Below are 56,735 nucleotides of genomic sequence, written 5' to 3'. Positions count from 1 at the left end.
CGTCGTCGTGCTCGGCGTCGGCACCGACTACTTCCTGTTCCTCGCCTTCCGCTACCGCGAGCGGCTGCGCGCCGGCGACGACCGCGACACCGCCGTGGCCAACGCGGTCGGCCGGGTCGGCGAGGCGATCGCCTCCGCCGCCGGCGCCGTCACCATCGCCTTCGCCGCTCTCATCCTCTCCAGCCTCGGCATGTTCCAGGCGCTCGGCCCCGCCCTGGCGATCGCGGTCGTGGTCACCGCCCTGGCCTCGATCACCCTGGCCCCCGCGCTGCTCGCCGTCATCCCCGCCCGCGCCGTCTTCTGGCCCGGCAAGAAGTGGACCGACGAGCCGAGCACCGCACGCTTCACCGCGCTCGGCCGGGTCGTCCAGAAGCGCCCGGCGCTGGCCGCCGTCGCCTCCGGCGGCGTGCTGGTCGCCCTGTCCGTGGGCGCGCTCGGCTACAACGGCGACTTCGACATGGCCGGCAGCTCCATGCCCAAGGACAAGGAGTCGATGGTCGTCCAGGACAAGATGGCCAAGGGCTTCTCCGCCGGCGCCGCCGACCCGAGCCAGGTCTACCTGAGCAGCACCGACGGCAAGAAGCTCGACCCGGCCTCCTTCCCGGCCTACGCCGACAAGCTGCAGGGCGTCGGCGGGGTGTCCAAGGTCTACCTGCCGAGCGCCGACGCCAAGAGCATCAGCGCCGACGGCACCACCGCCCAGTTCACCGTCATGCTCAAGGACGCCCCGGCCAGCAGCGAGGCGATCGACGCGGTGACCGAGCTGCGCACCGTCGCCCACGCGCAGGCCCCGGCCGGCAGCGAGGCCAAGGTCGGCGGCCTCACCTCGGTGTTCAAGGACATCAACCTGGCGATGACCCACGACTACAAGCTGGTCTTCCCGATCGCCGGGCTGCTGATCCTGCTCATCCTGGCCCTCCAGCTGCGCAGCGTGGTCGCCCCCTGGTACCTGATGGCCTCGGTCGGCCTCGGCTTCAGCGCCACCCTGGGCGCCACCACGCTGATCTTCCAGAAGATCGGCAACGAGACCGGCCTGATGTTCATGATGCCGATCCTCATCTACCTCTTCGTGGTGGCGATCGGGACGGACTACAACATCCTGATCATCGCCCGTCTGCGCGAGGAGGCCCGCGCGGGCCGCAGCCCGCGCGAGGCGGCCCGCGAGGCGCTGCGCCACGCCGGCCCGACCGTCGCGGCGGCCGGCTTCATCCTGGCGGCCTCGTTCGGGACGTTCATGCTCGCCGGCAACACCTTCATGATGGAGTTCGGCTTCGCGATGGCCTTCGGCATCGTGCTGGCGGCCTTCGTGATGGCGATGTTCTTCACCCCGGCGCTCACCGCGCTGATCGGCAACCGGGCCTGGTGGCCCGGCCACGGCGCCGACCCCGAGCACGGCCACGGCGGGGGCCACGGCGGAAGCCACGGTGCCGGCCCGGCGCCGGCGGCGGACGCGTACGGCGTGCCGGAGCCGGCCGGACGGCGCTGATCGCCTCGTTCGGACACGGTCGATGCCCGACCGACGCGCCACACAGGCGGCGTCCCGCTTCGGCGGGGCGCCGCTTGCCCTCTTTCCCTGGCCGTCAAACGTGATCTGTTGAGCACAAAAGTCCCCGGTCAATCGGGGTGTCGCCGTGCTACAGTCGACCCAGTTGCAGTTTTGGTTCCCATGAACGTATGTGTGCGCCTGCTGGTCCAACCAACAGGCGCATTTGTTTTGTCCGGTGTTTCAGTCTCCGGATGGGGATCGCGGCTACTCCGGGGTTCACGCGGTGTGAATCCCTGATGCCCCAGTTTTTTGAGGAGACGGTTATGGCTACCGGCACCGTGAAGTGGTTCAACAGCGAAAAGGGCTTCGGCTTCATCGAGCAGGCCGAGGGCGGCCCGGACGTGTTCGCGCACTACTCGAACATCCAGGCCAACGGCTTCCGTGAGCTCGTTGAGGGCCAGGCCGTCGAGTTCGACGTGACCCAGGGCCAGAAGGGCCCGCAGGCCGAGAACATCCGCGTCATCGGCTGACGTCAGCCTCCACGCTGACTCGCGATCTCGCGAAGCGGGGGCCCGTACCACACGGTGCGGGCCCCCGCGCATGCCGCCGTACGGCCGGGGCGGCGAATTTCCCACCGACGGCCGACCAGCCCCCACCCGGGGCTGCCGACCGACGTACGGAGACTTCGTGACCACCCCTGCCCGCCCGCCGCGTGACCGTGCCGCCCGCACCACCGACCAGGCCCGCCGTGGCGAGAACCCGCGCCGCAGCGCCGGCGCCGGCCGCGGCGAGAACACCGGCCGTGGCGAGAGCGCCGGCCGCACCGGCACCGCCGACCGCGCCCGCCGCGGCGAGAACCCGCGCGCCACCGGCGACGCCGAGCGCGCCCGCAAGCCGCGCGGCCGCACCGGCGCCCCCAAGAACACCCGCGCCGCCGCCGTGCCCGAGGCCGCCGACTTCACCGTCGTCGAGGGCACCCCGGCCCGGCCCCCGGCGGACACCTTCGCCGAACTGGACCTGCCCAAGGGCATCCTCAGCACCCTCACCCGCGAGGGCGTCACCGCGCCGTTCCCGATCCAGGGCGCCACGCTGCCCGACTCGATCGCCGGCCGCGACGTGCTCGGCCGCGGCCGCACCGGCTCCGGCAAGACCCTCGCCTTCGGCCTGCCGCTGCTCGCCCGCACCGCCGGGCGCCGCGCCGTCGCCCGCTACCCGCTGGCGCTCGTCCTGGTGCCCACCCGCGAGCTCGCCCAGCAGGTCACCGACGCGCTCACCCCCTACGCGACCGCCGTCAACCTGCGGATCACCACCGTCGTCGGCGGCATGTCGATCAACCGCCAGGCCAACGCCGTCCGCCGTGGCACCGAGGTCCTGGTCGCCACCCCCGGCCGGCTCGACGACCTGATCGGCCGCGGTGACGTCAACCTGTCCGACGTCGCCATCACCGTCCTCGACGAGGCCGACCAGATGGCCGACATGGGCTTCCTCCCGCAGGTCAGCAAGCTGCTGGAGCAGGTCGCCGAGGGCGGGCAGCGGATGCTGTTCTCCGCGACCCTGGACCGCAACGTCGACCGCCTCGTCAAGCGTTTCCTCACCGACCCGGTCACCCACTCGGTCGACCCGTCGGCCGGCGCGGTCACCACCATGGACCACCACGTCCTCCAGCTGGACCAGGCCGACAAGGCGTCCACCACCGCGCATATCGCCTCCCGCGACGGGCGCGTGATCATGTTCGTGCACACCAAGCACGGCGCCGACCGCCTCGCCAAGCAGCTGCTCGCCACCGGTGTCCGGGCCGCGGCCCTGCACGGCGGCAAGTCCCAGCCGCAGCGCAACCGGGTCCTCGACCAGTTCCGGGACGGCCACGTCACCGCGCTGATCGCCACCAACGTCGCCGCCCGAGGCATCCACATCGAAGGCCTCGACCTGGTCGTCAACGTCGACCCGCCGGTCGACCACAAGGACTACCTGCACCGCGGCGGCCGCACCGCCCGGGCCGGCGAGTCCGGCACCGTCGTCACCCTCGTCCTGCCCGAGCAGCGCCGCGAGGTCAACCGGCTGATGACGGTCGCGGGCATCCGCCCCACCGTCACCAAGGTCCGCCCCGGCGACGCCGACCTCGCCAAGATCACCGGCGCCCGCACCCCCAGCGGCGTCGCGGTCGCCGTCGCCGTCCCCGCGCCCGCCGAGGCCCCCGCCGCCAAGGCCGACGCCAAGTCCGGCAACCCGCGCCGCCGTCCCGGCAAGCGCTCCGCGCTGCCCGCCGACGTCGACATGAACGGCAACCCGCGCCGCCCCCGCCCCAAGCAGCGCCTGGGCGGCGCCGCCGCCCAGGGCGACCGCCCCCAGGCGGCCGGCTTCATCGGCCGCTCCTCCGGCCGCGCCAAGCCCGGCAGCGGCGCCAAGTCCGGCTCCAACTACGGCACCGGCCGCCAGCGCCGCGCCTTCGACTAACCCCCGGCGAACCACCGACGGCCCGGCCCCCTCGCACCGAGGGGGCCGGGCCGTTTCGTCGCGGGCCCGTCCGTCCGACGGACGCCGTCACCTCGCGGCGGTCCGACCCGGGCGAACCTCCGTTGATGTTGGTCATGTGCAATGTTATGTACATCACCACCATCGATCGACGGAGGTATCCGGATGTCCGTGACACAGATCGACATCGATGATGACGCGCTGGAACGAGCAATGACGCTCGCCGGAGTTCGGACCAAGAAGGACGCCGTCAACCTGGCACTGCGCTTCTACGCCGAGCGGCAGGAACGTGCTGCCCGGATCAGCCGGCATTTCGAGCGGGCTCGGCACTGGGGAGCCGTCGAGGACGCAGAGCGGATGCACCGAGCAGAGAAGGACGCCCGGTGATCTATCTCCTCGACACCTCCGGACTCGTCCGGTTGTTGGGCGAGCCCAAGCTCCTGGCCGTCTGGTACGACGCGATCGACGCAGGGTCGATCGCGTCGTGCTACCCGCAGCGCGCAGAGTTTCTGTACAACGCGCGCAGCGGCCGGGAGTACGACGAGATCACCGAGATGTTCGCCGACCTGTACCCGGACGTCTCGGTACCGAAGAACGCTGGGCGCTGGATCGACACGGTTCAGCGGCGTATGGCCCTCGCCGGGCAGCACCGTAGTGCCTCCGCGGTCGACCTCATGATCGCGGCGACGGCCGCGCACCACGGCCTCACGGTCCTCCACGACGATGCGGGCTACCGCACGGTGGCGCGGCACGCCGCCGACCTGAGCGAGCACAGCATCCTCGATCACGAGTGAGCCGGCCCCGTGGTCAGGCAGTGAGCGTCCGGGGCATCGCGGCAGCCGTACGCGCCTCGTCGTAGCGCTCCAGAAGGAGGGTCGCGAGTTCGGGGGCGGGGCCCAGGACGGCGGCGACGGCGTCCGCTCCGGCGGCGGCCTCGGCGATGCGGTCGGGCAGGAGGCCCGGGGCCAGCAGGTAGGGGGAGACGGCGGTGCGGGCGGCGCCCGCGGCGCGCAGGGCGGCCAGGGCGTCGGGCACGCGCGGGCCGGTGGCGGAGGCGTAGGCCACCTCGACGGCGGCCCAGCCGCGGCTGCGGCGCCACCCGGCGGCCACCGCGCGGGTGGCGGCGTCGGCGGCCGGGTCGGAGGAGCCGGCCGCCGCGAGCACCACGCCGGTGCGGGCGCGGACGGCGGCCGAGCGCACGTCCACCCCGGCCTCGGCGAGGCGGCGGTCCAGGGTGGCGAGCAGCAGCGGCGACGGGCCCAGGACGGCGGCGACGGGCAGGGCCGCGCCGGCCGTGCGCAGGGCGGCCGGGACGTCGTGTTTGGCGTGGTAGGCCCGGTTGAGCAGCAGCGGGACGGCCACCGCGTCGTCGAGCCGCCCGACGACCTGCGGGATGCGCGGCGCGCAGTGGTCCAGGTAGGCGGTGGCGACGTCCAGCCCGGGGCGCAGCGCCCGCACCTCCTGGACCAGTGCGGCCACGGTCGCGGCGTGCCGCGGGTCGCGGCTGCCGTGGGCGATCAGCAGGAGGGCGGGCATCGGCGTCGGCCTTACTTGACGGCGGCCAGCAGGCCGCGGTTGCGCAGCACCCGGCGTTCGACCGGGGTGAAGACGAGCAGTTCGATGGCGATGCCGACGAACAGGATCAGGATGATGCCGAGCAGCACTCCGGACATGTCGGAGAACTCGCGCTGGTCCTCCAGGAACCGGCCCAGGCCCCGGCCGAGGTCGGGGGAGGAGGCGACGAGTTCGGCGGCCATCAGGGAGCGCCAGGAGAACGCCCAGCCCTGCTTGAGGCCGGCCAGGTAGCCGGGCAGCGCGGCGGGGATCAGCACGTGCCGGGCGCCGGTCAGGCCGGTGGCGCCGATGGTGCGGCCGGCCCGCAGAAACAGCGGCGGCACCTGGTCGATGCCGGCGACCAGGCCGTTGGCGATGGAGGGGACGGCGCCGAGCAGGATCACCGCGTACATCATCTGGTCGTTGATGCCGAGCCAGATGACCGCGGCCGGCACCCAGGCGACCGAGGGCAGCGACTGCAGGCCCTGGAGGACCGGGCCGATGGCGGTGCGCACGGGCCGGACGCGGGCGACGACCAGCCCGATCGGGGTGCCGATGACGACGGCGAGCAGGAAGCCGGACAGGCCGCGCCAGACGCTGGTCCAGATGATCGAGAACAGCGTGCCCTGGTACCAGAGCTCCTGGGCGGAGTGCCACACGTCGGTCGGGCTGGGCAGCTTGTAGGCGGAGGTGAGGTGCAGGCTGTAGGCGCCCTGCCACAGGGCGAGCACGACGAGGACGCCGATCAGCGGCGGCAGGGCCTTGCTCCGCAGCGCCTCGCCGAGCGAGCCGCGCTGGGCGGAGACGGCGTCGAGGGCGTCCAGGCCGGCGCCGACCCCGGCGGTGTCCGTGGCGGCGGCCCGGTCGGCCTTGTCGGCCTTGTCGGCCTTGTCGGCCTTGTCGGCCTTGTCGGCCTTGTCGGCCTTGTCGGCCTTCTCCAGGACCGGGGTGCGGTCAGTGCTGGCCATGGCGACGGATCTCCCCACGCAGTTCTTCGGTGATCTCGATGGACAGGTCGGCGACGCCGGTGGACTCGATGCGGCGCGGCTGCGGCAGGTCGATCCGCCACTCGCGGGCGACCCGGCCGGGGCGGGAGGAGAGCAGGACGACGCGCTGGGCCAGGCGCACGGCCTCGCGCACGTTGTGGGTGACGAACAGGACGGACAGCTGCCGCTCGGCCCAGATCCGGGTGATCTCGTCGTGCAGCACGTCGCGGGTGATGGCGTCGAGCGCGGCGAACGGCTCGTCCATCAGCAGCACCTGGCTGCCCTGGGCGAGCGCGCGGGCCATCGCGACGCGTTGGCGCATGCCGCCGGACAGCTCGTGCACGCGCTTGCCGTACGAGCCCTTGAGGCGGACGAGTTCGAGCAGGCGCTCGGCCTCGGCGCGGCGCTCGGGGCGGGGGACGCCGGCCAGCTTGAGGGCGAGTTCGATGTTGCGGCCGGCGGTGAGCCAGGGGAACAGCGCGTGCTCCTGGAACATCAGCGCGGGGCGGCCGCCCGGGACCTCGATGGCGCCGGCGGTGGGCTGGTCAAGGCCGGCGACCAGGTTGAGCAGGGTGGACTTGCCGCAGCCCGAGGCGCCGAGCAGGGTGACGAACTCGCCGGGCGCGACGTCGAGGGTGATGTCGTCCAGGACGTGGGTCTGCGCGCCCGGGCGGCCGAAGGACTTGTGCACGTGCGAGATCCGGACGGCGGGCGCGGCGCCGCCGGCGTCGGCGCCGGCGGTGTCCGCCGAGGTGGTCAGTGCCGGGGTCATCCGGACACCTCCTGCGTGAGTGGTCTGGCTGAGGGCTGGCGGAGTGGGGGCCGGGGCCCGGCCCCGCCCGTCCCGGTGGGCATCGATCGCGGATCGACCGGGTGGGCGGGGGTCCGGACCGCGGAGCTACTTGGCGCCGAGTCCGGCGTCCGCCACGGGGCCCTGTCCCTTGGCCGCGAGCACCTTGTTGAGCAGGGTGAGGTCGTAGATGCCGTTCAGGTTGGGCTTCTTGAGCAGCCCGGCGGTGACGGCGTGGTCGGCCTCGGCCTGGAGGGTGTTCGCCAGCGGGTCGTCGAGGAAGTCGATGTCGGCCCAGGCCGGGTCGAGGATGGCCGGCTCCAGCGCGTTGCCGGCCTCCTTCTTGATCGCGTCGTTGGCGTCGGCCTTGGCCTTGTCCGGGTTGGCCTTGATGAAGGCGTTGGTGTTCACCGAGCCGCGCAGCATGGCCTCCACCACGTCCGGGTGCTCCTTGAGGAACTTCTGCGAGACGATGATGTTGGTGATCACGAACTTCTTGTCCGGCCAGACGTCCTTCTCGTTGAGCAGGACCTTCGCGCCGAGGGTGACCAGCTTGGAGGCGGTGGGCTCGGGCACCCAGGCGCCGTCGATGGAGCCCTGCCGGTAGGCGTCGGGGGTGACCTTGTTGTCGGTGCGCACCACCGAGACGTCGCCGGCGCCGGACGCCGCGTCGACCTTGTAGCCCTTGCCGGCCAGGTAGTTGAGCAGCGCCACGTCCTGGGTGTTGCCCAGCTGCGGGGTGGCGATCTTCTTGCCCTTGAGGTCGTCCAGCGAGGAGATCTTGTCCGGGTTGACCACCAGCTTGACCCCGCCGGAGGCCGAGCCGCCGATGATCTTCAGGGACTGGCCGTCGGACTTGGTGTAGCCGTTGATCGCGGGGGAGGGGCCGATCCAGCCGATGTCGATGGAGCCGGCGTTGAGCGCCTCGATCTCGGACGGGCCCGCGTTGAAGACCTGGGTCTTGATCTGGGTGGTGCCCAACTCCTTCTGGAACAGCCCCTCCTGGAGGCCGACCAGGGCGGTGCCGTGGGTCAGGTTCGCGAAGTAGCCGATCTTCACGGTGTCCGCGGACAGCTTCGCGCCGGAGGCGCCGGCCGAACCGGCGGCGGAGTCGGCGCCCGGCTTCCTGTCGTCCGCCTTGGAGCCGTAGCTGCACGCCGACAGCAGGGTCACGGCGGTCAGGCCGGCCACCGCGGCCACCGCGGAGCGTCTGATCCGGCCGGCGTCGGGGCGGGCGTGGGTATGCGAGGGGGCCAGGTTCGGTGCCATGGTGAAGTCCTGTTCATCGACGGACCGTCAGGAGGCGGTCTCGGGGACGTGGCGGTCGCCCGTCGGGGCGGCCGGGGGTCGCAACTCAGCGCTGTCGGCCCGCACATCGGGTCAGGCCGCCCTGGCCGCTGCCGAGGACGCCGCTGCCGATGCGGCCGCCTTCCTTGTCCATGTCCGAGAACGCCTCGCTGGGCATCAGACCCAGTCCTCCTCAGCGGGTTCGGTGGCGCGTACGGTCGCGAAGGCCTCGCCCGCCATGCCGGCGGTGAGGGTGGTGCCGTCGGCCGGGTCGATCAGCAGGAACGAGCCGGTGCGGCGGTTGTCGGAGTAGGCGTCGAGCGCCAGCGGCTCGGCGGTGCGCAGCACCACGTGGCCGAGGTCGTTGACGTTCAACCCCTCGGCGCCGGAGCGCTGTTCGAGGGTGTCGCCCGCCTTGGTCGGCAGGGCGATGCGGTAGGTGATGTCCTTGACCAGCGCGCGCACGGTGCGGGTGGTGTGCTTGAGCAGGACCTTGTCCCCGGCGCGCAGCGGGCGCTCGTCGAGGTGGCTGACGGTGGCCTCGATGTCCCTGGTGGGCACGGGGATCACGCCGGCCGCGATCAGGTCGCCGCGGGAGACGTCGAGGTCGTCGGCGAGCCGGACGGTGACCGACTGGGGCGCCCAGGCGAGGTCGGTCTCGCGGCCGAGCGCGTCGATCCCGGCGACGGTGGTGGTGTGGCCCGAGGGCAGTACCGTCACCGGGTCGCCGACGCGCAGGACGCCGGAGGCCAACTGCCCGGCGTAGCCGCGGTAGTCGGGGTGCTCCTCGCTCTGCGGGCGGATCACGTACTGGACCGGGAAGCGGGCCGGCTCGGCGCCGGGGTCGCTGCCGACCGGGACGGTCTCCAGGTGCTCCAGCAGGGTCGGGCCGCCGTACCAGTCCATGTGCGCGGACGGCTCGACGACGTTGTCCCCGGCGAGGGCGGAGATCGGCACGGCCACCACGTCGCCCACGCCGAGCGAGGCGGCGTAGGCGGTGAACTCGGCGGCGATGGCGGCGAAGACGGGCTCGGCGTAGTCGACCAGGTCCATCTTGTTGACGGCCAGCACGACGTGCGGCACCCGCAGCAGCGCGGCGACGGCGGCGTGCCGGCGGGTCTGCTCGACGACGCCGTTGCGGGCGTCGACCAGCACCACGGCCAGTTCGGCGGTGGAGGCGCCGGTCACCATGTTGCGGGTGTACTGCACGTGCCCGGGGGTGTCGGCGAGGATGAACCGCCGCCGGGGGGTGGCGAAGTAGCGGTAGGCCACGTCGATGGTGATGCCCTGCTCGCGCTCGGCGCGCAGGCCGTCGGTGAGCAGCGCGAGGTCGGGCGCTTCCTGGCCGCGGCCCAGCGAGACGCGCTCGACGGCCTCCAGCTGGTCGGCGAGCACGGACTTGGAGTCGTGCAGCAGGCGGCCGACCAGGGTGGACTTGCCGTCGTCGACGGAGCCGGCGGTGGCGAAGCGCAGCAGCGACGTGGCGGTGGCTTCCTGGGTGGTGCTGGTCATGGTTAGAAGTACCCCTCGCGCTTGCGGTCTTCCATCGCGGCCTCGGACAGCTTGTCGTCGGCGCGGGTGGCGCCGCGCTCGGTGAGGCGGCTGGCGGCGATCTCGGCGATCACGGCCTGGATGTCGGTGGCGTCGGAGTCGACGGCGCCGGTGCAGGACATGTCGCCGACGGTGCGGTAGCGGATCAGCCGCCGCTGGACGGGCTCGTTCTCCTTGGGGCCGCCCCACTCGCCGGCGGTCAGCCACATGCCGGCGCGGGCGAAGACGTCCCGCTCGTGGGCGTAGTAGATCTCCGGGAGGTCGATTCCCTCGCGCTCGATGTACTGCCAGACGTCCAGCTCGGTCCAGTTGGAGAGCGGGAAGACGCGCACGTGCTCGCCCACCGCGTGCCGGCCGTTGTAGAGCGACCAGAGTTCGGGGCGCTGGCGGCGCGGGTCCCAGGCACCGAACTCGTCGCGCAGGGAGAAGACGCGCTCCTTGGCGCGGGCCTTCTCCTCGTCGCGGCGCCCGCCGCCGAAGACGGCGTCGAAGCGGTTCGTCTCGATGGCGTCGAGGAGGGGGACGGTCTGCAGCGGGTTGCGGGTGCCGTCGGGGCGCTCGCGCAGCCGGCCGTCGTCGATGAAGTCCTGGACGTGGGCGACGTGCAGGCGCAGGCCGTGCTCGGCCACGACGCGGTCGCGGTAGGCGATCACCTCGGGGAAGTTGTGGCCGGTGTCGACGTGCAGCAGCGAGAACGGCACGGCGGCCGGGTGGAAGGCCTTGAGCGCCAGGTGCAGCATGACGATGGAGTCCTTGCCGCCGGAGAAGAGGATCACCGGGCGCTCGAACTCCCCCGCGACCTCGCGGAAGACGTGCACCGACTCGGCCTCCAGCGCGTCCAGGTGGGACAGCGCGAAGGGGGTGTCGTCGTGGGTGCGGACCGGGCCGTCGGTCGCGGTGGTCATGCGAGACCCCTCTCGGTCAGGAAGGCGTGCAGCTCGGCGGCGGACTCGGCGACCGCGCGGCCCTGGGTCTGGATCCGCAGCTCCGGCTTCTCCGGCGCCTCGTACGGGTCGTCCACGCCGGTCAGCCCGGCGAGCTCCCCGGCGGCCTGCTTGGCGTACAGGCCCTTGACGTCGCGTTCGGCGCACAGCTCGACGGGGGTGGCGACGTGGACCTCCAGGAACTCGGTGCCGGCCGCCGCGTGCCGCTCGCGCACCGCGGCGCGCGAGTCGGCGAACGGGGCGATCACCGGGGCGAGCACCTTGACGCCGTGGGCGGCCAGCCTCTCGGCGACGAAGCCGATCCGGGTCACGTTGGTGTGCCGGTCCTCGCGGGAGAAGCCGAGGCCCTTGGAGAGGAACTCGCGGATCTCGTCGCCGTCCAGGACCTCGACCTGGTGGCCCTCGGCGCGCAGCCGTCCGGCCAGCGCGAAGGCGAGCGTGGTCTTGCCCGCGCTCGGCAGCCCGGTCAGCCACACGGTGGCGCCGCGCTCGCAGGGGGCGGCCGCGGGGGCCGCCTCCGCGGCTCCGTCGGCGGCCCGGGTGTGAGCTGTCACAGTCTCAAGTCCTTCGTCGGTAGTGGGGGGGTGGGTCAGAGGTGGATGCCGCACTCGGTCTTGCCGGAGCCGGACCAGCGCCCGGCCCGGGCGTCCTCGCCCTCGGCGGGCTTGCGGGTGCAGGACAGCGGCGAGCAGCCGATCGAGGTGTAGCCCTCCCACAGCAGCGGGTTGAGCAGCACCCCGTGGGCGGCGACGTAGGCGTCCACGTCCTCCTGCGTCCACCGGGCGATCGGGGCGATCTTGACCTTGCGGCGCCGGGCGTCCCAGGACACCACCGGGGTGTCCGCCCGGCTCGGGGACTCGTCGCGGCGCAGCCCCGTCGCCCAGGCGTCGTAGCCGCCGAGGCCGCGGTTGAGCGGCTCGACCTTGCGCAGCGAGCAGCACAGGTCCGGGTCGCGGTCGTGCAGGTGCGGCCCGTGCTCGGCGTCCTGCTCGGCCACGGTGCGCAGCGGCCTGAGGGTGATGACGTTGACCGGCATGGTCGCGGCCACCGCGTCCCGGGTGCCGATGGTCTCCGGGAAGTGGTAGCCGGTGTCCAGGAACACCACGTCCACTCCGGGGAACACCGAGGAGGCGAGGTGGGCGACGACCGCGTCCTCCATCGAGGAGGTGACGCAGAAGCGGCGGCCGAAGGTGTCGGCGGCCCAGGCCAGGATCTCCCGGGGCGTCGCCTCCTCCAGCTCGCGGCCGGCCCGGACGGCTATCTCCTGGTAGTCAGTCGTCGCGCTGGTCACCGGACGAACCCCCGTCGTTCGCAGTCGAGTTGGCCGAATTCGCATGGGCCGCAGTCGCAGTCGCGGCCGAGGCGGTCGGGGACAGCAGGCCGAGGAACTTCAGCTGGAAGGCGCGGCGGCACCCGTGGCACTCCCAGGCGCCGTGCCCGGCCTCGGAGGGGCGCAGGTCCTCGTCCCCGCAGTACGGGCAGAAGAACGGCGCGGCGCGTTCGCTCACGACAGCTGCTCCTCGCCGGCCCGGGCCGCCCACTGGGCGAAGCGCTCGCCCTCGGTGCGGTCGGCCTGGTAGCGGGTCAGGACGCGCTCGACGTAGTCGGGCAGGTCGTCCTTGGTGACCTTGAGGCCGCGGACCTTGCGGCCGAACCCGGCCTCCAGGCCGAGCGCGCCGCCCAGGTGCACCTGGTAGCCCTCGACCTGCTCGCCGTTGCCGTCCGGGACGAGCTGGCCCTTGAGGCCGATGTCGGCGACCTGGATGCGGGCGCAGGCGTTCGGGCAGCCGTTGATGTTGATGGTCAGCGGCTCGGCGAAGTCCGGCAGGCGCTTCTCCAACTCGTCGATGAGCGTGCGGCCGCGCTCCTTGGTCTCGACGATGGCGAGCTTGCAGTACTCGATGCCGGTGCACGCCATGGTGCCGCGGCGGAACGGCGACGGGGTGACCCGCAGGTCCAGCGCTTCCAGGCCGGCCACCACCGAGTCGACCTGGTCCTCGGCGATGTCGAGGACCAGCATCTTCTGTTCGGCGGTGGTGCGAAGCCGGTCGCTGCCGTGCGCGGCGGCGAGGTCGGCGATCTGGCCGAGCAGCCGGCCGTCGACCCGGCCGACGCGCGGCGCGAAGCCGATGTAGTACCGGCCGTCCTTCTGCCGGTGGACACCGACGTGGTCGCGCCAGCGGCCGCTGGGCTCCTGCGGCGCGGGACCGTCGACCAGCCGGTACCCGAGGTACTCGTCCTCCAGCACCTGGCGGAACTTCTCCACGCCCCAGTCGGCGACCAGGAACTTCAGCCGGGCGCGGTTGCGCAGCCGGCGGTAGCCGTAGTCGCGGAAGATGCCGATGACGCCGCCGTAGACGTCGGCGACCTCGTCCAACGGGACCCAGGCGCCCAGGCGCACGCCCAGCTTGGGGTTGGTGGACAGCCCGCCGCCGACCCACAGGTCGAAGCCGGGGCCGTGCTCGGGGTGGACCACGCCGACGAAGGCGACGTCGTTGATCTCGTGCGCGACGTCCAGCAGCGGGGAGCCGGAGACGGCGGACTTGAACTTGCGCGGCAGGTTGGAGAAGTCCTTGTTGCCGATGAAGCGGCGCTGGATCTCCTCGATGGCGGGGGTGCCGTCGATGATCTCGTCCTCGGCGATGCCGGCCACCGGGGAGCCGAGGATGACGCGCGGGGTGTCGCCGCAGGCCTCGGTGGTGGACAGGCCGACGGCCTCCAGCTTCTGCCAGATCGCCGGGACGTCCTCGATCCGGATCCAGTGGTACTGGACGTTCTGGCGGTCGGTCAGGTCGGCGGTGTTACGGGCGTACTGCTCGGAGACCTCGGCGATCGCCTTCAGCTGGGCGACGGTCAGCCGGCCGCCGTCGACCCGCACGCGCAGCATGAAGTACTCGGCGTCGAGCTCGTGCGGCTCCAGGATCGCGGTCTTGCCGCCGTCGATGCCCTCCTTGCGCTGGGTGTACAGGCCCCACCAGCGCATCCGGCCGCGCAGGTCGGCGGGGTCGATCGAGTCGAAGCCCCGGTGCGCGTAGATCGTCTCAATACGTGTCCGTACGTTGAGACCGTCGTCGTCCTTCTTGAACTGCTCGTTGGCGTTCAGCGGGGTGAAGTGGCCCATGCCCCACTGGCCCTCGCCGCGGTGACGGGTCACCTTGCGAGGCGCGGCGGGGCGGCGCGCGGCGGCGCGGTCGGCCGTGGGCTCGGCGGTCTCGGGGGTGGTGGCCATGGTGAAGTCCTTCGGGGCAGATGGCTCTGACGCCGGGTGGGTCGCTGGGGGTACGTGGCGGTGCGGTGCTGCTGTGACCTGCGGGTATTCCCAGGTCCGGGGAGAGCAGTGACCGTGGCCGGCCGGGCGCCCGCGCGTCCGCTCCAGCGGGGACCGCGAGGTGGGTGGCGCCGGGTGCGGTGGTGCGGCGGGGTGGGCTCAGATCGCCGGACAGATGGCGCTGGACACGCGAAGGAGATCGACGTGGAGTCGACCAACTAGGGTGGTTCCGGCGCTCGGCATGGCAAGAGATTGGCACGGCGCGGGACTTGCGGTCCACTAACATCCGAATGGCGGACGCTGAGGTTTCGCTATGTGAGACCACCGGGAATCCCCGCCGCTCCCCGCCCCGACGTCCGTCCACGCGCCCGTACCCCGGGGGAGATCAACCGCGCGGCCCCGGCCCGATACCGTTAGACCCGTGCAAGCAGCAGGCGAGACGAGCAGACCGAACCCCGAACGGCCCTCCCGGCGCCGGGGCAAGGGCTCCCGACGCGCGGCCAAACAGGCCGCCTGGCGCCGCACGGCGTGGGAGCTGGTCAAGGACACCACCAACACCTGCGTCGAGTACCGGGTCACCGGACTCGCCGCCGAGGCGGCCTTCTTCACCCTGCTGTCGATCCCACCGCTGCTCCTCGGCCTGGCCGGCACCCTCGGCTACCTCGACGAGTTCCTCGGCGCCGGCACCATCGACCGGCTCAAGCACGACATCGTCTCGGCCTCCGGGACGGTCCTGTCGGACTCGTCCGTCAAGGAGGTCGTGGTGCCGCTGCTGGACCAGGTCTTCGCCCACTCCCGGCCCGACCTCGTCTCGATCGGCTTCCTGCTGTCGCTGTGGTCCGGCTCCAGAGCGCTCTACATCTTCATCGACACCATCACCGTCATGTACGGGCTCGACGGCAAGCGAGGCATCGTCAAGACCCGGCTGATGTCCCTCGGCCTCTACTTCGGCGCCCTCGTCATCAGCTCCCTGGTGCTGCCGCTGCTGATGGCCGGCCCCGGACTCATCGAGAACGCCGTGCCCGGCGTCGCCGGACTGGTCGGCGCCGCCTACTGGCCGGTCGCCATCGTGCTGCTGATCGTCTCCCTCACCACCCTCTACCACCTGGCCGTTCCCGTCTCCACGCCCTGGCGCGAGGACGTGCCCGGCGCCCTGGTCGCCCTGGTGGTGCTGGTCGTCTGCAGCGTCGCCCTGCGGATCTACCTGGTCAGCTCGGTCGAGGTCCCCTCGGTGTACGGCTCGCTGGCCGCGCCGGTGGCCGTACTGCTGTGGATCTTCGTGGTCGCCCTGGCCGTCCTCATCGGCGCCGCCATGAACGCCGCCATAGACCGCCGCTGGCCCACCCTGGAGACCGCCGACGCCCGCGCCGAGAACGAGCGCGCCCAGGAGGAGGCCGCCGCCGCCGTGGTCCGCGAGGTCGCCGCCCGGCGCGCCGCCGAACGGGCCCGGCGCGCCCGCGAACTCGGCCTCGCCGAAGGCGCCGAGGAGGAGTGGGGCGAGGAGGACGGCGACGACGTCGACGTCCCCGCCGAGTACCCGGAGCGCTGGGCCGACGTCCTGGCCGCCGACAACGTCCGCGGCCGGCTCACCGCCCGTGGCGGGCCCCACCACCGGCCCGGCCCGCCCCCGCCGGACAGCGACCGGCCGTCCGGGCCGCCGCCGGAACGGCGGGCGCCCGACTACCCGCCCCGGCCGCCGTGGGAGCGGCCGTAGCGGCAGGGCTCCGGGCAGGACGACGAACGGCACAGGGCCTCCCCCGCATCCCGCGGGGGAGGCCCTGTGCCGTTCGTCGTCTCCTGACGTCCGGTCGTCGCGTGGCGCCGGTTCGTCGGTTCGCCGGTTCGTCGTTGCCCGGAGGGCGGCCGGCGCAGGGTCAGGCGGTCGCCGGGTCGGGCGGGAAGGGGTACTGCGGGGCCTGGTGGTACCCGTACGGGGACTGCTCGGCCGGGGGGTGCGGGGCGGCCGGGTTGACCTCGGTCCGGTCCGGATCCGGGCCCGGGGCGGCCGGGCGTGGGATCGTCAGCTCCGGGGCCGTCGGATTCGGGCCGCTCGGCGCGGTCGGGCTCGGGTTCTGGCTCGGATCCATCGCGGCCGGACCGCCCGGGGCCGCCGACCGGCCCGCCGGCCCGGCCTGCGCCGGGAGCGGATCGGGGCTCGGCGGCGCCGGCTCCAGCGCCGTGCGCCCGGCCGAGTCGCTCAGCTTGATCAGCAGCGCCACGATCAGCCAGTTCGCCAGCAGCGACGAGCCGCCCGCCGCCAGGAACGGCAGCGCCTTGCCGGTCAGCGGCACCAGCCCGCTCACCCCGCCGACCACCACGAACACCTGCAGCGCCAGCGCCGTCGACAACCCCGTCGCCAGCAGCTTGCCGAACGGGTCGGTCAGCCCGACCGCCGTCCGCAGCCCGCGCTGGACCAGCAGCAGGTACACCAGCAGCACCGCCGTCACCCCGGCCAGGCCCAGCTCCTCGCCGATCGTGGTGAAGACGAAGTCGCTGCGCCCGGCGAAGCCGATCAGCCACGGCCGCCCCGAGCCCAGGCCCGTCCCGGTCAGGTGCCCGGTGCCCAGGCTGAACAGCGCCTCGGCGGGCTGGTCGGAGATGATCGCCGGGTCGTGGTGCTCCTTGTAGATGTCGAGCGGGTGCAGCCAGGCCTCGACGCGCCCGTGCACGTGCGGCTCCACGGTGCCGACCACGGCCGCGCCGCCGACCGCCATCAGCAGGCCGAGCACCACCCAGCTGGTCCGCTCGGTCGCCGCGTACAGCATCACGACGAAGACGCCGAAGAAGATCAGCGAGGTGCCGAGGTCGCGCTCGAAGACCAGCACCAGCAGGCTGACCACCCAGATCGCCAGCACCGGGCCGACGTGCCGCCCGCGCGGCAGGGTCATCCCCCAGATCTTCCGGCCGGCCAGCGCGAGCGCGTCCCGGGAGGCCATCAGGTACCCGGCGAAGAAGATCGTGATCGCGACCTTCACGAACTCGTCCGGCTCGAAGGAGAGCCCGAACAGGCGGATCCAGCGCTTGGCGCCGAAGTCCTCCGGCCGGCCCGGGAAGAACGCGGGCGCCGCCAGCAGGACCAGCGCCCCTGTCATCAGCAGGTACACGTACCGCTGGAAGAACCGGTGGTGCTTGATCAGGGCGATCAGCGCGATCGCCACCGCGACCGAGACGAACACCCACATCAGCTGCGAGGGCGCGGCCGGAAGCTTCTGGTAGTCGCCCTTCCTGGCGTGCGCCGCCGCGTAGGAGATGTCCAGCCGGTCCAGCAGCATCAGCCCGAAGCCGGTCAGGAAGACGCCCAGCGGCAGGATCAGCGGATCCGCGTACGGGGCGAACCGCCGCACCGCCAGGTGCGCCACCCCGGCCAGGCCGCCCAGCGCCAGGCCGTGGACCAGCAGCCCGGGCGGCATCTTGCCGGTCAGTGCCAGATCGGCGTCGATGTGCCCCGCCAGACAGACGGCCACCGCGAGCGCCAGCAGGCCCAGCTCGATGTTGCGGTGGCGCGCCGCCAGCCGGCGGCCCTCGCCGCGTGCAGTGCTTTGCACCCTTGTCGTCCCCTTGTCATCACCCGCGTGGCCGGTATCGCCGACGGTGCATCCTGCCAGACGAACACAGCCCCGCGCCGGTTGCGGTCCGGGGGCCGTCGAGGCCGGAACTTTGCCTGGGCAAAGCTTTTCCCGGGCCCGGTAAAGCTTTGTCCAGGTGCAGGTATAGAGGCGGGCCCCGGGCGCGGCGGGCCCCGGCCGGGAGGCCATCATGGCCGGGCGCCGCGGTCCGGTCCGCGGCGCCCGACGGACCGCCGGACGGCGCCGGCGGCGGCAGCGCGCGAACGAGGTGGGCGGACGGATGGACGGCGCGGTGCGAGTGCTCGCCTACAGCGGACCACCGCCCTGGCAGTGGTCCGACCTGGCCACCTCGTGGACGGCCGAACCGCTGGTGCTCGCCCTCTCCGTGCTGCTCGGCGGCTGGTACCTGGCCGCGGTGCGCACCGTCCACCGGGCGGGCGGCGAGCGCTGGCAGCCGTCCCGCACCGCCGCCTTCCTGGGCGGGCTGCTGCTGTGGATCTGGTGCACCTGCTCCGGCCTCGGCGTGTACGAGCGGATCCTGTTCACCGACCGGGCCGTCCAGGTCGTGCTGCTGCTGATGCTCGTCCCGCTGCTGCTCGCCCTCGGCGCGCCGGTCTCGCTGCTGGTCGCGGCCGCGCCGCCGGCCCGGCGCGAGCGCATCCTGCGGGCGCTGCGCAGCCGGCCGTCCAAGGTGCTGATGTTCCCGGCCGTCTCCACCGCGCTGCTGATGGCCCCGCCGTGGCTGCTCTACTTCACGCCCTGGTACGAGGAGTCGGTGTCCAGCGCGTTCGGCAACGTGCTGCTGCACCTGGCGCTGGTGCTGCTCGGGCTGGCGTACTTCTGGCCGCGGCTGCAGATCGACCCGGTCGGGCGCGAGTACCCGCACCTGGTCGGGCTGTTCATCACCTTCGCCGAGGTGATCTTCGACGCGGGGCTCGGGCTGGTGCTGATCTACGGCGGCCACCTGGTCGCCGAGCACTACTACGTGGCGCTCGGGCGGCCGTGGGGGCCGAGCCTGGCGCAGGACCAGACCTGGGGCGGCAACATGCTCTGGGTGCTGGGCGACCTGGTCGGGCTGCCGTTCCTGGCCGCGCTGGTACGGCGGATGGTGGTGCAGGGGCGGGAGGAGATCAAGGCGGTGGACGCCGAACTCGACGCCCGTTTCGAGGAGGCCGCGGCGCAGGCGCAGGCGGCGGGGCTGCCGGCCGAGGAGGAGGCCGGGATGCGGCCCTGGTGGCTGGACGACCCGAACCTCAAGCACCGGTACGGCGGGTAGTCGGCTCCGGCGGGTTCCCGGGCGCGGCGAGCCCGCACTTTTGTGGGTCCAATGTTGGCCCCTTGTAGCTCCCTTCACCGCGTTTCCGCAGGTCAAAAATCAGTTGGCCCCGCCACCCCGACCAGCTAGCGTTTCTCCCGTCCAGATCGGGGGCCTTCACGGCCGCCCGAGGAGTAGAGAGCAGGAGGTGAACCCCGTGGTCGTTGTCGCCCCGATAGCTGCCTTGGGCAGCACTCGCGTTCACCTCCTCTTCCCGGCCGCCGGCTGACCCTTTCCGCGCCAGCCGCAGCCCGCCGGGATCATCTCCTCCCGAAGGGCCCACCGCGTTGTTCAACGCTGCCTCCACTTCGTCGTTCTCCTCCACCCCCTCTGGCTCCCTCTCCGACGAGCTGCCGCTCTCCGGCTACGGCTGGACGCCCGAGCTCGCCGAACTCTTCACCCCACTCGCCGAGGCCGGGCTGATCCCGGCCCGGATCGTCCGGGTCGACCGCGGCCAGTGCGACGCCGTGCTCGCCGATCCGGAGACGGGCGAGCCGCGCACCGTCCGGCTCGACACCCGCCCGGTCGGCGACGCCGACATGATCAACTGCCCGTGCACCGGCGACTGGGCCGCCGTGGACCTCCACGCCCGGCCGATGGCCGCCGTCACCGCACTGCTGCCCCGCTCGACCGCGATCATCCGCAAGGTGGCCGGCAAGCGCTCCGACGGCCAGGTGCTCGCCGCCAACGTCGACACCGTCCTGATCGCCGCCTCGCTCGCCGCCGATCCGGACCTCGGCCGGATAGAGCGCTTCCTCGCCCTGGCCTGGGAGTCCGGCGCCGACCCCCTGGTCGTCCTCACCAAGGCCGACCTGGTGGACGACGCCGAGTTCATCCGCGCCGACGTCGAGGCGGTCGCGCCCGGCGTGACCGTGCTCGTGGTCAGCGCCGGGACGGGCGAGGGCATGGACGTGCTGCGCGCCTGCACGCCCGGCACCACGGCCGTGATCGGCCAGTCCGGCGTCGGCAAGTCCACGCTCACCAACGCGCTCGCCGGCGTCACGGCGATGGCCGTCCAGGAGGCCCGCTCGGTCGACCAGAAGGGCCGCCACACCACGACCACCCGTGAACTGATCCCGCTGCCCGGCGGGGGTGTGCTCATCGACACCCCCGGGCTGCGCGAGGTCGGCCTCTACGGTGGCGAGGGCGTGGACCTGGCCTTCGCCGACATCGCCGGACTGGCCGAGGAGTGCCGCTTCCACGACTGCGGACACCACACCGAGCCCGGGTGCGCGGTGCAGGCGGCGCTCGCCGACGGCACCCTGCCGCAGCGTCGGATGGACAGCTACCTCAAGCTCCAGCGCGAGAACGAGTGGATCGCCTCCCGCTCGGACGCCCGACTGGCCTCGGCCCGGGCGAAGAAGTGGAAGTCGCTCTCCAAGTCGGTGCGCGCCGCGGGAGGCCCCGTGAAGCGCTGACCAGGAGCTGACCAGGAGCTGACCAGGAAAGCCGACGAGGACATCAGGAGGCCGGGCGGGCCGGCAGCCGAAAGTGCCTCAGGGCCACCGCGGTGGCGTCGTCCACGGTGAAACCCGGGTCACCGTGGACGGCGAGCCGCCCTGGCCGGTGGGCGGACCGCGAGCAACGCGTGCGTGCGCTGAGTGCTGAGGCGCGCTCTTCCGCCGGCGTGGGTCCCCTTATGCGGGCCCTCTGGATGGGTCCCGGTGTGGGCCCACGCCGCGCCGGTGCCCGGTGTGGGCCCACGCCGCGCCGGTGCCCGGGATGGGCCCACGCCGCGCCGGTGCCCGGGATGGGCCCACGCCGCGCCGGTGCTCGGGATGGGCCCACGCCGCGCCGGTGCTCGGGATGGGTGGGTGGAGGGTGGGGGAGGGGGGAGGGGAGGGCCCCCAACGGCCATGTCCGATTTCCGCCAGTCACCCCCCTCCCAGTGCCGCAGACTGGACAGCGTGATCGACGACGACATCCGGTACCGAGCCGTGGACAGCCGCGATGCCCGCTTCGACGGCGTCTTCTTCACGGCCGTCACCTCCACCGGCATCTACTGCCGACCGAGCTGCCCCGCCGTGACCCCCAAGCGCGTGAACTGCGTCTTCTACCCCAGCGCCGCGGCCGCCCAGGGCGCAGGCTTCCGCGCCTGCCGCCGCTGCCGCCCCGACTCCGTGCCGGGCTCCCCGGAGTGGAACCACCGGGCCGACCTGGTCGGTCGCGCGATGCGCCTGATCGGCGACGGCGTGGTGGACCGCGAGGGCGTCGCGGGTCTGGCCAGCCGCCTCGGCTACAGCTCCCGCCAGCTCCAGCGCCAGCTCATCGCCGAGCTGGGCGCCGGCCCGATCGCGCTGGCCCGCGCCCGCCGCGCCCAGACCGCCCGCCTGCTGCTGCAGACGACCGAACTCCCGGTCACCGACATCGCGTTCGCCGCCGGCTTCGCCTCGGTGCGGCAGTTCAACGACACCGTCCGCGAGGTCTACGACCGCACCCCCAGCGGTCTGCGCGCCGAGGTCGTGGCCGGCCGCCGCGTCGCGACCCCGGCCGGCGGCCTCACCCTGCGCCTGGCCTACCGCGGCGCGCTCGACAGCGACCACCTGATCGACTTCCTCGCCCTGCGCGCCGTCCCCGGCGTGGAGGAGGTCGTCCCCGGGCCGAGTGCAGGCGTCCGCACCTACCGGCGCACCCTCGCGCTCCCGTACGGGCACGGCATCGCCGAGGTCGACGGGCTGGCGCCGGGCGAGCCGCGCACCCGCGGCTGGCTCGACTGCCGCCTGCTGCTCGCGGACCTGCGCGACCTCCCGACCGCCGTCCAGCGCCTGCGCGGCCTGTTCGACCTGGACGCGGACCCGGACGCGGTCGACGAGCAGCTCGGCGCCGACCCCGTGCTCGGCCCCCTGGTCCGGGAGCGCCCCGGCCTGCGCTCGCCCGGCCACGTGGACCCGCACGAGCTGGCCGTCCGTGCCGTGCTCGGCCAGCAGATCACGGTCAGCGCCGCCCGTACGCTGGCGGGCCGGCTGACCGAGAAGTACGGTGCCGCGCTGCCCGAGCCGAGCGGCGGCCTGCGGCTGCTGTTCCCGACGGCGGCGGTGCTGGCCACCGCCGACCCGGAGGACTTCGCGATGCCCGCAGCCCGCCGCCGCGCCCTCACCGGCCTGTGCGCGGCCCTGGCCGAGGGGGCGGTGCGACTCGACGGCGGGGTGGACCGGGAGGAGTCCGCGGCCCGGCTGCTGGCCCTGCCCGGCATCGGCCCCTGGACCGTCGGCTACCTGAGGATGCGGGCCCTCGCCGACCCCGACGTCTTCCTCCCGGGCGACGTGGGCGTCAGGCACGGCCTCGTCCGGCTCGGCGCCCCCGGCGACCCGAAGAACGCCGCCCGCGCGGCCGAGGCGTGGGCCCCGTGGCGCTCCTACGCCGTGCACCGGCTGTGGGCCGGGCCCGCGAGCGCCAGCACTGGAACGGAGAAGGCAGAGGCATGAGTACCACCGTCTACACCACCATGGAGAGCCCGTTCGGCCGGCTGCTGCTGTCCGGTGTCCTGCCCGAGGGCGGCGGCGCGGCGGCGCTGGCCACCGTCACCGCGCCCGGGCAGAAGTACGCGCTGGCCGAGCCCGCCGACGACTGGGTCCTCGACCCGGAGGCGCTCGCCGAGCCGGTCGCCCAGCTGACGGCCTACTTCGCGGGCGAGCGCACCTCCTTCGACCTTCCGCTCGCCCCGGTGGGCACCGAGTTCCGCCGGCGGATCTGGGCCGTCCTGGACGAGATCCCGTACGGCGAGACCGTCACCTACGGCCGACTCGCCGAGCTGGCGGGGGAGTCGCCGCGCGCGGTGCGGGCGGTCGGCGGCGCGGTGGGTGCCAATCCGCTGCTCATCGTCCGCCCCTGCCACCGCGTCATGGGCGCCAACGGTTCGCTGACCGGCTTCGCGGCGGGCGTGGACCGCAAGCGCCGGCTGCTGGAGCTGGAGAGCGGCACGCTGTTCTGACGCGCCCGCCCGGGCGGCGGCGCGGCTCAGCCCGTCGCCGCCCGCAGATCCACCCGCCAGTTGTGGCTGCGCATGAACCGCCCGGGCGGGAACTCGAAGTCCGTCTCGCCGACGAGGCTGAACCCGGCCTTCGCGCAGACCGCGTTGGAGGCCGGGTTGTCCACCGAGGGGAAGGCGTGCAGGTGGCGGTGGGCGGCCTCGCGGCGGGCGGCCGCGACGGCGGCGCGGGTGGCGGCGACGGCGATGCCCCGCCCCTGGTGGCCGGGCAGGACGTTCCACCCCATCTCGTGGACGGTCTCGCCCTCCCAGGTGCGGGTGCCGTAGCCGACGGTTCCGACGGCCTCGCCCTCGGGGAGCAGCACGATCCGGTACATGCAGCCCAGGCCGGACGGGACGAAGTCCAGGTAGCGCCGGTGCCGGACGAGGAGTTGCTCCTCGGTCTCCGGGCCGCCGACGTGCTTCTTCATCTCCGGGGTGTTGACCCGGCGCAGCAGTGCGAGGTCGGCGTCCGTCCAGGGCTCGATCAGTACCTGTGCTGTGCTCATGCCGGGGACGGTAGCGGTCCGTACGGGTCGGTGACCAGCGGTTTTGCGGGCGCCAAGGGGTGCAGGCCGGGGTTCGGTCGGGGGCCGGCCGGGGTTCGGGCCCGGCCGCGGTTCAGGCCTGGTCGGGGCCCTGGCTGGTCTCGGCGAGGGCGCGGGCGAGCTGTTCGAGGGCGGGCAGGGCGTGGACGACGGCGTCGCGGTCGGTGGGGTCGAGGGTGCCGAGGGCGGTGGCGATGCGGCGCTCGTGGGCGCGCTGCCAGTCGTCGAGCTGGCGCCGGCCGGCCGGGGTGAGGGCGATGCGGGCGGTGCGACGGTCGCCGGGGTCGGCCTGGCGGTCGACGAATCCGGCGTCGAGGAGCTTGCCGATCAGTCCGCTGACGGTGTTGGGGGCGAGCCGCTGCCGGGCGGCGAGTTCGCCGACCCGCAGGGGTGCGGCGGCGAGGGTCTGGAGGAGTTCGACCTGCGCCATGGGCAGGGACTCCCACGGGTAGTCGGTGCGGATGCTGCTGCGCAGGGCGCGGCGCAGGCGGGTGACGGTGTCGGTGAGCCGCCGGGCGTGGTCGACCGCCGTTTCGGGGGTTTCGGTGGCGGGGTCGGGGACGTGTGGTGACGACGGCATGGCGGACAGCGTATCGCCTGGTACGGGCCGGTCCGGCGGACTGTCCACCGTCGGGCGGGGGCCTCCCGGAACTTCGCGGATCCCCCTGGGGCTCGGTGGAACTCGGCGTCCCCGGGCTCCCGTCGGAAGACGAGCAAGTCGTAGAAAGAACATATCTGCATCCGATATATTTGTGGCATGAACGCCACCGCCCTTGCCGCGCGGCTGCTCACCGAGCGGCCCCGGCCGCGCGGCATAGCCGGCTGGCGTCACGCCCACTGGCTGGCCGTCGGCACCGTCTGCCTCGGGGCCTTCCTCGGCCAGCTCACCGCCAGCGTCACCGCCCTCGTCTTCCCGGCCCTCGGCCGGCACTTCGACGCCGGCTTCGCGGCCGTCGAATGGGTCGCCCTCGCCTACCTCCTGGTGCTGGTCGCCCTGCTCGCCCCGGTCGGCTGGCTCTCCGACCTCATCGGCCGCAAGACCATGTACCTCGGCGGCTTCGCCGTCTTCGCCCTGGCCTCGCTCGGCGCCGGATACGCCGGCAGCCTCGGCGTGCTGGTCGCCTGCCGGGCCGTCCAGGCCGTCGGCGGCGCGATGATGCAGGCCAACAGCGTCGCCCTGGTGGCGCGCGGCGTCCCGGAGCACGCGATGCGGCGCGCGCTCGGCATCCAGGCGGCGGCCCAGGGGCTCGGCCTGGCGCTGGGCCCCAGCCTCGGCGGGCTGCTGGTGGAGCACGCCTCCTGGCGGTGGGTGTTCTGGATCAACGTGCCGATCGGGGTGCTGGGCATCCTGGCCGGCTGGTTCCTGCTGCCCCGCACCCGCACCGGGCCCCCGCTTGCCGTCGGCGCCGGGAAGCAGCTCATCGCCGGTACCGGGGGTCCGCTCACCGCCGATTCCGGGACCCCGCCCGCAGGAGCCGCCGCGAGCCTGCCCGCTCCCCGCGCCGCGAACCCGCCCACCACCGCGTCCACCACCACGCCCACCACCGCGTCCGGCGCCCGCTTCGACCTGGCCGGCCTGCTGCTGCTCACCGGCTCCACCACCGCGCTGCTGCTCGCCCTGTCCACCGCCTCCGGACTGCCGCTGCCCGGCTGGGCCGCCGCCGCCCTGCTGCTCGCCGCCGCCGTCCTCGCGTTCGCGCTGGTCCGTCAGGAACGGCGGGCCGCCCGGCCGATCCTGGCGCCCGGCCTGGTCAACACCCCCGGGGTGCGGTCCGGGCTGGTGGTCTCGCTGATCGGCTACCTGCTGCTGTTCTGCCCGCTCGTGCTCGGCCCGGTGCTGCTCACCGGCGCGGGCGTGCCGGTGGCCCGAGCCGGTCTGGTGATCACCCTGCTGCCCGCCGCGTTCGCACTCGCCGCGACCGTCGGCGGCGCGCTGCTGCCGCGCGGCTGGTCGGACGTCGCCCGCTGCCGCGCGGGCGCGGTGCTCGCGGGCGCTGGGCTGCTGCTGTTCGCCCTGCTGCCGGTCTCCGGGGCGGCCGTGGCGGTGCCGCTGCTGCTCGCCGGCTACGGGCTGGGACTGCTGCTGCCCGCCAACAACGCGCTGGTGATGCGGGCGATACCGGCGCAGTGCTCGGCGGTCGGCGGCGGCATGGTGAACATGGCCCGCAGCCTCGGGACGGCACTCGGCACCGCCCTGCCCGTCCTCGGCGTCCACCTGGCGGGCCCGGCGTCCGGCGGCCGGACGGTGCTGTTCGCTCTCGCGGCGGTCGCGGTGGCGGCCGTGGCCCTGACCCGGCCGGTCCGCCAGGCCTGACGCGGCACTAGGCCTCCGAGCGGACGTTCAGCGCGTCCTGGGCCCGGTTGAGGCCGCGCCGCACCAGCGTGTCCAGCGCGTCCGCGCACCGGTCCAACACCCCTGGCAGGGCGGCCTGTTCGTGGTCCGAGAACTTCTTCAGCACGAAGTCGCCGACGCTCTGCCCCTTCGGGGGGCGCCCGATGCCGAAGCGCAGCCGCACGAAGTCGGGGGTGCCGAGCACCTCGCCCACCGAGCGCACGCCGTTGTGGCCGCCGGGGCCGCCGCCGCGCTTGAGCCGTCCGGTGCCGAACGCGAAGTCCAGGTCGTCCTGCACGACCACCAGGTGCTCGACCGGGACGCCGTAACGCCGCAGCAGGCCGGACACCGGCCGGCCGGACAGGTTGATGAACCACTGCGGCTTGGCCAGCAGCACCCGGTGGCCGTCGACCTCGATCTCCGCCACCAGGGCGCCGATCCCGCGCCGCCGGAACCGCGCGCCGTACCGTTCGGCCAGCCGCTCCACGGTCAGGAAGCCGGCGTTGTGCCGGGTCAGCCGGAACCACGGGCCGGGGTTGCCCAGTCCGGCGATCAGCCAGGGTGCGGCGGGGGTCATCGTGAACTCCAGGGGCTTGTCGCGGACGCGGGACGGCCGGGGCGCGGTACGCACGGTACGGGACCGTCGACCGCGCCCCGGCCGTCCGAGGGCACGCGCAGTGGGGTGGGTCAGGACTCGGGCACGCCGGGGGCGGCGCCGCGCTCCGTGAGCATGTCGGTCATCAGCTGAACCTCCGAGGTCTGCGCGACCACCATCGACTGGGCGAGCCGCTTCTCGGCGTCGTTCTTCGCCAGGTCCACGTAGCCCTGGGCCATTTCGACGCCGCCCTTGTGGTGCTGGATCATCAGCTGCAGGTAGTACACCTCGGCGTCCCGCCCGCTGAGCGAACGCAGCTTCGCCAGTTGGGTGTTGGTGGCCATGCCGGGCATCAGCGAACCGTCGTGGGCCTGGTAGTCGTGGCCCATCCTCATCCACGCCATCGGCTTGGCCGCCGAGTGCTGCGGCAGCCCCCACTGGTCGATCCAGCCCATCATCATCCCGCGCTGGTTGGCCTGGGTGTTGATGATGTCGAAGGCGAGGGTGCGGGTCGCGTCGTCGCCGGTGCGGTCCCGGACGATGAACGACAGGTCCACCGCCTGCTGGTGGTGGGTCGCCATGTCGCGGGCGAACCCGGCCTCGGGCGAGTCGTCCGCCGGGACGGCCACCGAGGCCGACCCGGACGCCGACGTCCCGCTCGCCACCAGGGCGGGCACCCCGAGGGCCAGCGCGAGGGCGGCGGCCAGCGCGGCCGGCCACCACAGCCGCCGACGGGCCGGGCGCGGCGCCCCGGCCTCGTCCGCGAACTCCTCGGCGGCGTGCTCGGAGCCGTCCTCGGGCGGCGCCGCGTCGGCGGTCACATCTGCCCCATGGTGCAGGAGGCGCCCGGCTCCTGGGTCTGCTTGCCCTGGACGTACTTGGTGAAGAACTGGTTCACCCGCGGGTCGCTCGCGCTCTCCACGATCAGCTGGGTGCTCCAGGCGTTCAGGGTGATGGTGCCCTTCTCGTCCGGGTACGGGCTCATCAGCGAGTACGGGGTGGTCTTGACCTTGTCGGACAGGGTCTTGATGTCGTCCGGCGTCGCCTTGCCGTTGTACGTCACCCAGACCGCGCCGTGCTCCAGCGAGTGGACGGCGCGCTCGTTCTCGACCGGCTGGTCGTAGACGTGGCCCATGCAGTCCAGCCAGATCGCGTTGTGGTCGCCGCCGACCGGCGGGGTCATCGGGTAGCTGACCTTGTCCTTGACGTGGGTGCGGCTCAGCTCGCCGAAGGTCTGCACGCCCGGGATGTCCGCGTTGGCGGCGGCCTGCTCCTTCTTCTTGCTCTGGTTGGCGTCCATGACGATCCAGGTGCCGGTGGCGATCGCGCCGATCACCAGCACACCGGCCGCGACCGAGGCGATGACCTTGTTGCGGCGGTCGCGGCGCTGCTCGCCGGCGCGCAGCTCGGCTATCCGGGCGCGGCGGTCGGTCGGGCCGGGCTTGCCGGACTGCTTGCCGGACTGCTTCGAGGCGGAACCCATGGTGGTTGTCCTTGTCCCCGCCGCGCGCTGCTGGAGGCGCGGCGGTCAGCTGAAAGAAGGGGAGGGGCGGATCCGCCGGCGGATGCCGGGCGGTGGGTTCCGCTCAGGACCGGTGTACTTGCAGCTCGTGTAGATCGGGTGCCGGATGCGGACCGTCCAGCAGCCCGGCGGGCACCACCCTGGGCAGCGCCTCGGCTGCCGGCGCGAGCGGTGACGCGGCCGGCTGGGGATGCGGCGGCGGGTTCGGCAGCTGGGCGTCCTGCGCGCAGTACGGGTGGCTGGAGCAGCCGTTGTCACGGCGCGGCTGCCCGCCGTCGGCGGTGCACCACGTCCAGTGCCGCTGCTCCCCGGCGCGCTGGCGCTGGTCGGAGGCCTTGGCGGTGGGGCCGGCGTGCGGGGCGTGACCGGAGACCGTCGTGACGGTGACGGCGGTGACGGCGGTGACGGTGGTGACGGCGGCGGTGACGGTGGTCGGCGTCGGAGCGGCGTGCGCGCCGACCGCCTTCGACTGACCGGCGCACGGCAGCGTCGTGAGCAGCGCGACCAGCAGCAGGACCCACAGCACACCCGCCGGGCGGCCCGCCGGTGCGGCCCTCCCCGGTCGAGGTGAGCTGGGGGCCGACGCGGTCATGCGCACATTTAATCAGCCGAACGAGTGAAGCGATGCCCCTCCTCCACCCTCATTTTCGGCCGCTCCCGGACCCGAACACCCCGGAAACGCCCTGCCCCGGGCACATCCGGCAAGCACGGACGGAACGGGACCGAACGCGGGGGTGAACCCGGGGGCGGACGCAGGGGCGGACTCCTCGGTGAAACCCGAGGTGGGCGCGGTGGCCGGGAACGGCCCGGCGCTGACCGGTTGTCGCCGAAACCCGGACAGCGTCGTTGCACTTGGAGACAATGACGTCGAGTCCGGCCCCGCCGGGGGCGGCGCGACCACGGACCGACCAGGAGCCGCCAGATGAGCAAGCAGGGTGCCCCCGCACAGTCGCACCGGCCGGACGACGGCTGGTGGGACACGGTCTACGACGGCCCGGCGGGCACCCTCCCCGACACCCCGCACGCGGACCCCGGCGACGGCAGCGTCGACGACTGGTTCGACACGGCGGTCGGTCTCATCGGCCAGCAGCGCACGGCCGAACCGGAGCCGGTGCTGGACGCGGAGCCGGTGCTGGACGCGGAGCCGGAGCCGGAGTCGGCAGCGGTGCCGGCAGCGGACGAGGTGCTGGAACGGGACAGCATCGACGACTGGTTCGACACCGCGATCGGCGTCATCGGACCCCAGCGGACGGACGAGGAGCGGGTCATCGCCCCTGACGTCCGGGAAACCGAAGCCGACACCGCCCCCGCACCGGTCTCCCTGGACAAGCCCACCCCCGAGCCCGCGCCGCAACCCGCGCCGCAACCCGAGCCGCGACCCGAGCCGGAGTCCGAGCCGCAACCCGAGCCGCGACCCGAGCCGGAGCCCGAGCCGGAGCCCGAGCCGGAACCCGAGGCCGCCGCCGAGGAGCCCGAGCCCGAGTCCGAGTCCGAGTCCGAGCCCCAAGCCACCGAGGAACCCGACACCCTCGCCACCGCCACCGTCCCCGACCCGCGCCCGGCCGTCCGCTCGCCGCTCGCCGACGGCGCCCCCACCGTGCCGCACATCGGCGAGCGCCCGCCGACCTACGGCCCGGAGCCGACCGCCGTCCCGGAGGCGGACCCGGGCGTCCTCGGGGCGCTCGTGCCGGACACCGTCCTGGAGGGCGCCCAGTACGGGTCGTCCGTCCTGCGCGCCGTCTCCGTCCGCGGCGACTCCGCCCGCTACCGGGGCGAGTCGCGGCGCGACGCGCTGCTGGTCACCAGGTTCGGTGACGGCCCGGACGGACTGCTGCTCGCCGTGCTCGCCGGTATCGACCGGACCGGCACCGCCGCGGACGAGGCGCTCCCCCCGGAGGCCGTCGCCACCAGCACCCGCGAGGCCTGCCACCATCTGGCCGCCGCGGTCGGCCGCAGCCGCGAGGGCCTGGCCGCGGACCTGCGCGACGGCGCCCGGGACCGGCTGCGCTACGGCCTGCAGCGGCTCGCCACCGGCGCCGTCGCCCCGCTGCGCGCGCTCGTGCCCGGGGACGAGGAGGACGGCATGCCGTCCCCGGCCTCGCTGCACTGCCTGCTGCTGTCGCTCGACCCGGCGGCCGGCCACCGGGCGGCCTTCGGGGTCGGTCCGGGCGGGCTCTACCTGCTGCGCTCCGGCCACTGGATCGACGCCTACGCGGCCCGCCTGCTGCACCACCCGGACGGCCAGCAGCCGCCGGAGGAGCCGAGGCCGTTCCGCTTCCGGCTGGTCCCCGCCACCCCGGGCGACGTGCTGCTGCTCTGCACCCCCGGCCTGGCCCGCCCGATCGCCGACGAGCCGGCCGTCGCCCACTTCCTGTCCACCCACTGGGCCCACCCGCATCCGCCCGGCACCGTCGACTTCCTCCGCCAGGTCCAGGTCCGCGCCAAGGGCTACGCCGACGACCGTACGGCGGCCGCCGTCTGGACCGAGTGACGACTGACTGACCGACCGACCGACTGACTGACTGACCGACCGACCGACTGACCGGCCGAACGCCGACCGCACACCAGGCGCCCGACGCCCGGTCAGCGCGCCTTGGGAAAAGCGGCGCGCAGCGCGGAGCCGCGGACGGTGACCGCGGCCCGGAGGACGGGCAGCATGCAGACGACCTGCACGGCGGCGTACCAGGGCGGGCAGACGCCCGGGATCAGGTCGACGCCGACGATGGCGATCGGCATGACGACGGTGAGGGCGCCCAGTCGTTCGAAGGCCCGGCGGGACCCTCGGGAGGCGGCGACCGCCAGCCGGTGGAGCAGCACGGCGACCACCGGCAGCAGCACCGCCCGGACCCACATGAACGTGTTCACCGGGTGGCCGCTGCCCGCCACCGCGACGACCGTCAGGAACCCGACGGCGCCGAGCGCGCCGTAGACCTTGACGCAGGCCGTCACCGTGCCGAAGGCCCGTCGGGTACGGGGGTCGTGGAGCAGCGCCGCCTCGGGCGTGCCGGGCAGGTCGCTGCCGGACGTGTCCGTGCGGTGCGTGTTGGTGTGGTGCGTGTCCGTGTGGTGCGTGGTGGTGCGGTGCGTGTTGGTGTCCATGTCCACCGACGCTACGAACCGCCCCGCCGGGGCGGTATCGGTCTGGGCCCACGGGTGGGTGGGGCCGGCCCCACTCCCCGGCCGATCGGGGCGGTGGCGGGCTCGGCGCGGTGCACAGTTGGGAGCACCGTACGGAAGGGGAGAGACGTGGGACGGCTGGGTTCGTGGGTGGCGCGCGCCGGGGTGGGGTTCGTGCGGGCGTGCGTCGTGGCGGCCGTCTGCCTGCTGCTGCCGGCCGTGTGGGCCGCGGCCGTGGCGCTGGGGGTCTGGTGGGGGGCGGGCAACCCGTGGTCGTGGACGGCGCCGTTCGTGCTGGTGGGCGTGGGCACGCTCGCCCTGCCCCGCCCGGTCTGCCGGATCGTCCGCTTCCTCGTCGCGCGGTGGACCGCCACGGTGATCCCCGCTGGATACCGGCAGGCCGGGCCGGTGACGCTGATGTCCACCGGGTTCTGGTGGAACGGTTTCTCCTACGAGCGCACCCGCCGGGACGCGCTGATGGACCAGCGCTGGAGGGTCCGCTGGCGGGATCCGGCGAACTGGCGCGACCTGCGGTTCGCGGGGATCGCGCCGTTCACCGCCGGTCTGCTCGCGTGCCTCCCGCCGGCCGGGGCGGTCGTGGCGGCCTGCGCGGTCCTCGGGTTCGGCGGGCCGGAATCCGCCGCGGGCCCGGCCGGGGCGCTCGGCGCGGTCGTGGCCGTGGGCTCCGCCCCGTACGCCTGGCGGCCGGTCGTGCCGGTGGCGGTCCGCTTCCTGCGCCCGTCGCCGGCGATGGCGCTGGCGGAGCGGGTCGAGGAACTGACCGCCCAGCGCGCGGACGTGACGGTCGCGCAGGCCGCCGAGATCCGCCGGATCGAACGGGACCTGCATGACGGGGCACAGGCCCGCCTGGTCGCGCTCGGGCTCTCCCTGGCGACCGCCGGGAAGCTGATGGAGCGTGACCCCGACCAGGCCAGGGCGCTGATGCGGGACGCGCAGGCCGGTGCCACCGCCTCGCTGGCCGAACTCCGCGATCTGATCCGGGGGATCAGCCCGCCGGTGCTGAGCGAGCGGGGGCTCGTCGACGCCGTCCGCGCGCTCGCCCTGGACGTCCCGCTGGAGGTGGCCGTCAGCGCCGGCGCCCCGCTGCACCTGGACGCGCCGATCGAGTCCGCCGTCTACTTCGGTGTCGCCGAGCTGCTGACCAACGCCGTCCGGCACGCCGGGGCGTCCGGGGTGCGGATCTCCCTCACGCGGGACGGCACCGGTGTCGTCGCCGCGGTCGTCGCCGAGGTCGAGGACGACGGCCGGGGCGGGGCGGACGTCCGGGCCGGCGGCGGGTTGGCGGGCCTGCGCCGCCGGCTGGCGGCCTTCGACGGCGCCCTGGAGGTCACCAGTCCGCCGGGCGGTCCGACCCGTGTCAGGATGACGGTGCCATGCGAATCGTTGTAGCCGAAGACCTCTACCTCCTGCGCGACGGGATGGTCCGCCTGATCGAGGCCTGCGGGCACCAGGTGGTGGCCACGGCCGCCACCGGGCCCGAGACGCTCGACGCGTTGCGCAGGTGGCGCCCGGACGTGTCCGTCATCGACGTCCGCATGCCGCCGACCCAGTCGGACGAGGGGCTGCGGGCGGCCCTCGCCGCCCGCGGCGAGATGCCCGGGCTGCCGGTCCTCATCCTCTCCCAGCACGTCGAGCAGTTGTACGCGCGGGAGCTCCTGGCCGACGGCTCCGGCGGCGTCGGCTACCTCCTCAAGGAGAGCGTGTTCGACGCCGACCAGTTCATCGGCGCCCTGGAGCGCGTCGCGGACGGCGGGACGGCCATGGATCCGGCCGTCATCGCGAGACTGCTGTCCAACACGCCACTGAACCGGGGGCTCGAACGGCTCACCGAACGCGAGTACGCCGTGCTGGGGTTGATGGCCGAGGGGCTCTCCAACCAGGCCATCGGCCGTCGGCTCTTCCTGAGCGAGAGCGCCATCGGCAAGTACACCACCGCGATGTTCGGCAAGCTCGGCATCACCGACGACGACGACACCAACCGCCGCGTCCGCGCCGTCCTCACGTACCTGAACAAGTCGTAGCCTGACGGACCGCCCGGCCTGTCCGCCCCGCCGCGGCCTCCGGGGGTCAGGTGCGCAGGAGGATCGCGGTGACGGCGGTGGCCTGGGTGAGGGCGGCGGGGCGGTGGGTGCCGGGGAGGCCGATGGCGAGGGGGACGGCCAGGCCGTCGAGGAGGGCGCGGATCTGGGTGGCCCGGTCGGCGGCGGGCCCGGGGGTGAAGTGGCCGGTGGCGGTGCCCTCCTCGATGAGGGCGACCAGGTCGGCCTGCCAGGGCGCCTCGATCTCCTGCTGGCCCTGGCGGATCTCGGCGCTGGCGGGGGAGCGCCCCCACACCTCGACCCACAGGATCCAGCGCGGATCGCCCGCCCCGTCGGGCAGGTAGAGGCGCAGGTAGGCGTCCAGCCGCTGCCAGGGGTCGCGGGAGCGGTCGGCGAGGGCGTCGCGGCGCCGGGCGCCGAGCTGGTCCTCGCTCCAGCGGAGGGTTTCCAGCAGCAGCTGGTCCTTGCTGCCGAAGTAGTAGAGCAGGTGTCCGGCGCTCATCTGGAGCTGTTTGCCGAGCCCGGCCATGGTGAGTTTGGCGAGTCCGTGTTCGGCGATCGCGGCCCGGGCGGTGGCGAAGACCTCCTCGCGGGGGCGCGCCGGCCGGCGCGGGCGGGGGTCGGCCATGTGCGGTGCGCTCCCTCGGTGGTGCGGGGGTCGGAAGGCTGCCGGGGCGGGGGAGGTGCCCCCGCCCCGGCAGCCGGGTGGCCCGGGTGCCCAAGGCGGCCCGGGTTCCCCGAGTGGCCTGGGGTCAGGCGGACTTCGGCTGCTGCTGGGTGATGCAGTGGATACCGCCGCCGTTGGCGAAGATCTCGCGGGCGTCGACGAGTTCGACGGTGCGGCCCGGGTAGGCGCGGCCGAGGACGGCGGCGGCCTCCTGGTCGCGCGGGTCGTCGAAGGCGCACAGGATCACGGCGTCGTTGGCCACGTAGTGGTTGATGTAGGAGTAGTCGACCGGTTCGCCGTCCTCGTCCAGCAGGACGGTGGGGGCGGCCAGTTCGATGACCTCCAGGGCCCGGCCCCGGGCGTCGGTGGCGGCGCGCAGGATGGCGACGAGCTCCTGGCAGACCGCGTGGTCGGGGTGGGCGGGGTCCGGCTGGACGTGGGCGACGACGACGCCGGGGCGCACGAAGGAGGCGACGATGTCGATGTGCCCGCGGGTGCCGAACTCGTCGTAGTCGCGGGTGAGTCCGCGCGGCAGCCAGATCGCCTTGGTGGTGCCGAGGAAGGCGTGCAGCTCGGCCTCGACCTCCTCCTTGGTCCAGTCCGCGTTGCGGCCCTCGCCGAGCTGGACGGTCTCGGTGACCAGGAGGGTGCCCTCGCCGTCGACGTGGATGCCGCCGCCCTCGTTGATCAGCCGGGAGGCGAAGCGCTGGACGCCCGTCAGTTCGCTGATGTGCTCGGCGATGTGCTGGTCGTGGTCCCAGCGGGCCCAGGACTGGGCGCCCCAGCCGTTGAAGATCCAGTCGGTGGCGGCCAGCGAGCCCTTGTCGTCGATCAGGAAGGACGGGCCGATGTCGCGCATCCAGGCGTCGTCGAGCGGGCGCTCGACGATCTCCACCTGCTCGGAGACGTACCGGCGGGCGTCCGCGGTCTCGCCGGTGTTGACGACCAGCGTGACCGGCTCGTACCGGACGATGGTGTTGGCGACGGCGGCCCAGGCCTCGCGGCCCGCGTGCAGGTTCTCGGGGGTGTCGAAGGTGGGGTTGGCGGTGGGGAAGGCCATCCAGGTGCGGTCGTGCGGGTGCCACTCGGCGGGCATCCGGTAGCCGAGGGAGGCGGGCGTGGGGGTGGTCATCCGGGAGTCCTAGGGGGAGGCGTTCGGCGGAGGTGTCGGCGGAGGTGTCAGAGGAAGTAGAGACGGCTGAGCGAGACGCTGTCCGCGGGCTCGGAGCGCAGCGGTTCGCCGTCCAGCGAGACCAGGCCGGTCTGGGTGACGTCGACGCGGCCGATCCGGGCGTTGCGGACCATGTCGCGGGGGCCGATGCCGCGGGTGTTGCGGACGCCGACGCGGCGGCGGCGGGTGGGCAGCCCGTCGGCGGGGCGGTCGAGGTAGGCGCCGTCGGCGGCGGCCTGGGCGACGAAGGCGACCGAGATGTCGGCGGCGGTGGCGCCGTGGGCTCCGAACTGCGGTCCGAGGACGAGGGGTTCGCAGGTGTCGGTGGAGGCGTTGGGGTCGCCGACCACGCCGTAGGCGGGGAATCCGGCCTTCAGGACCAGCTGGGGCTTGGCGCCGAAGTGGTCGGGGCGCCACAGCACGATGTCGGCGAGTTTGCCGACCTCGATGGAGCCGACCTCGTGGGCGAGGCCGTGGGCGATGGCGGGGTTGATGGTGAGCTTGGCGATGTAGCGCAGGACGCGCTCGTTGTCGTCGCCGGCCTCGGTGGTGCCGTAGCCACCGTCCAGGGGGCCGAGTTCGGCCTTCATCTTGCCGGCCATGGCGAAGGTGCGGCGGACGGTCTCGCCGGCGCGGCCCATGCCCTGGGCGTCGGAGGAGGTGATGCCGATGACGCCGAGGTCGTGCAGGACGTCCTCGGCGCCCATGGTGCCGGCGCGGATGCGGTCGCGGGCCATGGCGGCGTCGCCGGGCAGGTCGGTCTTGAGGTCGTGGGCGGAGACGATCATGCCGAAGTGCTCGCCGAGCGCGTCGCGGCCGAACGGCAGGGTGGGGTTGGTGGAGGAGCCGATGACGTTGGGCACGCCCGCCATCTTCAGCACGTTGGGGACGTGTCCGCCGCCGCAGCCCTCGATGTGGAAGGCGTGGATCGTCCGCCCTTCCAGCACCTTGAGCGTGTCCTCCACCGACAGGCACTCGTTCAGGCCGTCGGTGTGCAGGGCGACCTGGACGTCGTACTCCTCGGCGACGCGCAGCGCGGTGTCCAGGGCGCGGGTGTGGGCGCCCATGTCCTCGTGGACCTTGAAGCCGGAGGCGCCGCCCTCGGCCAGGGCCTCGACGAGCGGGGCCGCGTCGGAGGACGAACCGCGGCCCAGGAAGCCGATGTTGACGGGCCAGGCGTCGAAGGCGTTGAAGGCGTGGCGCAGCGCCCACGGGGAGTTGACGCCGACGCCCCAGACCGGGCCGAACTCCTGGCCGATGATCGTGGTGACGCCGGAGGCGAGGGAGGCCTCCATGATCCGCGGCGAGAGCAGGTGGACGTGGGTGTCGATGGAGCCGGCGGTGGCGATCATGCCCTCGCCGGAGACGATGGTGGTGCCGGTGCCGACGACGACGTCCACGCCGTCGAGGGTGTCGGGGTTGCCGGCCCGCCCGATCGAGGCGATCCGGCCGCCGATCAGGCCGATCGAGGTCTTGCGGATGCCCTGGACGGCGTCGATCACCAGGACGTTGCTGATCACCACGTCGCAGGTGTCGCGGACGGCGGCGGCCTTGAGGTGCAGTCCGTCGCGGGCGGTCTTGCCGAAGCCGGCCAGGAACTCCTCGCCGGGGGCCTGGGAGTCGGACTCGACCCGGACGATCAGGCCGGAGTCGCCGAGCCGGATCCGGTCGCCGGCCCGGGGGCCGTGCACCGAGATGTAGTCGTGGGGGGTGATGGACGTCATGACGGCACCTCGGCGTCGTCGAAGGTGGTCAGGTAGCCGGTCGCGCGGGCCTTGGCCAGGGCGGCGTCCTTCGCGCCGGGGGCGTCCAGCGGTCCGTCGACCAGGCCGGCGAAGCCGATCGCGACGCGTTCGCCGCCGATCGGCACCAGGCCGACCTGGACGGTGGCGCCGGGGTCGAAGCGCACCGAGGAGCCGGCCGGGACGGCCAGGTGGGTGCCGTAGGCGGCGGCGCGGTCGAAGGCGAGGCGCGGGTTGGCCTCGAAGAAGTGGAAGTGCGAGGTGACCGAGATCGGCACCTGGGAGGTGTTGTGGACGGGCAGCAGCACCGTCTCCTCGACCGGGTCGTAGCCGGCGCCGTCGCCGGTCAGCGCGCCGCCGGGGGCCTCGTCGCCGAGCGAGCCGGCGCCCCGGAAGGGGTCGTTGACGACGGCCAGGCGGGTGCCGTCGTCGAAGACGGCCTCGACCTGGACGACGGTGACGACGTCCGGCACGCCGGGCAGCACGTCGTCGGCGGTGAGCACGCTGCGGCCGGCCTCGATGGCCTCGGCCAGGCGCCGGCCGTCGCGGGCGGCCTCGCAGACGGTGTCCGCGATCAGGGCGGTGGCCTCGGGGATGTTGAGGCGTACGCCCCGGGCGCGGCGGGCGCGGGCCAGTTCGGCTGCTGTGAAGATCAGCAGCCGGTCCCGCTCGGTGGGGGTCAGTCGCACGGTTCCTCGCTCGCGGTCGCCGGGGAGGGGGTCGGCCTTCGGGGGCGATGTTAGAACGTCGTTCAAACATCTCGGGCCATTGAACCCGGACCGGGCCGCCGTGTCCAGCGTTGCCGGTCCGCAGGGGTTCGGCTCGCCGGGCGCGCAGCGGGGGTGAAGCCCCGCGGCGGCGGGGGCGCAGCCCGGGAGGGGAGGGTGCGCGGCCGGGGTGCGCCGGGCGCGCGGAGCGGGACGGGGCCCGGCGCGCGGCGGGGTGCGACAGGGGGCGGGAGGGCGGCGCGGGCCGGCGCCCGGGCGCCGGGTGTGCGCGGGATCGAGCGGGGGCGGGCTCGAAAACAGGCTCTGCGCTTCGCAAACCTGTCCGGCGCGGGCAGTTGGATCACGTGAACCTCCCCGTGCCCCTTTCACCCCACGTGATCGGACGCACACTGTTGCAAACGCCGTCAACTGGGCATGAGGATGGGTGGTCAGAACGTGGGGGCCACCCGGCCGGCGGGGGATCCGGAGGCGGGGGCCCGGATTCGAGGGCGGGGGCATGTGTTGATGGACGGTCAGTCGCGATTCCCGCGGCAGCGGACGAGTTCGGGTGACGCCTACCGGTCCGGGCCCGCCCCGGGCGCAGCCGGCGGCACCGGGACGACCCTGCCGGGCACCTCGGCCCCCGGCTGCGCCCTGCACCGCCGGCTGCACCTGACGCTCGACCCGGCCGACCTGGTCGCGGTCGGCTCGGTCCGCCGGCGGCTGCGGACGGCGCTCAGCCACTGGGGGGTGCCCGAGCTGTCGGACACCGCCGAACTGCTCTCCTCCGAGCTGGTGACCAACGCGCTGCTGCACACCGGCAAGGGCGCGGTGTTCGACGCGGTGCTCGGGTCGGACCACCGGCTGCGCATCGAGGTGCAGGACGGCACGACCCGGCTGCCCGGCCGGCGCCGCGATCCGGACGCCGAGTACGCGACCTCGGGGCGCGGCCTGCTGCTGGTGGAGTCGCTCGCGGACGCGTGGGGCGTGCAGCTGCGGGGCGACGGCAAGGTCACCTGGTTCGAGCTCGCCATGCCCTGAGCCCGGCCGCGCGCGGAGTACGGGCGCGGGGTGCGGGCACGGAGTACGGGCGCGGGGTGCGGGCACGGAGTACGGGCGCGGGGTGCGGGCACGGAGTACGGGCGCGGGGTGCGGAGCAGGGGGCGCGAAGCACGGGCGCGGGGCGCGGCGCATGAAGGGGTGCGCGGTCCGCGGCACGGTTCGCCGTCGATTCATTCGCCTTCGAAGCATGCCCGGAACAGAAGGCGGAGCGGAAGATTTCCGGCCCGTTGCCATTGCCGCTCGGCCCAACATTGGACAGGATGGTGGGAATGTGTGTCCACGTGCGGCAAGCAGCGGGGAGACCGAACCTCGACCGACCCCGCCCGTCGACACCGTCCGATCCAGCACCACCCATCACACCGCCACGCGGCCCGTCCGGACGGTCGGCACGGTCCGCCACGGCAGCGGCAGGAGCAGCATGCCCACTGAGCCCGAGTCGCCGGGGCCGGCGCTTCCACCCGGTGCGCCCACCGTCGAACCGCAGCAGGCAGCCGCCACCCACACCACCGGTCCGAACCCCGCCGCTCCCGCTCCCGTGACGGTCGACCAGCCCCCCGCCGGCCCCACCGCGGCCGGGCCGGGCCGGGCGAAGCCGCCCGCGCAGGCGGTGCGCCGGCCCGTGCCGCGCCCGGCGCCCGCGCTCGCCGCCGGACGGCTGGCGACGGTGCTCCCCGGCAGCCTGCCGCCCGCCTCCGCGGACACCATGCCGGACTGGCTGGAGCCCGCGATGGCCGCCAACGGCATCGGCTCCTTCGACTGGGACATCCGCCGCGACATCCTGGAGGGCGACCACCGGGCCTGCGCGATCATCGGCCTGGACAGCATGGACCAGGGCCGCTTCGACCGCACCGCCGGTTCCTTCCTGGCCCTGCTGCACCCCGAGGACGCGCCGGTCGTGCGCCGCCGGGTCGAGCGCGCGGTGGCCGAACTGGGTCAGTGCGGCGCCTACTACCGCACCGTCGGGCCCAACGGCACCATGCGCGCGGTGCGCTTCCGCGGCCGGGTGCTCGCGGACGCCTTCGGCCGGGCCTCGCGGATGGTGGGTTTCGTCTGGGACGCCACCGTCGAACTGCACAAGCGCGACCGCGCCGACCGGATGGCCCTGCTGCGCGAGGAGCGCTCCCGGTTCATCAAGGAGGCGGCCCGCGCCCTCTCCGAAGCCGTCACCGTCCGCGACGTGGCCCGGGTGTTCACCGGACTGCCGCTGCCCGGACTGCCGCCGGACGGCCTGGTGCTGGCCTCCTTCGAGGCCGGCCGGGCGCAGGTGCTCGGTGCCTCCGGCTACCGGACCGAGGCGCTGGCGGTCTGGGACCGCACGGTGCTGCCGGCCGGGCACCCGGCCGCCGAGGCGGTGCGCCACCGGGCGCCGGTGTTCATCCCGACCCGCGAGGAGTTCCGCGCGTCCTACCCCGAGGTCTGGGAGCCGACCAGCCGTACCGGGCGCGGCTCCTGGGCGTTCCTGCCGCTGGTGGCCAGCGGGCGGGCGATCGGCGTCTGCGTGGTCAGCTTCGACGACGAGCGCGAGCTGGACGCGGACGAGCGCACCCTGCTGTCCACCCTGGGCGGGCTGGTCGCCCAGTCCCTGGCCCGGGCCCGGCTGCACGACGCCGAGCACGAACTGGCGGCCGGCCTCCAGCGGGTGATGCTGCCGCGCACCGTGCCGTCGGTGCCGGGGGTGACGACCGCCGTGCGCTACCTGGCGGCCGGTTCCGGCCTGCAGATCGGCGGCGACTGGTACGACGTGGTGCCGTTGCCGGGCGGGCACGTCGGCCTGGTGATCGGGGACGTCCAGGGCCACGACGTGCACGCCGCCGGGATCATGGGCCAGCTGCGGATCGCGCTGCGCGCCTACGCGGCCGAGGGGCACCCGCCGGCCGCGGTGATGGCCCGCGCCTCCCGCTTCCTCGCCGACCTGGACACCGACCACTTCGCGACCTGCGCCTACGCCGAGGTCAACGTGGACTACGGCGTGGTCTACGCCGTCCGGGCCGGCCACCTCGACCCGGTGGTGCGCCGGGCGGACGGCACCGCCGCCGTGGTGCCGGTGGCCGGCGGGCTGCCGCTGGGCATCGACCCGGACCAGGAGTACCGGGTCACCCGGTTCAGCCTGGACCCGGGCGAGACGGTGCTGCTCTGTACCGACGGCCTGGTCGAGGCGCGCGGCATGGACCTGGACGAGGGCATCGCCCGACTCACCCGGGCGTTCGCCCGCCCGCTGCCGCCCGCCGAGGAGTCGGCCCGCGACCCGCTGGAGGACCTGGCCGACCGGATCGCCTCCCAGGCCGCCGACTCCAGCGAGCGCGAGGACGACATAGCGCTGCTGCTCCTGCGCTGGGACGGTCCGGCCGGCGGCCTGGCCGCCCAGCAGCTGCGCCGCCGGATCGGCCAGGCCGACCTGGCGCGGATCGCCGAGGTCCGGGCGGAGCTGCGCGACGCGCTGCGCCGCTGGGGCGTCGCCGAGTTCATCGACACCGCCGAACTGCTCTCCTCCGAACTGGTCACCAACGCCATCCGGCACACCGACCGGGACGCCATGTTCACCGCCCGGCTCTACCGGGAGCCCGCCGCGGACGGCGGACGGGCCCGGCTGCGGGTCGAGGTGGAGGACGAGTCGGACCTGTGGCCGACCCGCCGGACCCCGGGGGAGCAGGCCTCCTCCGGGCGCGGGCTGATGCTCGTCGAGGCGCTGGCGGACGCCTGGGGCGTGGAGCCGCGCGGGTCCGGCAAGCGGATGTGGTTCGAGCTCAGCGGCACGCCCGCAGCCTGAGCGGCACGCCCGCAGCCTGAATCCGGCTACCCGAACTGCTGCTCCAGGTCCTTCAGTTTGCGCTCCAGCGAGTCCAGCCGGGGCAGCGTCACGGTGTCCTCGTCGACGGTCAGGTCGATGGTGCGCCGCTCCGGGCGGGCGGGCAGGCCCGGCTGGGCCACCGTGCCCTCGGCGGGCACCACCGCGCCCTCGGCGGCCTCGACCTCGCGCGGCCCGGCGGGCCGCTCCGCCGCGGGGCCGCCGGCTATGGCGGGTTCCGAGCCGGACTCCAACTGCCGTGCGCCGCCGCCGCGTCCGCGCCAGGCGCTGTTGCTGCGGCTGATCGCCCGGATCTCCGCCCGCTCGCGGCGGCCGGCCAGTCTGCGGCGCTCGCGCTCCACGGCCCTCTCCCGCTTGTCCTCGCGGACCTCGTCCACCGCCTCGTCGAGGCTGCGAACGCCTTCCAGGAGCATCAGCGACCAGGCCGCGTAGGTCTCGCGCGGGGCGCGCAGCCAGCGCACGATGCGGATCTGCGGCAGCGGGCGGGGGACGAGCCCCTGCTCGCGCAGCGCGGCCCGGCGGGTCTGCTTGAGCGCCCGGTCGAACAGGATGGCCGCCGAGAGGGACATGCCGGAGAAGAACTGCGGGGCGCCCGCGTGGCCGAAGCCGCGCGGGGCGTGCACCCAGTTGAACCAGGCCGAGGCGCCGGCGAACAGCCAGACCAGCAGCCGGGAGCCGAGCGCGGCGTCGCCGTGGCTGGCCTCGCGGACGGCGAGCACCGAGCAGAACATCGCGGCGCCGTCGAGGCCGAACGGCACGAGGTACTCCCAGCCGCCGGACAGCCCGAGGTTCTGCACCCCGAAGCCGACCAGCCCGTGGAAGGACAGCGCGGCGGCGACACCGGCGCAGCAGAACAGCAGCGTGTACGAGGCGCCGCCGTACAGGGATTCCTTGCGGCGGCGCCGTTCCTCGGAACGCTCCCAGGAATCCGGCCCTCCGGCGGCGGCGGATCCCCGGCTCCGGACCAGGGCCACCAGGAGCGCGCTGACCAGCAGCCCCGCACCTCCGGTGACGGCCCAGCCGAGCGGTATGTCGGACAATTTCATCGCCGGAACCAGCCTCGCTTTCCTGCGTCGCGTTCCTGCGTCGTGATGGCGGGGACCATCATGGCGGACGCTCGGCGGGGGAATGGCCGATTCGGTGCCAATGCGCTGAGTAGAGGGATTTCTGACCCCGCGACAATCGCATTTTCTTATGCATTTGAAGCGGTTTATTCCCGGAATTCCGGGCTTTCCGGATCTGGCCTCGCACGTATTTTCGTCAACCCCGCATGACGCGGGGGCAGCCGCCGCAGATGTCCTCCGGTTGGGCGGTGTACACGAGGCAGCAGCTGGCCCGGGCCCGGTCGGTGCCCGAAGCATCCCCGCCCCCGGGCGCCGGCGCGGCGAACCCGGCACCCGGGGTGAAGGGGGATGGGGCCGGAGCGGGGCCGCCGGTCACGCCGGGCGCGCACGCCGGTGCCGCCGCCGCGCCGCCCGCCTGCGGGGGCTCCAGCAGCGCGGACAGCTCGGCGCGCGCCCGCTCCTGCTCCCCGAGCAGCCCGCCGGCGTACCAGAGCCCCTCCACCGCCGCGTCCGTGGCCATCGCCCACAGCACCCGCGGCCCGCGCCGCACCTCGGGCCGGAAGGCGGCCAGCACCGGCTCCAGGAACCCGCCCAGCGCGCACCGCAGTTCGGCGGCCAGCGCGTTCGCGTCCGGCACCGTACGGGCCTGCGGCGCGCCGTCCGCCGGGTCGTCCGGCAGGCAGGCGAACGCCTCCGGGCGGACCGTCAGCTCCACCCGGTCGGCACCGCGGCGCACCGAGACGTCCTCCGGGCCGAGCAGCAGGACCCGGCGCTCCAGGAACCACGGCAGCGTGAACAGCAGCGAGAGCGGCCACACGACGCGGTGCAGGCCGAAGCCGGCCGCCACGTCCGGGCGCAGCGGCCGCCCGTAGCGGGCCAGGCCCTGCCGGGCGTCGTGGGCGATCAGCTCGCGGACCGCCTCGGGCCGGGTGGTCAGGTCGGCGGCGGGGATCCAGCCGTCGCCGCGGCGGGGCGGGGCGCAGCGCACCCGCAGGACGGGGGCGAGCGCGGTGAGCCGGTGGTACGAAGTCGCGCCGGGGGCGGTGGCGGCCGGTGCGGGGGCGAGGGCGTGCGCCTCGGTGGTGCGGGGGGCGCACGGCGTGGGGCCGGGCCGGGTGCTGCTCGCGGTCATGGGCGGGCCCCATCGGGTCGACCGGGGACCGCCCATGGACCGCCCGGCGGTGCCCGGTCGGGGTGGTGGCCCGCCCGGGCCCGGCCGGACCGGGGCATGGCGGTGCCCGGGGAACGGCAAGGCGAACCCGGCCGGGGTACTGCTCACCCCGGCCAGGTTAGGCTCACCTTAGCTGATCGTCCCCCAGGTCTCGCTGGTGATGCGCCCGTCCGGGGGAGGCCCCGGCGTGTGGGCCCCCTCCGGGGGGAGCCCCGGCGTGCGGGCCCCCTCCGGAGGAGGCCCCGGCGTGCGGGTGGTGCCCAGTTGGCGTGCGAGCCAGACCGGCACGCCGCCCAGGGCGTGGACGAGCCGGGCCGCCTCGGCGCGCAGCCGGGCGGCCTCGGCCGGCTCGGACACCTCGGCGAGCGCCGCGAGCGCCGGCGCCACTCCCACCGTGAAGCCGAGTTGCTCGCGCAGCCGGAGCGAGGCGTCGAAGCCCTCGCGGGCGTGGTCGCGGTCCCCGCGGGCCTGGGCCAGCGCCGCCAGGTGGCGCCAGGTGTACGAGCGCAGCAGCTCGTCCCCGCGTTCGCCCGCGCCGTCGTGCGCCCGGCGGTAGGCGATCCAGGCGGCGCCGCGGTCGCGCAGCAGGTTCTCGGCGACCAGTCCGCGCCGGAAGTCCAGCAGCGGTCGGCCCGGCGCGTCCGGCGGCAGCAGTGCCGAGGTGCGTCCGAGCGCGGCCTGCGCCTCGTCCAGTCGGTCCCGGGGGCCGAGCACGCTGGCCACGTACGCCAGGAAGCCGCGGGCGCAGGAGGCGGCCGCGCGCTGCTCGGTGCTGGCCACCACGGCCTCCGCGAGGCGCAGCGCCTGTTCGGCCTGGGTCCACTGTGCGGCGGTGAACAGGCACTGCTCGATGAGGAGTTCGGCCCGTGCGAGGGCCGCCGTCGGGTCCTGTTCGGCGGCCGGGCGCAGCAGTTCGGCCGCCTCCTGCCAGCACCCCCGGGACCTCAGTCGCCACACGGTGTCGCCCGGCTCCTCCGCTGCCGCCCGCCCCCGCCCGTTCGGGCCGTTCGGGCCCCATCCGTGCTCTGACAACGCCACCTCCTTGTGTGCGCCATCCAGCGGGGCGCGGCCCTGCCCGGCGTCGCCGCCGTCGACTGTCGGCGGCACGGCGACGGCAGCGCAAGGGCCCGCGCTGTGGCGGCAATTCAACACGGGGGTGAGCTTGTGCACCAGATCACGAGCGGAGGTTCTTGCATTCGCGGGGGAAATGATCTAGGGCTCGGGCTGATCCGCGAGGCGCGCCCTGGCGGACGCGCCCGGGCGGCTCTCGGTCGGTCAGGACGTCCAGCCGGTTTCCATCAGGGCCTCGGCGGCGCCGTTGGCGGGCTGCGGCACCCCTGCCAGGTCCAGGCTGAACAGGGCGACCAGCAGCTGTTCGCCGCGCACGGTGGCCTGGTGGGAGTAGCCGGCCAGGGTGAACATGGCGGCGGCCATCTCCTCGGCGTGCAGGGTCTGCAGCCACAGGCACTCGACCGATTTCACGTCGGCCGGCTCGGTCCAGGTGTCCACCTGGGCGACCATCCGGCTGCCCAGCAGGGTCACCCCGTCGCGCTCCTGGGCCTCGGTCAGTTCCAGGTCGTCGAAGCCGAGCCACTCCAGGTAGCGGGCGGCGGTGAAGACCGCGTCCTGCGAGGTGCGCACCGGGTGAGGGCGAAACGGCGCGCGGTGGCGGAACGGCTTGGGCTGGCTGCCGGAGCCGCCGGGCGGGGCGGGCACCGGGGCGCCCATCGGGTGGGCCGGGTAGGGGCGGGAGGCCTGCGGGCCGGGGGTGGCGAGCGGGCCGGCCGTGCCGCCGCCGAGCCGGGTGGTGCGGTCCACCGGCAGCCGGACGGTGGCGCCGCAGTTGCAGGTGAACTCGGGCTGCGGCCACTGGTCGGAGCGGCCGCAGTGCGGACAGCGCATGCTCAGCCAGGAGTCCTCCCAGGAGCGGAACCGCACCTGCACCGGCACCCCGCCGCGCAGCAGCGGCACCTTCAGCGAGGCGCCGCACGGACAGGGCAGCGACGGCGGCTCGTAGAGGTGCTCGCGGCGGCAGGCGGGGCAGCGGATCGCCCGGGCGCCACCGCCCGCCCCGTGCCCTGGCCTCGCGGGGTCGTGTCCGGTGAAGTCGTCGGGCAGTCCGGCCATCGCGGGCTCCGTCCGTTCGAGTCGGGTGGTGGAACGGTTTCCATGCTCCCCGAAACGTTGGGTCCTTGGCACGGAATGGGGCAATCCTCAGGGTCGGATCAGGGGTGTGCGCCCGGCCGTTGCCGGCCACGGGTGCTTCGGGCACCCGGGCCGGCCGGGTGCGGTCAGCCGGCGGACCAGCGGGCCAGGTCGGCTGGGGTGTCCAGGTCGTCCGGGACGGCGACGTCGGCGCACTCGACCAGCGTGACCGCGTCCGGGTGCGCGGCCAGCAGGGTGCGGGCCCCGGCGTCGCCGGACGCGCCCGCGGCCGCCTCCGCGAAGTGCCGGGCACCGATCAGCACCGGGTGCCCGCGCCGCCCCGCGTAGGCCGCCGCGGCCAGTTCCGCGCCGGCCCGGTGCGCGGCCAGCAGCCGGGCCACCGCGGCCGGGGTGACGCCCGGGGTGTCCACCAGCATCACCAGCACCGCCGACACCTCCGGCGCCAGCGCGGCCAGCCCGGCGCGCAGCGAGGAGCCCATGCCGCCCGCCCAGTCAGGGTTGGCCACCAGCCGGCAGCCCGGCAGGTGCGCCGTGGAGCGGACGCGCTCGCCGGCCGCGCCCAGCACCACCGTGACGTCCGCGCAGCCGCCCGCCCGCACCACCGCCACCGCGTGCTCGACCAGCGGGCGCCCCTCGTACCGGATCAGGGCCTTGGGCCGCCCGCCGAGGCGCCGCCCGCCCCCGGCGGCGAGCACCAGCGCGGCGACGGGCCCGGCGGGGTCTTCGGTGGTCTGCATGGGCCCAGCCTGCCTGCCGGGGCCGGGGCCGCGCAGCCGTACGAACCGACAGTTGTACGAACGCACAAGGGGAACCCGCAGGTGGTGGCCGCCGCCCGGCGGTTCGGCCGCTGGTCCTGCGGCCCGCCGACCCCTGTACTGGGTCGATGAACACCGCACCGCGCCCGCTGCTGGACCGTTTCGGCCGGGTCCACACCGACCTGCGGGTCTCGCTGACCGACCGCTGCAACCTGCGCTGCACCTACTGCATGCCGGCCGAGGGCCTGGACTGGCTGCCGAGGGCGCAGGCGCTGGGCGACGACGAGGTGGTGCGGCTGGTGCGGATCGCGGTCGGGCGGCTGGGGATCGCCTCGGTGCGGCTGACCGGCGGGGAGCCGCTGCTGCGGCGCGGCCTGCCGGACCTGGTGGGGCGGATCGCCGCGCTGGGGCCGGAGGTGTCGCTGACGACGAACGGGATCGGGCTGGCCCGCACGGCGGTGGCGCTGCGGGCGGCGGGGCTGGAGCGGGTGAACGTCAGCCTCGACACGCTGCGCCCGGAGCGGTTCGCACGGATCACGCGGCGGGACCGGATCGCGGACGTCTTCGCGGGCCTGGCGGCGGCGCGGGCGGCGGGACTGGGGCCGGTGAAGGTGAACGCGGTGCCGGTGCGCGGGGTGAACGAGGACGAGATCCCGGAGCTGGCGGCCTTCGCGGTGGAGCACGGGTACCGGATGCGGTTCATCGAGTCGATGCCGTTGGACGCGCAGGGCGCCTGGGACCGTTCGGCGATGGTCACCGCCGCGGAGGTCCTGGAGCGGCTCGGGGAGCGCTTCGACCTGCTGCCCGTGGGAAGGCGGGGCAGCGCCCCGGCACAGGAGTGGCGGATCGCGGGCACGGACGCCGTCATCGGGGTGATCGCCTCCGTGACCCGCCCGTTCTGCGGGGGCTGCGACCGGGTCCGGCTGACCGCCGACGGCCAGTTGCGCAACTGCCTGTTCGCGACGGAGGAGTCCGATCTGCGCGCGCTGCTGCGCGGCGGCGCGGACGACGACCGGATCGAGGCGGCCTGGCGGGCCTCGGTGGCCGGGAAGGGGCCCGGACACGCCGTCAACTCCGCCGGTTTCGTCCGGCCCGACCGCCCGATGTCCGCCATCGGCGGCTGACGACCGGGGTGTGAGCTTCGACATGGTCGGCGGCGTTCGCGTGGCGTCGCCTTGACCTGCTCTCGGGCTGGCTGATCTGCTGGTTCGCCGTCAACCCGCCACAGATCCCGGGAGTTATCCGTGCCCGCCCGCCGCACCGCCCTGTCCGCCGCCACCGTGTTCCTGATATGCGCGCTCGCGCTGGCCGGCTGGCTGCTCGGCGGCCGTGACCACAAGAGCGGCGACTCCGCCGCGCCCGCCGGGGGCCTGGGCACCAGCCCGCTGCAGAACCCGGACGGCACCAAGCCCGGCCTGGCCCCGCTGACCACGCCCGAGGAGCAGAAGGCGGGCCGGGACGTGATAGCCAAGGTCGCCACCGCCGCCGCCGGCCCCAAGGACGGCTACGACCGCAACGAGTTCGGCCCCGCCTGGACGGACAACGTCGACGGTGTCCCGCTCGGCCACAACAACTGCGACACCCGCAACGACCTGCTCGCCCGCGACGGCACCGCCGTCGAGCGCAAGGACGGCTCGAACTGCGTCGTCACCGCGATGACCATCTACGACCCGTACACCGGCAAGAACGTCCAGTGGACCAAGCAGCAGGCCACGAAGATCCAGATCGACCACGTGATGCCGCTGTCCTACGACTGGCAGCTGGGCGCCGCCAAGTGGGACAAGGCCAAGCGCGTCCAGATCGCCAACGACCCGCTCAACCTGATCCCCGCCGACGGCTCGCAGAACGCCTCCAAGGGCGACTCCGGCCCGGCCACCTGGCTGCCCGCCAACACCGCCGTCCGCTGCTCCTACGCCGTCCGCTTCGCCCAGGTCTCCCTGAAGTACCAGCTCCCCGTCACCGTGGCCGACAAGCAGGCCATGCTGCAGCAGTGCGGCGGCTGAGGAATCGTTACGGCAGGTGCTGGTGTGACGGGAGCGGGCGCCGGGTGGTATTCGTGGGCGGTGCACTCGTCGAACCCCCGTCGCCCGCTCCGCGCCCTGCTCACCGTCGCCCTCCTCGTGCTCGCCGCGGGCTGCACCGGGCCGTCGGACCCGGGCGCCCGCCGGCCCGGCACCGCGGCCGCGGCCGGGCCCCAGGACCTGGTGCCCGGCACGGCCGCCCCCGCGCTCGCGGCCCTGTACCTCCAGCCGCTGGACTGGAAGGACTGCCCGGACCGGCCCGAGCGCCCGGCCGGGGAGCCGGTCGCGCAGTGCACCGGGCTCAAGGTCCCGCTGGACTACGCCGATCCGGGCGGCGCGACGATCGACGTCGCCGTCTCCCGGATCCGCGCCACCGAGGCCGACCGGCGGATCGGGGCCCTGGTGCTCAACCCCGGCGGGCCCGGCAACTCCGGCGTGGACCGGGTGGTCTGGGGCTGGGAGGACTACCGCGGCACCCTCTCCGACCACTTCGACCTGGTCGGCTTCGACCCGCGCGGCGCCGGCCGCACCACCCCCGTGCACTGCCTCGACGACCGCACCCGGGACGAGTGGACCAGCACCGACGACCCCGGCTACGACCGCGGCCGGGTCCTCGCCGACGCCTGCCAGGCCCGGTACGCCACGCTGCTGCCCCACCTCTCCACCCGCGACACCGCCCGCGACCTGGACGTGCTGCGCGGCGCCCTGGGCGAACGGCGGCTCGACTTCCTCGGCAGCTCCTACGGCACCTACCTGGGCGCCCTCTACGCCGAGGAGTTCCCCGCCCGCACCGGCCGCCTCGCCCTGGACGGCGCCTTCGAGCGCAGCCTCGACCCGGTCCGGATGAACGTCGAGGCCGCCGCCGCCACCGAGACCGCGCTGCGGGACTTCGCCGCCGACTGCGCGGGCCGCGACGGCTGCCCGCTCGGCCGCGACCGCGCCGCCGCCCCGCAGCGGCTCGCCGACTTCCTGGACGGCCTGCGCGCGCACCCGCTGCCCGCCGCCGACGGCCGCCGCCTCACCGCCACCCTGGCCTGGAACGGCACCCTCGACACCCTCTACGACGGCCACCGCTCCTGGGAACGGCTGCGCCAGGCCCTCGACCCGGCGATCACCCGCGGCGACGCCGCCGAACTGCTCGCCCTCGCCGACGGTGCCAACGGCCGCGCCGAGGACGGCGGTTACTCCACCGCGGCGGACGCCTTCGCCGCCATCAGCTGCGCGGACGCCCTGATGGCCCCCGGCGCCGGGGACCTGCGCACCGACCGCGCCGAACTCGCCGCCCGCGCCCCGCTGATGAGCCGGCACGACACCTCGGCGGCGCTGTTCGCCCCGGACTGCCGCTCCTGGCCGTACCGCACCGTCGAACGGCCCGCCCGGATCCGGGCCGAGGGCAGCGCCCCGATCCTGGTGATCGGCTCCACCGCGGACCCGGTCACGCCGTACCCGTGGGCGCAGCGGATGGCCTCCAACCTCGCCGACGCCGTCCTGCTCACCCGGGACGGCGACGGGCACACCGGCTACGACAAGAGCGGGTGCGTGCGGGACGCGGTGGCCGCGTTCCTGGTGGACGGCACGCTGCCCGCCGCCGGGACGCACTGCCCGTCCGCCTGACGGGAGCTGACGGGAGCTGACAGGGGCTGGCCAGGGGGCAACGCGAAGGGGCGCACCGCCGGCTGCGGTGCGCCCCCTGGGGTGGGACGGTCAGGACGTCGGGGCCGTCAGGTCGTAGAAGGTGGTGGAGCCGACCGTCTTCGCGGTGAAGTGGCTCGTCACCCAGCTCTCGATCTGGGAGGTCTCCGACTCCTTCTCCCCGGTGTCGCCCTGTCCGCTCCCGGTCCCGCCGAAGCCGCGGTGGGAGCCGCCGGCGATGAACCAGTGCACCTTGCCCTCCTGGACGTACTTCTGAAAGCCGGCCAGGCTGAGCGAGGGGTCGGTGCCGTTGAAGCCGCCGAGGGCCATCACCGGCTTCCCGGTGGCGAGTTGGTAGCTGGCGGCGTTCTGCGAGCCGCTGGTGGCGGCCGCCCAGGTGTACTGGTCGGCGTTCTCCTTGAGCAGGGCGGAGGCCTCCTCGCTCACCTTGGTGCCGCCGAGCAGGCCGCCCATGCCGCCCGCGCCGGCGGGGCCGCCCGTGCTGCCGGGGCCGAAGGCGCCGGGGTCCTCGCCGGTGCCGGGGTTGCCGGTGCCGGGGTTGCCGGGGTCGGCGGTGCCGGGGTCGGCGCCCGCGCCGCGCTCGCGGTGACCGCCGCCGCCCAGGCCCTTGCCCGAACCGCCGCCCGGCCAGCCGCCGTTGCCACCGTTGCCGCCGTTGAAGCCGCCCTGGCCGCCGCCGTTGAACCCGTTGCCGCCGCCCTGGGCGCCCGGCCAGCCGCCGTTCTGCCCGCCGCCGTTCTGCCCGCCGCCGTTCTGGCCGGGCTGGAACGCCCGCCCGTTGCCCGGGAAGCCCTGCCCGCCGTGCCGGCCGCCGCCGCCCGGGCCGGAGGCGCCCTGGACGGCGGGCCCGGCCGTCACGATGGAGCCGCTGTGCGCCGTGCCGACGGTGTCCACCGCGTACGCGGCCGGCCCGCCGAGCGCCGCCGCCAGGCCGACCAGGCCGGCGACCGAGGCGATCCGGGCCCCGAGCCGCCCGTCGGCCCGCCCGGCCAGCTGTCCGGCGACCAGCGCGGCCGCCGCCACCAGCCCGCCGACCAGCACCGTCCAACGCAACCAGGGCAGGAACTCCGCGCTCCGCCCGAGCAGGACGAACGCCCACACCGCCGTCACCGCGAGGGTGCCGGCCAGCACCAGCACCCACGGAAGCCGGTGCCGGGCCCGCCACAGGCCGTCCACGCCCATGCCGACCAGCGCCGCGACGGCCGGGGCGAGCGCCACCGTGTAGTACTGGTGGAAGATCCCGGACATGAAGCTGAACACCAGCGCGGTGGACAGCATCGCGCCGCCCCAGACCAGGAACGCCGCGCGGGCGGTGTCGGTGCGGGCGTAGCGGCGCGTCGCCCACAGGGCGGCGACCAGCAGGATCAGCGCGGCCGGCAGCAGCCAGGCGATCTGCCCGCCGATGTCGCTCCCGAACAGCCGGGTGAGGCCGGTCTGGCCCCAGCCGCGGCCGCCGCGCATCGCCCCGGCGGGCAGGTCGAGCCCGGCCGGGAGCCGCCCGCCGCCACCGACGCTGCCGGTCTCGTCGCCGTTGATCCGGCCGAGGCCGTTGTAGCCGAACGTGAGGGAGAGGAAGCTGTCGTCCTGCGAGCCGCCGACGTACGGGCGGGCCGAGGCCGGCAGCAGCTCGACCACCGCGACCCACCAGCCGCCCGCGACCACCATGGCCGCGCCCGCGAGCAGCAGCTGCCGCACCCGCCGCCACAGGCCGGTGGGCGCGACGACCAGGTAGACCAGCGCGAAGGCGGGCAGCACGAGGAAGGCCTGCAGGGTCTTGGTGAGGAAGGCCAGGCCGAACATCGCCCCGGTGAACACCAGCCACCGGGTGCCCGCCGCCTCGATGGCCCGCACCAGCCCGTACGCGGCCAGGGTGAGCAGCAGGGCCAGCAGCGCGTCGGGGTTGTTGAAGCGGAACATCAGCGCCGCGACCGGGGTGAGCGCCAGGGCGGCCCCGGCGAGCAGGCCGCCGAGCGGGGAGAAGCGCCGGCGCACCGTCGCGTACACGACGCCGACGGTGGCGGCGCCCATCAGGGCCTGCGGGGCGAGCACGGACCAGGAGGACAGGCCGAAGACCCGCACCGAGAGGGCCATCGGCCACAGCGACATGGGGGGCTTGTCGACGGTGATGAAGTTCCCGGCGTCGGAGGAGCCGAAGAAGAAGGCCTTCCAGCTCTGGCTGCCGGCCTGGACGGCGGCCGAGTAGAAGGCGTTGGCCCAGCCGGAGGCGCTCAGGCCCCAGAGGTAGAGGACGACGGTCGCGGCCAGCAGGGCCAGCAGGGCCGGGCGCACCCAGCGCGGGTCGTCCGCGCGGCCGCGCCAGGCGCGGGCGGGGAGGGTGCGCAGCCGGCCGGACCAGGAGGCGGGGCCCTTGGGGCCGGTGGGCGGCAGGGGCTGCTCGGGGAAGAGCGGCGCCTGGTCCGGCCGGGCTGGGTCCGGCTGCGGCACCTCCGGCGGCGGGAAGTCCGCGGCCTCGGGCCACGGTTCGCCGGCCGGAGTGGAGTAGCTGGTCGTGGTCATGCGCCATACCGTGCGTGGTGCGGCTGAGAGGAGCGTGAGACGACGCTGTGAGACGGGTGTGATCTGCGGGGCGTTCGGGTGATCGGGTGATCGGGGCGGGCCGCCGGGGGATCGGTCAGGAGGCCTTCGGCGTGGTCAGGCGGCCTTCGGCATGGTGAGGTGCTGGCCGAGCCACTCCAGGGCCGGGGGGATCTCCCGGGTCCAGGTGTGGAAGTTGTGGCCGCCGGTGTCCAGGGTGATGGTGGACAGCTTGGTGGGGGCCTTGAAGGCGCCGACCATGGCCTGGGTGTCGGCGTAGTTGTTCTCGTCGTAGCTGGTGGTGAGCAGCAGGGAGACGGGGGCGGCGGGCTGGTTCTTCAGCCGCCACAGCAGGTCGTTCTGCTGCTTCAGCTGGTCGTTTCCGCCGAAGAGGTCGCCGGTGGTCTCGTCGTGCGCCGCGCTGTAGTAGCCGGAGAGCGCGACCGCCGCGCGGTAGGAGTCGGGCTTGCGCATCGCGAACTTGAGCGCGCAGTAGCCGCCGGTCGAGTTGCCGATCACGGCGCGGCTCGCCGGGTCGGTGCCGAGCCGGTAGGTGGTGGCGAGCGCCTTGGGCAGGTCGGTGGTGAAGAAGGTCTCCGCCTGGGGGCCGCCCGGCACGTCGACGCACTCGGTGTCCCGGTTGCCGACGACGGTGGGGCGCATCATCACCAGGACGGTCGGCGGCAGCTTCTTCTGCTCGATCGCGGTGAGGGTGGAGGCCGGGTACTGCATCAGCGAGATCAGCTTCTCCGGGGTGCCCGGGTAGCCGGTGAGCACCAGGGCCATCGGGAACCGCTGCTGCGCGTAGTCCGGCTGGAAGTACTGCGGGGGCAGGTAGACGAACGCCTCGGTGCTCAGGCCGGTCGAGGCTCCTTTGACGGCGACCTGCTGGATCAGTCCGGAGCGCTCCCGGTCGGAGCCCTGGGCCGAGTAGAACTTCTGCTCGCCGGTGACGGCCACGGCGGCGTTCGGCGTGTGGTCGACGACGGTGCCCGGCTTGCCGTCGGTGCCGAGCAGGTCGCTCCAGGAGCTGTAGAAGCCGAAGTAGCCGTTGGCGATCAGGCCCATGGCGACCAGCACGGCGATCTGGGTGGCGAGGAAGGCGCCGATCCGGCCCGTCCAGGACTTCCAGCCCTTCCCGCCGAAGCGCGGCCAGAGCCACATGGTGGCGCCGAAGACGAGGATCGCGACGACCGAGGCGACGATCTGGAGGGGGAGTCCGGTGAGGCTGAGCACGCCCCGATCGTAGTTGACCTCGATCAGCGCCCCCGGGCGCCCCCTGCACGCCCTCCGCACGCCCTCGGAATCCGGTTGACCGCGCCGGGCGGGCCCGCCAGCATGGCGGCGGACACGTGCACGCTGTGTGCGCGGGGCGTCACGGGGGCGGGGTTCATGAAGTCCATCACCAAGGCCGGTCTGGCCGTCGGCACGGTACTGCTGCTCGCGGCCTGCTCCAGCGGCACCGGGGGCGGCGGGGGGAGCGCCGCGGGCGGGCCGTCCACCGGCGCGGCCCCGGCCCCGCCCGCGCCGACGCGGACGCCGACCCCCACCCCGACGCCGCCGCCGTACGGCCCGGTGCTCGGCACGACCATCGACCCGGTGAACACCGCGCTCGGCCAGGTGGCCGGGGCCAAGACCCTGGGCGACCTGGACGGCGTGCTCGGCGGCATCGCCACCAGCGCGCGGACGGCCGGGCGGGGCCTGGGCCTGGCGGACGAGCCGGCCGCGGTCACCACGGCGCGGACCGAACTGGTGGCGGCGCTGACCTCGCTGGCCGCCGACGCGACGAAGGTCCGCGGCGACATCAAGAGCAGGAGCGTCTGCGCGGTGGGTTCCGCGCAGGCCGAGCTGGGCGCCTCCGAGGGCCTGGCGGCGGTGTCGGCGGCCCTGGCCAAGATGGCGGCGGCCGGCTACCCGACGGCCTTCGCCGTCCCGCAGACCCCGAAGCAGCAGTCCCGTTCGCTGGACAACGGCACCCTGGTGCGGGAGGGGCGGTTGCGCGGCGAGGGCGTGTTCAAGGTCGACAACGGCGGCAGGGGGGACGCGGTCGTCTCGCTCGCGCTGAACGGCAGGTCGGTGCACTCGGTGTACGTGGCCAAGGGGCAGAAGGCCAGCATCGAGGGCGTCGAGGACGGGACGTACGAGGTGTACTTCGCGGGCGGGGTGGACTGGGACTCCGACGCGAAGGCGTTCACGCAGAGCTGCCGGTTCACCAAGTTCCAGGACACGCTGGCGTTCGAGACCGGGCGCACCGCGACGTCCTGGTCGATCACCCTCCAGCCGACGGTCGGCGGCAACGCCAAGACCGACGAGGTGGACGAGAACTCCTTCCCGCAGCCGTAGCCCCGGCGGGCGAGCGGGCGGGTGGACATGACGCCCCGGCGGGCGGGCACGGCCGGTGCCGCGGGGTGCCATCGGGCCCGCCCTTAACGGGCATACCGGGGCGGATGGTTGCCGCCCCGGGCCGCAACGGCCGATTACCGTCGGCGAGTTCGGCCAATACGGTTGACCACTTGAAGTGACCATGGCACTTTCGTGCGGCGCGGGCCTCGGCGACCAGTCGTACACCCCGCGATCCCCCACAAGGAGAGCCATGTTCAAGAGACTTGCCGCGATGGCCGGCGTCGGCGCCGTCGTCGCGGGCGGACTGACCCTCGCCGCCGCCCCCGCGCACGCCGTCCAGGCCAGCGACCTGACCTCCACCATCGCGCTGAGCAACTGCTCGGCCTCGCTGGTCCGTTACCCCACCTCGGTGGCCGGCGACCGGGCCCTGATGCTCACCAACGGCCACTGCCTGCCGACCATGCCCACGGCCGGCCAGGTCATCCAGAACGCGAGCGCGAGCCGCAGCGGCACCCTGCTCGACGGCGCCGGCAACAGCCTCGGCACCGTCCAGGCCGACAAGGTCGTCTACGCGACCATGACCGGCACCGACGTCGCGCTCTACCAACTCACCGACACCTACGGCTCGATCAGCTCCAAGTACGGCGCCACCGCGCTGACCGTCAACGACACGCACCCGACCGACGGCGCCGCGATGTACATACCCTCCTCGTACTGGAAGCAGGTGTGGAACTGCTCCGTCAACGGGTTCGTGCCCACCCTGCGCGAGGACCAGTGGACCTGGCACGACTCGCTGCGCTACAGCTCCGGCTGCAACACCACGCACGGCACCTCCGGTTCGCCGATCATCGACTCCGCCAGCGGGCGGATCATCGGCATCAACAACACCGGCAACGACAACGGCGAGATGTGCACCCTGGACAACCCTTGCGAGGTTGCCGCGGACGGCACCACCAAGGCCGTCAAGGGCCAGAGCTACGGTGAGGAGACCTACTGGTTCACCACCTGCCTCGGCAACGGCCGGGTCATCGACCTCAACGTGGCGGGCTGCCTGCTCACCAAGCCGGCCGGCAGCGGCGCGGTCTCCGTCAGCAGCCCCGGTGACCAGTCCACCGCGGTCGGCGGTGCGGTGAACCTCCAGATCAACGCTTCCGGTGGTACCGCGCCGCTGTCGTACAGTGCGACGGGTCTGCCGGCCGGGCTGGCGATCAACGCGTCCACGGGTGTGATCACCGGTACCGCCACCACGGCGGGCTCGTCCAGCGTGACGGTGACGGTGAAGGACTCGGCGGGCAAGTCCGGTACCACCAGCTTCACGTGGGCGGTGACCGGTGGCGGTGGCGGGACGTGCACGCCGGCGCAGCTGCTGGGCAACGCGGGCTTCGAGACGGGCTCGGCGGCGCCGTGGACGACCAGTTCCGGTGTGGTGGACAACAGCTCCTCGCAGGCTGCGCACGGTGGTTCGTGGAAGGCGTGGCTGAACGGCTACGGTTCCTCGCACACCGACACGCT

General features: G+C 74.1%; 51 protein-coding genes (1 of these 51 running past the window's edge). 21 read left to right on the top strand and 30 right to left on the bottom strand.

The window, feature by feature from the left end:
* The 5 genes from ABT015_RS22225 to ABT015_RS22205 all read left to right on the top strand — a co-directional run.
* Positions 1-1,486 carry the 3' portion of an MMPL family transporter gene (locus tag ABT015_RS22225; protein ID WP_502897374.1) on the top strand. Its footprint begins 737 nt before the window's first position, so 1,486 of the gene's 2,223 nt are visible here — the last part of the coding sequence; its start codon lies beyond the left edge, outside the window; its stop codon occupies positions 1,484-1,486.
* 323 nt (positions 1,487-1,809) lie between these two features.
* On the top strand, positions 1,810-2,016 hold the full coding sequence (locus tag ABT015_RS22220) for a cold-shock protein (RefSeq protein ID WP_350881634.1): 207 nt from the start codon (positions 1,810-1,812) through the stop codon (positions 2,014-2,016).
* 157 nt (positions 2,017-2,173) lie between these two features.
* Complete coding sequence (locus ABT015_RS22215; protein WP_350881632.1) at positions 2,174-3,940, top strand: DEAD/DEAH box helicase; 1,767 nt, start codon at positions 2,174-2,176, stop codon at positions 3,938-3,940.
* Between the two features lie 183 nt (positions 3,941-4,123).
* On the top strand, positions 4,124-4,345 hold the full coding sequence (locus ABT015_RS22210) for a type II toxin-antitoxin system VapB family antitoxin (RefSeq protein WP_350881630.1): 222 nt from the start codon (positions 4,124-4,126) through the stop codon (positions 4,343-4,345).
* Positions 4,342-4,752 (top strand): PIN domain-containing protein, encoded by a 411-nt coding sequence (locus ABT015_RS22205; protein ID WP_350881628.1) that lies wholly within the window; start codon positions 4,342-4,344, stop codon positions 4,750-4,752. The genes ABT015_RS22210 and ABT015_RS22205 overlap by 4 nt, the downstream gene beginning before the upstream one ends.
* Before the next feature lie 13 nt (positions 4,753-4,765).
* Here the strand turns inward: ABT015_RS22205 and ABT015_RS22200 are convergent, their stop codons facing one another.
* The 11 genes from ABT015_RS22200 to ABT015_RS22150 form a co-directional block, all read right to left on the bottom strand.
* Positions 4,766-5,494: a sirohydrochlorin chelatase gene (locus ABT015_RS22200; protein ID WP_350881626.1), complete on the bottom strand. Its 729-nt coding sequence runs from the start codon at positions 5,492-5,494 to the stop codon at positions 4,766-4,768.
* Positions 5,495-5,505: 11 nt separating this feature from the next.
* On the bottom strand, positions 5,506-6,480 hold the full coding sequence (locus ABT015_RS22195; protein WP_350881624.1) for an ABC transporter permease: 975 nt from the start codon (positions 6,478-6,480) through the stop codon (positions 5,506-5,508).
* Positions 6,467-7,270, bottom strand: coding sequence for an ABC transporter ATP-binding protein (locus tag ABT015_RS22190; RefSeq protein ID WP_350881622.1), 804 nt, complete (start codon positions 7,268-7,270; stop codon positions 6,467-6,469). The genes ABT015_RS22195 and ABT015_RS22190 overlap by 14 nt, the downstream gene beginning before the upstream one ends.
* Positions 7,271-7,396: 126 nt before the next feature.
* Entirely contained in the window at positions 7,397-8,557 is a 1,161-nt protein-coding gene (locus tag ABT015_RS22185; protein WP_350881620.1) for an aliphatic sulfonate ABC transporter substrate-binding protein, read from the bottom strand.
* A 195-nt stretch (positions 8,558-8,752) separates the two neighbouring features.
* The gene (locus ABT015_RS22180) at positions 8,753-10,087 is read right to left on the bottom strand and encodes a sulfate adenylyltransferase subunit 1 (protein ID WP_350881618.1); all 1,335 of its coding nucleotides are present in this window, start codon (positions 10,085-10,087) and stop codon (positions 8,753-8,755) included.
* Between the two features lie 2 nt (positions 10,088-10,089).
* The gene (gene cysD, locus ABT015_RS22175) at positions 10,090-11,031 is read right to left on the bottom strand and encodes a sulfate adenylyltransferase subunit CysD (protein WP_350881616.1); all 942 of its coding nucleotides are present in this window, start codon (positions 11,029-11,031) and stop codon (positions 10,090-10,092) included.
* Positions 11,028-11,624 carry an adenylyl-sulfate kinase gene (cysC, locus tag ABT015_RS22170; protein WP_350881614.1) on the bottom strand — a complete coding sequence of 199 codons (597 nt, stop codon included), beginning with the start codon at positions 11,622-11,624 and terminating at the stop codon, positions 11,028-11,030. The genes cysD and cysC overlap by 4 nt, the downstream gene beginning before the upstream one ends.
* Before the next feature lie 35 nt (positions 11,625-11,659).
* Positions 11,660-12,361 (bottom strand): phosphoadenylyl-sulfate reductase, encoded by a 702-nt coding sequence (locus ABT015_RS22165; protein WP_350881612.1) that lies wholly within the window; start codon positions 12,359-12,361, stop codon positions 11,660-11,662.
* Positions 12,342-12,578, bottom strand: a complete 237-nt coding sequence (locus tag ABT015_RS22160) for a hypothetical protein (RefSeq protein ID WP_350881610.1) — start codon at positions 12,576-12,578, stop codon at positions 12,342-12,344. Before ABT015_RS22160 ends, ABT015_RS22165 begins: the two co-directional genes overlap by 20 nt.
* Complete coding sequence (locus ABT015_RS22155) at positions 12,575-14,299, bottom strand: nitrite/sulfite reductase (protein WP_350881608.1); 1,725 nt, start codon at positions 14,297-14,299, stop codon at positions 12,575-12,577. Before ABT015_RS22155 ends, ABT015_RS22160 begins: the two co-directional genes overlap by 4 nt.
* 198 nt (positions 14,300-14,497) lie before the next feature.
* Positions 14,498-14,581: a putative leader peptide gene (locus ABT015_RS22150; RefSeq protein ID WP_347878562.1), complete on the bottom strand. Its 84-nt coding sequence runs from the start codon at positions 14,579-14,581 to the stop codon at positions 14,498-14,500.
* Positions 14,582-14,759: 178 nt separating this feature from the next.
* On the opposite strand from ABT015_RS22150, the gene ABT015_RS22145 reads away from it, so the two are divergent.
* Positions 14,760-16,052, top strand: coding sequence for a YihY/virulence factor BrkB family protein (locus ABT015_RS22145; protein ID WP_350881606.1), 1,293 nt, complete (start codon positions 14,760-14,762; stop codon positions 16,050-16,052).
* 160 nt (positions 16,053-16,212) lie between these two features.
* Here the strand turns inward: ABT015_RS22145 and ABT015_RS22140 are convergent, their stop codons facing one another.
* On the bottom strand, positions 16,213-17,883 hold the full coding sequence (locus ABT015_RS22140) for an FtsW/RodA/SpoVE family cell cycle protein (RefSeq protein ID WP_350881604.1): 1,671 nt from the start codon (positions 17,881-17,883) through the stop codon (positions 16,213-16,215).
* A gap of 301 nt (positions 17,884-18,184) precedes the next feature.
* Here ABT015_RS22140 and ABT015_RS22135 point away from each other — a divergent pair, with 301 nt between their 5' ends.
* The 4 genes from ABT015_RS22135 (at position 18,185) to ABT015_RS22120 (ending at position 23,150) form a co-directional block, all read left to right on the top strand.
* Positions 18,185-19,180, top strand: coding sequence for a cytochrome c oxidase assembly protein (locus tag ABT015_RS22135; protein WP_350881602.1), 996 nt, complete (start codon positions 18,185-18,187; stop codon positions 19,178-19,180).
* 326 nt (positions 19,181-19,506) lie between these two features.
* A complete protein-coding gene (gene rsgA, locus ABT015_RS22130; protein ID WP_402454117.1) occupies positions 19,507-20,637 on the top strand; it encodes a ribosome small subunit-dependent GTPase A in 1,131 nt (376 codons plus the stop codon).
* Between the two features lie 438 nt (positions 20,638-21,075).
* On the top strand, positions 21,076-22,644 hold the full coding sequence (locus ABT015_RS22125; protein WP_350881600.1) for a DNA-3-methyladenine glycosylase 2 family protein: 1,569 nt from the start codon (positions 21,076-21,078) through the stop codon (positions 22,642-22,644).
* Positions 22,641-23,150 (top strand): methylated-DNA--[protein]-cysteine S-methyltransferase, encoded by a 510-nt coding sequence (locus ABT015_RS22120; RefSeq protein WP_350881598.1) that lies wholly within the window; start codon positions 22,641-22,643, stop codon positions 23,148-23,150. The genes ABT015_RS22125 and ABT015_RS22120 overlap by 4 nt, the downstream gene beginning before the upstream one ends.
* 26 nt (positions 23,151-23,176) lie before the next feature.
* Here the strand turns inward: ABT015_RS22120 and ABT015_RS22115 are convergent, their stop codons facing one another.
* Entirely contained in the window at positions 23,177-23,695 is a 519-nt protein-coding gene (locus ABT015_RS22115) for a GNAT family N-acetyltransferase (protein ID WP_350881595.1), read from the bottom strand.
* A gap of 112 nt (positions 23,696-23,807) precedes the next feature.
* Complete coding sequence (locus ABT015_RS22110) at positions 23,808-24,314, bottom strand: MarR family winged helix-turn-helix transcriptional regulator (RefSeq protein ID WP_350881593.1); 507 nt, start codon at positions 24,312-24,314, stop codon at positions 23,808-23,810.
* Between the two features lie 177 nt (positions 24,315-24,491).
* On the opposite strand from ABT015_RS22110, the gene ABT015_RS22105 reads away from it, so the two are divergent.
* Entirely contained in the window at positions 24,492-26,048 is a 1,557-nt protein-coding gene (locus ABT015_RS22105; protein WP_350881591.1) for an MFS transporter, read from the top strand.
* Positions 26,049-26,055: 7 nt separating this feature from the next.
* Here ABT015_RS22105 and pth read toward each other — a convergent pair whose 3' ends face one another.
* From pth to ABT015_RS22085, 4 genes are all read right to left on the bottom strand, one after another.
* The gene (gene pth, locus ABT015_RS22100) at positions 26,056-26,655 is read right to left on the bottom strand and encodes an aminoacyl-tRNA hydrolase (RefSeq protein ID WP_502897378.1); all 600 of its coding nucleotides are present in this window, start codon (positions 26,653-26,655) and stop codon (positions 26,056-26,058) included.
* A gap of 98 nt (positions 26,656-26,753) precedes the next feature.
* Complete coding sequence (locus tag ABT015_RS22095; protein ID WP_402454237.1) at positions 26,754-27,386, bottom strand: DUF305 domain-containing protein; 633 nt, start codon at positions 27,384-27,386, stop codon at positions 26,754-26,756.
* A gap of 92 nt (positions 27,387-27,478) precedes the next feature.
* The gene (locus tag ABT015_RS22090) at positions 27,479-28,144 is read right to left on the bottom strand and encodes a thioredoxin-like domain-containing protein (RefSeq protein ID WP_350881589.1); all 666 of its coding nucleotides are present in this window, start codon (positions 28,142-28,144) and stop codon (positions 27,479-27,481) included.
* Between the two features lie 103 nt (positions 28,145-28,247).
* Positions 28,248-28,775 (bottom strand): hypothetical protein, encoded by a 528-nt coding sequence (locus ABT015_RS22085; protein ID WP_350881587.1) that lies wholly within the window; start codon positions 28,773-28,775, stop codon positions 28,248-28,250.
* Positions 28,776-29,105: 330 nt separating this feature from the next.
* Here ABT015_RS22085 and ABT015_RS22080 point away from each other — a divergent pair, with 330 nt between their 5' ends.
* Positions 29,106-30,674, top strand: a complete 1,569-nt coding sequence (locus tag ABT015_RS22080) for a PP2C family serine/threonine-protein phosphatase (RefSeq protein ID WP_350881585.1) — start codon at positions 29,106-29,108, stop codon at positions 30,672-30,674.
* A gap of 92 nt (positions 30,675-30,766) precedes the next feature.
* Here the strand turns inward: ABT015_RS22080 and ABT015_RS22075 are convergent, their stop codons facing one another.
* Entirely contained in the window at positions 30,767-31,282 is a 516-nt protein-coding gene (locus ABT015_RS22075; protein ID WP_350881583.1) for a hypothetical protein, read from the bottom strand.
* 147 nt (positions 31,283-31,429) lie between these two features.
* Between ABT015_RS22075 and ABT015_RS22070 the strand changes: the two genes are divergently transcribed.
* Together ABT015_RS22070 and ABT015_RS22065 are read left to right on the top strand one after the other, a co-directional pair.
* Positions 31,430-32,710, top strand: a complete 1,281-nt coding sequence (locus ABT015_RS22070) for a sensor histidine kinase (RefSeq protein WP_350881581.1) — start codon at positions 31,430-31,432, stop codon at positions 32,708-32,710.
* Positions 32,695-33,342 carry a response regulator transcription factor gene (locus ABT015_RS22065; protein WP_350881579.1) on the top strand — a complete coding sequence of 216 codons (648 nt, stop codon included), beginning with the start codon at positions 32,695-32,697 and terminating at the stop codon, positions 33,340-33,342. Before ABT015_RS22070 ends, ABT015_RS22065 begins: the two co-directional genes overlap by 16 nt.
* A gap of 46 nt (positions 33,343-33,388) precedes the next feature.
* On the opposite strand, the gene ABT015_RS22060 is transcribed toward ABT015_RS22065, so the two are convergent.
* The 4 genes from ABT015_RS22060 to ABT015_RS22045 form a co-directional block, all read right to left on the bottom strand.
* Positions 33,389-33,988, bottom strand: coding sequence for a TetR/AcrR family transcriptional regulator (locus ABT015_RS22060; protein WP_350881577.1), 600 nt, complete (start codon positions 33,986-33,988; stop codon positions 33,389-33,391).
* A 124-nt stretch (positions 33,989-34,112) separates the two neighbouring features.
* Positions 34,113-35,159 carry an agmatine deiminase family protein gene (locus ABT015_RS22055; protein ID WP_350881575.1) on the bottom strand — a complete coding sequence of 349 codons (1,047 nt, stop codon included), beginning with the start codon at positions 35,157-35,159 and terminating at the stop codon, positions 34,113-34,115.
* 47 nt (positions 35,160-35,206) lie between these two features.
* Entirely contained in the window at positions 35,207-36,922 is a 1,716-nt protein-coding gene (locus ABT015_RS22050; RefSeq protein WP_350881573.1) for an urease subunit alpha, read from the bottom strand.
* A complete protein-coding gene (locus ABT015_RS22045) occupies positions 36,919-37,629 on the bottom strand; it encodes an urease subunit gamma (RefSeq protein ID WP_350881571.1) in 711 nt (236 codons plus the stop codon). Before ABT015_RS22045 ends, ABT015_RS22050 begins: the two co-directional genes overlap by 4 nt.
* Before the next feature lie 543 nt (positions 37,630-38,172).
* On the opposite strand from ABT015_RS22045, the gene ABT015_RS22040 reads away from it, so the two are divergent.
* A complete protein-coding gene (locus ABT015_RS22040) occupies positions 38,173-38,688 on the top strand; it encodes an ATP-binding protein (RefSeq protein ID WP_350881569.1) in 516 nt (171 codons plus the stop codon).
* A gap of 439 nt (positions 38,689-39,127) precedes the next feature.
* The gene (locus ABT015_RS22035; RefSeq protein WP_350881567.1) at positions 39,128-41,476 is read left to right on the top strand and encodes a SpoIIE family protein phosphatase; all 2,349 of its coding nucleotides are present in this window, start codon (positions 39,128-39,130) and stop codon (positions 41,474-41,476) included.
* Between the two features lie 26 nt (positions 41,477-41,502).
* Here the strand turns inward: ABT015_RS22035 and ABT015_RS22030 are convergent, their stop codons facing one another.
* The 5 genes from ABT015_RS22030 to ABT015_RS22010 form a co-directional block, all read right to left on the bottom strand.
* Complete coding sequence (locus ABT015_RS22030; RefSeq protein WP_350881565.1) at positions 41,503-42,561, bottom strand: DUF2637 domain-containing protein; 1,059 nt, start codon at positions 42,559-42,561, stop codon at positions 41,503-41,505.
* A 214-nt stretch (positions 42,562-42,775) separates the two neighbouring features.
* Positions 42,776-43,711, bottom strand: coding sequence for a (2Fe-2S)-binding protein (locus ABT015_RS22025; RefSeq protein ID WP_350881562.1), 936 nt, complete (start codon positions 43,709-43,711; stop codon positions 42,776-42,778).
* A gap of 168 nt (positions 43,712-43,879) precedes the next feature.
* Positions 43,880-44,782, bottom strand: coding sequence for a tetratricopeptide repeat protein (locus ABT015_RS22020; RefSeq protein ID WP_350881560.1), 903 nt, complete (start codon positions 44,780-44,782; stop codon positions 43,880-43,882).
* A gap of 243 nt (positions 44,783-45,025) precedes the next feature.
* Positions 45,026-45,877 carry a hypothetical protein gene (locus ABT015_RS22015; RefSeq protein WP_350881558.1) on the bottom strand — a complete coding sequence of 284 codons (852 nt, stop codon included), beginning with the start codon at positions 45,875-45,877 and terminating at the stop codon, positions 45,026-45,028.
* 164 nt (positions 45,878-46,041) lie between these two features.
* On the bottom strand, positions 46,042-46,653 hold the full coding sequence (locus ABT015_RS22010) for a nucleotidyltransferase family protein (RefSeq protein ID WP_350881556.1): 612 nt from the start codon (positions 46,651-46,653) through the stop codon (positions 46,042-46,044).
* 146 nt (positions 46,654-46,799) lie between these two features.
* Here ABT015_RS22010 and moaA point away from each other — a divergent pair, with 146 nt between their 5' ends.
* The 3 genes from moaA (at position 46,800) to ABT015_RS21995 (ending at position 50,306) form a co-directional block, all read left to right on the top strand.
* Positions 46,800-47,795 (top strand): GTP 3',8-cyclase MoaA, encoded by a 996-nt coding sequence (gene moaA / locus ABT015_RS22005; RefSeq protein ID WP_350881554.1) that lies wholly within the window; start codon positions 46,800-46,802, stop codon positions 47,793-47,795.
* Between the two features lie 120 nt (positions 47,796-47,915).
* A complete protein-coding gene (locus tag ABT015_RS22000) occupies positions 47,916-48,674 on the top strand; it encodes an HNH endonuclease family protein (protein WP_350881552.1) in 759 nt (252 codons plus the stop codon).
* Between the two features lie 60 nt (positions 48,675-48,734).
* On the top strand, positions 48,735-50,306 hold the full coding sequence (locus ABT015_RS21995) for an alpha/beta hydrolase (RefSeq protein ID WP_350881550.1): 1,572 nt from the start codon (positions 48,735-48,737) through the stop codon (positions 50,304-50,306).
* Positions 50,307-50,396: 90 nt separating this feature from the next.
* Here ABT015_RS21995 and ABT015_RS21990 read toward each other — a convergent pair whose 3' ends face one another.
* Positions 50,397-52,862 (bottom strand): ArnT family glycosyltransferase, encoded by a 2,466-nt coding sequence (locus ABT015_RS21990; RefSeq protein ID WP_350881548.1) that lies wholly within the window; start codon positions 52,860-52,862, stop codon positions 50,397-50,399.
* A gap of 135 nt (positions 52,863-52,997) precedes the next feature.
* On the bottom strand, positions 52,998-54,116 hold the full coding sequence (locus ABT015_RS21985; RefSeq protein WP_350881546.1) for an alpha/beta hydrolase: 1,119 nt from the start codon (positions 54,114-54,116) through the stop codon (positions 52,998-53,000).
* A gap of 156 nt (positions 54,117-54,272) precedes the next feature.
* Here ABT015_RS21985 and ABT015_RS21980 point away from each other — a divergent pair, with 156 nt between their 5' ends.
* Together ABT015_RS21980 and ABT015_RS21975 are read left to right on the top strand one after the other, a co-directional pair.
* The gene (locus ABT015_RS21980) at positions 54,273-55,223 is read left to right on the top strand and encodes a hypothetical protein (RefSeq protein ID WP_350881544.1); all 951 of its coding nucleotides are present in this window, start codon (positions 54,273-54,275) and stop codon (positions 55,221-55,223) included.
* A 250-nt stretch (positions 55,224-55,473) separates the two neighbouring features.
* Positions 55,474-56,735, top strand: a 1,262-nt coding sequence (locus ABT015_RS21975; protein ID WP_350881542.1) for a putative Ig domain-containing protein, incomplete at its 3' end; no start/stop codon positions are given.

Source organism: Kitasatospora sp. NPDC094016 (genome assembly GCF_040304045.1).
GTDB lineage: Bacteria > Actinomycetota > Actinomycetes > Streptomycetales > Streptomycetaceae > Kitasatospora.
This window is presented reverse-complemented; position numbering and strand designations above follow the sequence as displayed.

What these genes read in the sequence shown, in the direction of transcription:
- ABT015_RS22220 (WP_350881634.1), top strand. Translation starts at nt 1,810, where the DNA reads ATGGCTACCGGCACCGTGAAGTGGTTCAACAGCGAAAAGGGCTTCGGC.
- ABT015_RS22210 (WP_350881630.1), top strand. Translation starts at nt 4,124, where the DNA reads ATGTCCGTGACACAGATCGACATCGATGATGACGCGCTGGAACGAGCA.
- ABT015_RS22200 (WP_350881626.1), bottom strand. Translation starts at nt 5,494, where the DNA reads ATGCCCGCCCTCCTGCTGATCGCCCACGGCAGCCGCGACCCGCGGCAC.
- ABT015_RS22195 (WP_350881624.1), bottom strand. Translation starts at nt 6,480, where the DNA reads ATGGCCAGCACTGACCGCACCCCGGTCCTGGAGAAGGCCGACAAGGCC.
- ABT015_RS22190 (WP_350881622.1), bottom strand. Translation starts at nt 7,270, where the DNA reads ATGACCCCGGCACTGACCACCTCGGCGGACACCGCCGGCGCCGACGCC.
- ABT015_RS22185 (WP_350881620.1), bottom strand. Translation starts at nt 8,557, where the DNA reads ATGGCACCGAACCTGGCCCCCTCGCATACCCACGCCCGCCCCGACGCC.
- ABT015_RS22180 (WP_350881618.1), bottom strand. Translation starts at nt 10,087, where the DNA reads ATGACCAGCACCACCCAGGAAGCCACCGCCACGTCGCTGCTGCGCTTC.
- cysD (WP_350881616.1), bottom strand. Translation starts at nt 11,031, where the DNA reads ATGACCACCGCGACCGACGGCCCGGTCCGCACCCACGACGACACCCCC.
- ABT015_RS22155 (WP_350881608.1), bottom strand. Translation starts at nt 14,299, where the DNA reads ATGGCCACCACCCCCGAGACCGCCGAGCCCACGGCCGACCGCGCCGCC.
- ABT015_RS22150 (WP_347878562.1), bottom strand. Translation starts at nt 14,581, where the DNA reads ATGCCGAGCGCCGGAACCACCCTAGTTGGTCGACTCCACGTCGATCTC.
- ABT015_RS22135 (WP_350881602.1), top strand. Translation starts at nt 18,185, where the DNA reads ATGGACGGCGCGGTGCGAGTGCTCGCCTACAGCGGACCACCGCCCTGG.
- ABT015_RS22125 (WP_350881600.1), top strand. Translation starts at nt 21,076, where the DNA reads ATGTCCGATTTCCGCCAGTCACCCCCCTCCCAGTGCCGCAGACTGGAC.
- ABT015_RS22120 (WP_350881598.1), top strand. Translation starts at nt 22,641, where the DNA reads ATGAGTACCACCGTCTACACCACCATGGAGAGCCCGTTCGGCCGGCTG.
- ABT015_RS22115 (WP_350881595.1), bottom strand. Translation starts at nt 23,695, where the DNA reads ATGAGCACAGCACAGGTACTGATCGAGCCCTGGACGGACGCCGACCTC.
- ABT015_RS22110 (WP_350881593.1), bottom strand. Translation starts at nt 24,314, where the DNA reads ATGCCGTCGTCACCACACGTCCCCGACCCCGCCACCGAAACCCCCGAA.
- ABT015_RS22105 (WP_350881591.1), top strand. Translation starts at nt 24,492, where the DNA reads ATGAACGCCACCGCCCTTGCCGCGCGGCTGCTCACCGAGCGGCCCCGG.
- ABT015_RS22090 (WP_350881589.1), bottom strand. Translation starts at nt 28,144, where the DNA reads ATGGGTTCCGCCTCGAAGCAGTCCGGCAAGCAGTCCGGCAAGCCCGGC.
- ABT015_RS22085 (WP_350881587.1), bottom strand. Translation starts at nt 28,775, where the DNA reads ATGACCGCGTCGGCCCCCAGCTCACCTCGACCGGGGAGGGCCGCACCG.
- ABT015_RS22080 (WP_350881585.1), top strand. Translation starts at nt 29,106, where the DNA reads ATGAGCAAGCAGGGTGCCCCCGCACAGTCGCACCGGCCGGACGACGGC.
- ABT015_RS22075 (WP_350881583.1), bottom strand. Translation starts at nt 31,282, where the DNA reads ATGGACACCAACACGCACCGCACCACCACGCACCACACGGACACGCAC.
- ABT015_RS22065 (WP_350881579.1), top strand. Translation starts at nt 32,695, where the DNA reads ATGCGAATCGTTGTAGCCGAAGACCTCTACCTCCTGCGCGACGGGATG.
- ABT015_RS22060 (WP_350881577.1), bottom strand. Translation starts at nt 33,988, where the DNA reads ATGGCCGACCCCCGCCCGCGCCGGCCGGCGCGCCCCCGCGAGGAGGTC.
- ABT015_RS22055 (WP_350881575.1), bottom strand. Translation starts at nt 35,159, where the DNA reads ATGACCACCCCCACGCCCGCCTCCCTCGGCTACCGGATGCCCGCCGAG.
- ABT015_RS22050 (WP_350881573.1), bottom strand. Translation starts at nt 36,922, where the DNA reads ATGACGTCCATCACCCCCCACGACTACATCTCGGTGCACGGCCCCCGG.
- ABT015_RS22040 (WP_350881569.1), top strand. Translation starts at nt 38,173, where the DNA reads ATGGACGGTCAGTCGCGATTCCCGCGGCAGCGGACGAGTTCGGGTGAC.
- ABT015_RS22035 (WP_350881567.1), top strand. Translation starts at nt 39,128, where the DNA reads ATGCCCACTGAGCCCGAGTCGCCGGGGCCGGCGCTTCCACCCGGTGCG.
- ABT015_RS22030 (WP_350881565.1), bottom strand. Translation starts at nt 42,561, where the DNA reads ATGAAATTGTCCGACATACCGCTCGGCTGGGCCGTCACCGGAGGTGCG.
- ABT015_RS22025 (WP_350881562.1), bottom strand. Translation starts at nt 43,711, where the DNA reads ATGACCGCGAGCAGCACCCGGCCCGGCCCCACGCCGTGCGCCCCCCGC.
- ABT015_RS22015 (WP_350881558.1), bottom strand. Translation starts at nt 45,877, where the DNA reads ATGGCCGGACTGCCCGACGACTTCACCGGACACGACCCCGCGAGGCCA.
- ABT015_RS22010 (WP_350881556.1), bottom strand. Translation starts at nt 46,653, where the DNA reads ATGCAGACCACCGAAGACCCCGCCGGGCCCGTCGCCGCGCTGGTGCTC.
- moaA (WP_350881554.1), top strand. Translation starts at nt 46,800, where the DNA reads ATGAACACCGCACCGCGCCCGCTGCTGGACCGTTTCGGCCGGGTCCAC.
- ABT015_RS21990 (WP_350881548.1), bottom strand. Translation starts at nt 52,862, where the DNA reads ATGACCACGACCAGCTACTCCACTCCGGCCGGCGAACCGTGGCCCGAG.
- ABT015_RS21980 (WP_350881544.1), top strand. Translation starts at nt 54,273, where the DNA reads ATGAAGTCCATCACCAAGGCCGGTCTGGCCGTCGGCACGGTACTGCTG.